The organism is Amycolatopsis sp. NPDC004368, assembly GCF_053602515.1.
Genome location: NZ_JBSGDT010000001.1, coordinates 229,446 through 285,593 on the forward strand (window position 1 = coordinate 229,446; position 56,148 = coordinate 285,593).

Annotated in this window: 53 protein-coding genes, 1 tRNA gene and 1 pseudogene (1 of these 55 cut by a window edge); 15 read left to right on the forward strand and 40 right to left on the reverse strand. The window is 69.6% G+C overall.

From position 1 onward, the window contains the following. Window positions 1-126: 126 nt before the first annotated feature. The 12 genes from ACWEOE_RS01040 to ACWEOE_RS01095 form a co-directional block, all read right to left on the reverse strand. Window positions 127-1,149 (reverse strand): glycoside hydrolase family 76 protein, encoded by a 1,023-nt coding sequence (locus ACWEOE_RS01040; RefSeq protein ID WP_452002113.1) that lies wholly within the window; start codon window positions 1,147-1,149, stop codon window positions 127-129. A 1,418-nt stretch (window positions 1,150-2,567) separates the two neighbouring features. Further along, entirely contained in the window at window positions 2,568-3,224 is a 657-nt protein-coding gene (locus ACWEOE_RS01045) for a TrmH family RNA methyltransferase (RefSeq protein WP_452002115.1), read from the reverse strand. A gap of 16 nt (window positions 3,225-3,240) precedes the next feature. Then, window positions 3,241-3,627, reverse strand: coding sequence for a DUF2784 domain-containing protein (locus ACWEOE_RS01050; RefSeq protein ID WP_452003300.1), 387 nt, complete (start codon window positions 3,625-3,627; stop codon window positions 3,241-3,243). 181 nt (window positions 3,628-3,808) lie between these two features. After that, window positions 3,809-4,249 carry an Asp23/Gls24 family envelope stress response protein gene (locus ACWEOE_RS01055; protein WP_452002117.1) on the reverse strand — a complete coding sequence of 147 codons (441 nt, stop codon included), beginning with the start codon at window positions 4,247-4,249 and terminating at the stop codon, window positions 3,809-3,811. Window positions 4,250-4,354: 105 nt separating this feature from the next. Continuing rightward, window positions 4,355-4,609, reverse strand: a complete 255-nt coding sequence (locus ACWEOE_RS01060; protein ID WP_452002119.1) for a hypothetical protein — start codon at window positions 4,607-4,609, stop codon at window positions 4,355-4,357. Then, a complete protein-coding gene (locus tag ACWEOE_RS01065; RefSeq protein ID WP_452002122.1) occupies window positions 4,606-4,968 on the reverse strand; it encodes an Asp23/Gls24 family envelope stress response protein in 363 nt (120 codons plus the stop codon). Before ACWEOE_RS01065 ends, ACWEOE_RS01060 begins: the two co-directional genes overlap by 4 nt. Next, the gene (locus tag ACWEOE_RS01070; protein ID WP_452003303.1) at window positions 4,965-5,507 is read right to left on the reverse strand and encodes an Asp23/Gls24 family envelope stress response protein; all 543 of its coding nucleotides are present in this window, start codon (window positions 5,505-5,507) and stop codon (window positions 4,965-4,967) included. Before ACWEOE_RS01070 ends, ACWEOE_RS01065 begins: the two co-directional genes overlap by 4 nt. Next, entirely contained in the window at window positions 5,504-6,052 is a 549-nt protein-coding gene (locus ACWEOE_RS01075; RefSeq protein WP_452002125.1) for an RNA polymerase sigma factor, read from the reverse strand. Before ACWEOE_RS01075 ends, ACWEOE_RS01070 begins: the two co-directional genes overlap by 4 nt. Before the next feature lie 80 nt (window positions 6,053-6,132). After that, window positions 6,133-6,696: an orotate phosphoribosyltransferase gene (gene pyrE / locus ACWEOE_RS01080; protein ID WP_452002128.1), complete on the reverse strand. Its 564-nt coding sequence runs from the start codon at window positions 6,694-6,696 to the stop codon at window positions 6,133-6,135. Between the two features lie 39 nt (window positions 6,697-6,735). After that, a complete protein-coding gene (locus ACWEOE_RS01085; RefSeq protein ID WP_452003306.1) occupies window positions 6,736-9,213 on the reverse strand; it encodes an ABC transporter permease in 2,478 nt (825 codons plus the stop codon). After that, window positions 9,213-9,962, reverse strand: coding sequence for an ABC transporter ATP-binding protein (locus ACWEOE_RS01090; RefSeq protein ID WP_452002130.1), 750 nt, complete (start codon window positions 9,960-9,962; stop codon window positions 9,213-9,215). Before ACWEOE_RS01090 ends, ACWEOE_RS01085 begins: the two co-directional genes overlap by 1 nt. Window positions 9,963-10,038: 76 nt before the next feature. Beyond that, window positions 10,039-10,806, reverse strand: a complete 768-nt coding sequence (locus tag ACWEOE_RS01095) for an SDR family NAD(P)-dependent oxidoreductase (RefSeq protein ID WP_452002133.1) — start codon at window positions 10,804-10,806, stop codon at window positions 10,039-10,041. Window positions 10,807-10,861: 55 nt separating this feature from the next. Between ACWEOE_RS01095 and ACWEOE_RS01100 the strand changes: the two genes are divergently transcribed. Further along, window positions 10,862-11,443 (forward strand): hypothetical protein, encoded by a 582-nt coding sequence (locus ACWEOE_RS01100; protein WP_452002135.1) that lies wholly within the window; start codon window positions 10,862-10,864, stop codon window positions 11,441-11,443. 262 nt (window positions 11,444-11,705) lie between these two features. Here ACWEOE_RS01100 and ACWEOE_RS01105 read toward each other — a convergent pair. From ACWEOE_RS01105 to ACWEOE_RS01125, 5 genes and pseudogenes are all read right to left on the reverse strand, one after another. Then, window positions 11,706-12,413 (reverse strand): annotated as a pseudogene (locus ACWEOE_RS01105) (hypothetical protein); the annotation flags it as partial. A gap of 355 nt (window positions 12,414-12,768) precedes the next feature. After that, the gene (gene clpB / locus ACWEOE_RS01110) at window positions 12,769-15,363 is read right to left on the reverse strand and encodes an ATP-dependent chaperone ClpB (protein ID WP_452002138.1); all 2,595 of its coding nucleotides are present in this window, start codon (window positions 15,361-15,363) and stop codon (window positions 12,769-12,771) included. 93 nt (window positions 15,364-15,456) lie between these two features. Further along, a complete protein-coding gene (locus ACWEOE_RS01115; protein ID WP_452002140.1) occupies window positions 15,457-16,644 on the reverse strand; it encodes an MFS transporter in 1,188 nt (395 codons plus the stop codon). Window positions 16,645-16,826: 182 nt separating this feature from the next. Continuing rightward, on the reverse strand, window positions 16,827-18,917 hold the full coding sequence (locus tag ACWEOE_RS01120) for an MFS transporter (RefSeq protein ID WP_452003308.1): 2,091 nt from the start codon (window positions 18,915-18,917) through the stop codon (window positions 16,827-16,829). A gap of 37 nt (window positions 18,918-18,954) precedes the next feature. Next, window positions 18,955-19,449, reverse strand: coding sequence for a MarR family winged helix-turn-helix transcriptional regulator (locus ACWEOE_RS01125; protein WP_452002143.1), 495 nt, complete (start codon window positions 19,447-19,449; stop codon window positions 18,955-18,957). Window positions 19,450-19,823: 374 nt separating this feature from the next. Between ACWEOE_RS01125 and ACWEOE_RS01130 the strand changes: the two genes are divergently transcribed. The 3 genes from ACWEOE_RS01130 (at window position 19,824) to ACWEOE_RS01140 (ending at window position 23,111) form a co-directional block, all read left to right on the forward strand. Continuing rightward, window positions 19,824-20,999 carry a globin domain-containing protein gene (locus ACWEOE_RS01130; RefSeq protein WP_452002146.1) on the forward strand — a complete coding sequence of 392 codons (1,176 nt, stop codon included), beginning with the start codon at window positions 19,824-19,826 and terminating at the stop codon, window positions 20,997-20,999. Between the two features lie 226 nt (window positions 21,000-21,225). Then, window positions 21,226-22,398, forward strand: a complete 1,173-nt coding sequence (locus ACWEOE_RS01135; protein ID WP_452002148.1) for a globin domain-containing protein — start codon at window positions 21,226-21,228, stop codon at window positions 22,396-22,398. Between the two features lie 11 nt (window positions 22,399-22,409). Next, entirely contained in the window at window positions 22,410-23,111 is a 702-nt protein-coding gene (locus ACWEOE_RS01140; RefSeq protein WP_452002151.1) for a dienelactone hydrolase family protein, read from the forward strand. A gap of 177 nt (window positions 23,112-23,288) precedes the next feature. Here ACWEOE_RS01140 and ACWEOE_RS01145 read toward each other — a convergent pair whose 3' ends face one another. The 6 genes from ACWEOE_RS01145 to ACWEOE_RS01170 form a co-directional block, all read right to left on the reverse strand. Continuing rightward, window positions 23,289-23,723 carry a heat shock protein transcriptional repressor HspR gene (locus ACWEOE_RS01145; RefSeq protein ID WP_220245238.1) on the reverse strand — a complete coding sequence of 145 codons (435 nt, stop codon included), beginning with the start codon at window positions 23,721-23,723 and terminating at the stop codon, window positions 23,289-23,291. Window positions 23,724-23,728: 5 nt separating this feature from the next. Beyond that, on the reverse strand, window positions 23,729-24,904 hold the full coding sequence (gene dnaJ, locus ACWEOE_RS01150; protein WP_452002153.1) for a molecular chaperone DnaJ: 1,176 nt from the start codon (window positions 24,902-24,904) through the stop codon (window positions 23,729-23,731). 33 nt (window positions 24,905-24,937) lie between these two features. Further along, window positions 24,938-25,636: a nucleotide exchange factor GrpE gene (grpE, locus tag ACWEOE_RS01155; RefSeq protein ID WP_452002155.1), complete on the reverse strand. Its 699-nt coding sequence runs from the start codon at window positions 25,634-25,636 to the stop codon at window positions 24,938-24,940. Next, window positions 25,633-27,489, reverse strand: a complete 1,857-nt coding sequence (gene dnaK / locus ACWEOE_RS01160) for a molecular chaperone DnaK (protein ID WP_452002156.1) — start codon at window positions 27,487-27,489, stop codon at window positions 25,633-25,635. Before dnaK ends, grpE begins: the two co-directional genes overlap by 4 nt. A 306-nt stretch (window positions 27,490-27,795) precedes the next feature. After that, entirely contained in the window at window positions 27,796-28,032 is a 237-nt protein-coding gene (locus ACWEOE_RS01165) for a hypothetical protein (RefSeq protein ID WP_452002159.1), read from the reverse strand. A gap of 21 nt (window positions 28,033-28,053) precedes the next feature. Beyond that, window positions 28,054-28,824, reverse strand: coding sequence for a DUF4097 family beta strand repeat-containing protein (locus ACWEOE_RS01170; protein WP_452002162.1), 771 nt, complete (start codon window positions 28,822-28,824; stop codon window positions 28,054-28,056). A gap of 172 nt (window positions 28,825-28,996) precedes the next feature. Here ACWEOE_RS01170 and ACWEOE_RS01175 point away from each other — a divergent pair, with 172 nt between their 5' ends. From ACWEOE_RS01175 to ACWEOE_RS01185, 3 genes are all read left to right on the forward strand, one after another. Continuing rightward, on the forward strand, window positions 28,997-29,536 hold the full coding sequence (locus tag ACWEOE_RS01175) for a YbhB/YbcL family Raf kinase inhibitor-like protein (protein WP_452002164.1): 540 nt from the start codon (window positions 28,997-28,999) through the stop codon (window positions 29,534-29,536). 199 nt (window positions 29,537-29,735) lie between these two features. Then, window positions 29,736-30,617 carry an amidohydrolase family protein gene (locus ACWEOE_RS01180; protein ID WP_452002166.1) on the forward strand — a complete coding sequence of 294 codons (882 nt, stop codon included), beginning with the start codon at window positions 29,736-29,738 and terminating at the stop codon, window positions 30,615-30,617. Window positions 30,618-30,846: 229 nt separating this feature from the next. Then, complete coding sequence (locus ACWEOE_RS01185) at window positions 30,847-31,662, forward strand: IclR family transcriptional regulator (RefSeq protein ID WP_452002168.1); 816 nt, start codon at window positions 30,847-30,849, stop codon at window positions 31,660-31,662. A gap of 17 nt (window positions 31,663-31,679) precedes the next feature. Here ACWEOE_RS01185 and ACWEOE_RS01190 read toward each other — a convergent pair whose 3' ends face one another. From ACWEOE_RS01190 to ACWEOE_RS01205, 4 genes are read right to left on the reverse strand one after another with little or no spacing between them, the layout of a single operon-like run. Further along, on the reverse strand, window positions 31,680-32,120 hold the full coding sequence (locus ACWEOE_RS01190) for a GNAT family N-acetyltransferase (protein ID WP_452002170.1): 441 nt from the start codon (window positions 32,118-32,120) through the stop codon (window positions 31,680-31,682). 9 nt (window positions 32,121-32,129) lie between these two features. Next, window positions 32,130-32,480, reverse strand: coding sequence for a GNAT family N-acetyltransferase (locus tag ACWEOE_RS01195; protein WP_452002173.1), 351 nt, complete (start codon window positions 32,478-32,480; stop codon window positions 32,130-32,132). 54 nt (window positions 32,481-32,534) lie between these two features. Then, on the reverse strand, window positions 32,535-33,095 hold the full coding sequence (locus ACWEOE_RS01200) for a TetR/AcrR family transcriptional regulator (RefSeq protein WP_395885450.1): 561 nt from the start codon (window positions 33,093-33,095) through the stop codon (window positions 32,535-32,537). Beyond that, window positions 33,092-33,418 carry a DMT family transporter gene (locus tag ACWEOE_RS01205; protein WP_452002176.1) on the reverse strand — a complete coding sequence of 109 codons (327 nt, stop codon included), beginning with the start codon at window positions 33,416-33,418 and terminating at the stop codon, window positions 33,092-33,094. Before ACWEOE_RS01205 ends, ACWEOE_RS01200 begins: the two co-directional genes overlap by 4 nt. A gap of 179 nt (window positions 33,419-33,597) precedes the next feature. Between ACWEOE_RS01205 and ACWEOE_RS01210 the strand changes: the two genes are divergently transcribed. The 4 genes from ACWEOE_RS01210 to ACWEOE_RS01225 all read left to right on the forward strand — a co-directional run bounded on the left by ACWEOE_RS01210 (window position 33,598) and on the right by ACWEOE_RS01225 (window position 38,703). Beyond that, window positions 33,598-35,892 carry a (Fe-S)-binding protein gene (locus tag ACWEOE_RS01210; RefSeq protein WP_452002179.1) on the forward strand — a complete coding sequence of 765 codons (2,295 nt, stop codon included), beginning with the start codon at window positions 33,598-33,600 and terminating at the stop codon, window positions 35,890-35,892. Between the two features lie 136 nt (window positions 35,893-36,028). After that, a complete protein-coding gene (locus tag ACWEOE_RS01215; RefSeq protein ID WP_452002182.1) occupies window positions 36,029-36,964 on the forward strand; it encodes a hypothetical protein in 936 nt (311 codons plus the stop codon). A gap of 272 nt (window positions 36,965-37,236) precedes the next feature. Beyond that, window positions 37,237-37,677: a DUF742 domain-containing protein gene (locus ACWEOE_RS01220; RefSeq protein ID WP_452002185.1), complete on the forward strand. Its 441-nt coding sequence runs from the start codon at window positions 37,237-37,239 to the stop codon at window positions 37,675-37,677. A 27-nt stretch (window positions 37,678-37,704) separates the two neighbouring features. Next, window positions 37,705-38,703 carry a cation diffusion facilitator family transporter gene (locus ACWEOE_RS01225; RefSeq protein WP_452002188.1) on the forward strand — a complete coding sequence of 333 codons (999 nt, stop codon included), beginning with the start codon at window positions 37,705-37,707 and terminating at the stop codon, window positions 38,701-38,703. A 33-nt stretch (window positions 38,704-38,736) separates the two neighbouring features. On the opposite strand, the gene ACWEOE_RS01230 is transcribed toward ACWEOE_RS01225, so the two are convergent. Further along, a complete protein-coding gene (locus ACWEOE_RS01230) occupies window positions 38,737-39,099 on the reverse strand; it encodes a CAP domain-containing protein (protein WP_452002190.1) in 363 nt (120 codons plus the stop codon). Window positions 39,100-39,139: 40 nt separating this feature from the next. On the opposite strand from ACWEOE_RS01230, the gene ACWEOE_RS01235 reads away from it, so the two are divergent. Continuing rightward, window positions 39,140-39,373, forward strand: coding sequence for a hypothetical protein (locus tag ACWEOE_RS01235; protein ID WP_452002192.1), 234 nt, complete (start codon window positions 39,140-39,142; stop codon window positions 39,371-39,373). Between the two features lie 299 nt (window positions 39,374-39,672). On the opposite strand, the gene ACWEOE_RS01240 is transcribed toward ACWEOE_RS01235, so the two are convergent. The 3 genes from ACWEOE_RS01240 to ACWEOE_RS01250 form a co-directional block, all read right to left on the reverse strand. Beyond that, window positions 39,673-45,021: a DUF7507 domain-containing protein gene (locus ACWEOE_RS01240; RefSeq protein WP_452002194.1), complete on the reverse strand. Its 5,349-nt coding sequence runs from the start codon at window positions 45,019-45,021 to the stop codon at window positions 39,673-39,675. Window positions 45,022-45,412: 391 nt separating this feature from the next. Next, the gene (gene dcd, locus ACWEOE_RS01245) at window positions 45,413-45,994 is read right to left on the reverse strand and encodes a dCTP deaminase (RefSeq protein ID WP_452002197.1); all 582 of its coding nucleotides are present in this window, start codon (window positions 45,992-45,994) and stop codon (window positions 45,413-45,415) included. 36 nt (window positions 45,995-46,030) lie between these two features. Further along, window positions 46,031-47,224, reverse strand: coding sequence for an oxygenase MpaB family protein (locus ACWEOE_RS01250; protein ID WP_452002199.1), 1,194 nt, complete (start codon window positions 47,222-47,224; stop codon window positions 46,031-46,033). Between the two features lie 120 nt (window positions 47,225-47,344). Here ACWEOE_RS01250 and ACWEOE_RS01255 point away from each other — a divergent pair. Next, window positions 47,345-47,415, forward strand: a tRNA-Gly gene (locus ACWEOE_RS01255). 94 nt (window positions 47,416-47,509) lie between these two features. Here the strand turns inward: ACWEOE_RS01255 and ACWEOE_RS01260 are convergent. The 8 genes from ACWEOE_RS01260 to ACWEOE_RS01295 all read right to left on the reverse strand — a co-directional run bounded on the left by ACWEOE_RS01260 (window position 47,510) and on the right by ACWEOE_RS01295 (window position 53,965). Beyond that, window positions 47,510-48,688, reverse strand: coding sequence for a tyrosine-type recombinase/integrase (locus tag ACWEOE_RS01260; RefSeq protein WP_452002202.1), 1,179 nt, complete (start codon window positions 48,686-48,688; stop codon window positions 47,510-47,512). A 1-nt stretch (window position 48,689) separates the two neighbouring features. Beyond that, window positions 48,690-48,908 (reverse strand): excisionase family DNA-binding protein, encoded by a 219-nt coding sequence (locus tag ACWEOE_RS01265; protein WP_452002205.1) that lies wholly within the window; start codon window positions 48,906-48,908, stop codon window positions 48,690-48,692. 17 nt (window positions 48,909-48,925) lie between these two features. Continuing rightward, window positions 48,926-50,518 (reverse strand): replication initiator, encoded by a 1,593-nt coding sequence (locus tag ACWEOE_RS01270; RefSeq protein ID WP_452002208.1) that lies wholly within the window; start codon window positions 50,516-50,518, stop codon window positions 48,926-48,928. Continuing rightward, the gene (locus ACWEOE_RS01275; protein ID WP_452002211.1) at window positions 50,518-50,904 is read right to left on the reverse strand and encodes a hypothetical protein; all 387 of its coding nucleotides are present in this window, start codon (window positions 50,902-50,904) and stop codon (window positions 50,518-50,520) included. The genes ACWEOE_RS01270 and ACWEOE_RS01275 overlap by 1 nt, the downstream gene beginning before the upstream one ends. Beyond that, window positions 50,901-52,445, reverse strand: coding sequence for an FtsK/SpoIIIE domain-containing protein (locus ACWEOE_RS01280; protein ID WP_452002214.1), 1,545 nt, complete (start codon window positions 52,443-52,445; stop codon window positions 50,901-50,903). The genes ACWEOE_RS01275 and ACWEOE_RS01280 overlap by 4 nt, the downstream gene beginning before the upstream one ends. Before the next feature lie 313 nt (window positions 52,446-52,758). After that, window positions 52,759-53,007 (reverse strand): AMED_5909 family protein, encoded by a 249-nt coding sequence (locus ACWEOE_RS01285; RefSeq protein WP_452002216.1) that lies wholly within the window; start codon window positions 53,005-53,007, stop codon window positions 52,759-52,761. Further along, window positions 52,991-53,236 carry a hypothetical protein gene (locus tag ACWEOE_RS01290; RefSeq protein ID WP_452002219.1) on the reverse strand — a complete coding sequence of 82 codons (246 nt, stop codon included), beginning with the start codon at window positions 53,234-53,236 and terminating at the stop codon, window positions 52,991-52,993. Before ACWEOE_RS01290 ends, ACWEOE_RS01285 begins: the two co-directional genes overlap by 17 nt. Before the next feature lie 276 nt (window positions 53,237-53,512). Next, entirely contained in the window at window positions 53,513-53,965 is a 453-nt protein-coding gene (locus tag ACWEOE_RS01295; protein WP_452002222.1) for a hypothetical protein, read from the reverse strand. Between the two features lie 183 nt (window positions 53,966-54,148). Here ACWEOE_RS01295 and ACWEOE_RS01300 point away from each other — a divergent pair, with 183 nt between their 5' ends. Both ACWEOE_RS01300 and ACWEOE_RS01305 read left to right on the forward strand, forming a co-directional pair. Beyond that, complete coding sequence (locus ACWEOE_RS01300; protein ID WP_360598236.1) at window positions 54,149-54,916, forward strand: GntR family transcriptional regulator; 768 nt, start codon at window positions 54,149-54,151, stop codon at window positions 54,914-54,916. 15 nt (window positions 54,917-54,931) lie between these two features. After that, window positions 54,932-55,594, forward strand: coding sequence for a YdcF family protein (locus ACWEOE_RS01305; RefSeq protein WP_452002225.1), 663 nt, complete (start codon window positions 54,932-54,934; stop codon window positions 55,592-55,594). A gap of 33 nt (window positions 55,595-55,627) precedes the next feature. On the opposite strand, the gene ACWEOE_RS01310 is transcribed toward ACWEOE_RS01305, so the two are convergent. Further along, window positions 55,628-56,148, reverse strand: partial view of a hypothetical protein gene (locus ACWEOE_RS01310; RefSeq protein WP_452002228.1) — the 3' portion only. The gene runs 460 nt beyond the window's last position; only the last 521 of its 981 coding nucleotides appear in the window; the start codon falls outside the window, past its right edge — the gene reads right to left on this strand; its stop codon occupies window positions 55,628-55,630.

Consider the following 56,148-nt stretch of genomic DNA (forward strand, 5'->3'; position numbering starts at 1 on the left):
CCTCCCGAGGGGGCAGGCCCTGGACCCATTTTACCGGCCCCCACCGACAAAAAGTCGTGATCGGGGCATGGGGGCCGGAGTTGTCCACAACTCGGGGGTGCCTGTGGACAACCACGCGCACCGGCGTCAGGAAAGGGTGGCGGCGGCTTCGAGGAGCAGCCAGGCGCCGGTTTGGACGGAGAGGTCGCGTTCGGGGGCGTCGGGGCGTGGCGGGCTCAACGGTGCGGGGGTGGCCCATTCGGCGCTGAACAACGGCCCCGACGGTGTGGGGGTGGCGCCGGCCCAGCAGGCGTCGGCGCTGGTCAGGACGAGGGTGCGGGCCGTGGCGGCTTCCGGAGTGGGGAGGTGCGGGACGGCGAGCGCGAGGTAGCGGGCGAGGATGGCGGCGAAGAGACCGCCGTCGCCGCCGTTTTGGCCGCGCAGGATGCCGCCGGGGGCGAGGTGGGCGGCGACGGCGCGCACGGTGCACGCAGCTTCGTCCACATCGGACTGTTCGAGGCACGCGCCCAGGTAGACGCCCTGGCAATAAGTGAAAATGTGCTTCACGAGCTCGCCGGTGTCGACGCGGAGGCCGTCCCAGACCAGGCCGGTGGCGGGGTCGACGAGGGTGGTCGTGAGCCAGTTCGTGATCTCGCGGGCGCGCGTGGCATCGCCTTCGCGGGCGTGGAAGATGGCGGCGGGACCGTTGGCGGGGGCGTTCTTGAACTTGTCGCCGCGGCGCCACCAGATGCCGCCGCCGGCGTCGGGAGTCCAGCCGTCGTGGAGCTGGGCTCGGATGGCGGTGATGGCTTCGTCCACATTGGATAACTTGAGAGCGCGGACGCTTTGCAGGGCAAGGCCGAGCCAGGCGATGTCGTCGTAGTAGTCGTTGGTCCACTTGCCGAAGTTGCGCAACCGCATGGATTTGACGAACGCCTTGATCACCTTCGCCCGCTCGGCCCGAGGATCGCGCAGCTGGGCGTCGACGAGACTGTCGAGCAGATGCGCCTGCCACCAGTAGTTCCAGTGCCAGTGCACCCGCTGTCCGAAGTCAGGCGGCCACCCGCTGCGCCCCAGCACCGTGCCGGGCACGCCCCACACGCGCCGCAGGTGCCGCCCCCGCACGGCGCGCTCCGCCTCAGCCGCCCGCCCGGCCCGGTCGACGCTCATACTCGCGATTCTGCCCGTTCGCGCACGATGGCGCCCCCTGATGTCGGGCTGACTCCTTTGAAACGGGTTCCTGACAACCCGCCCCTACGTTCGGTGGAGCACAAGATCCACTCCAAGCTCGGGGAGAATTTCCATGAACGCCAAGAAGCTCACCGTTTCTGGTCTCATCGCCGCCGCCGCCTGCGGCGCGCTGGCCCTGTCCGGCCCGGCCGCCACCGCCGCGACGGCCAGCGCCCCGGCCCCGGCTCCGGCCGCCACCCCCGCTCAGCACCCGGCCCCAGCTCGCGACGGCGCCGCCGCGACTGCTCCGGCCCGGGGTACTGCCGCAGCGCCTGCCCGTGGCACCGCGGCTCCGGCCAGCGGCACTGCAGCTCCCGCGCGTGGCACCGCCGCCGCTCCGGTCCGAGGCACGGCAGCCCCTGCCCGTGGCACCGCCGCCGCTCCCGCGCGAGGGACCGCGGCCCCGGCTCGTGGCACCGCTGTACCCACCCCGGCTCGGCACGGTTCCGCAGCCCCCGCGCGCCGGCCTGGCATCAGCGCCCCGGCTCCCGCCCGCAGCACCGCCACCACTCCCGTTCGAGGCACGGCCGCTGCTCCCGCGCGTGGCACCGCCGCCGCTCCGGTCCGAGGCACGGCAGCCCCTGCCCGTGGCACCGCCGCTCCCTCCCGGGGCACCGCTGCACCCGCCCCGGCTCAGCGGAGTTCGGCCGCCGCCCCCGCGCGCCGGGCCGGCATCAGCGCCCCGGCCCCCGCCCGGCACCGCACCGGTGAGGCGGCGCCGGCCCACCGCTGAACCAACAACGCAACCAGGGCTGGGGTCACCACCGTGACTCCAGCCCTTTGCCTTACCCACCACCGCCCCCGCACAGGCGCGACTACACACCATCGACCACTCAGTAGTTCAGCACTTCACGCGACCGGTACCTCAGTACTTCGGCACTGCCACCAACCCGCAAATCGGCCCACTACTCCCACACAACGCTGCCGCCCCACGCGCCGGGCGGGCGTCAACGCTGCGGCGCCGCTTGGCACGGCACCGGTGTCGCAACCCCGGCCCACCGCTCAGCCAACAACGCAACTCGGGCTGGAGTCACCAACCGGTGACTCCAGCCCATTGCTTTGCCCCCGCAGCCTCGCGCGGCGCCGCCAGCCCATCAACCAGCACTGCCGCACAAAATCAGAAGTTCAGCACTTCAGTCGACCGGTACCTCAGTACTTCAACACCCCTGCCAGTCCGCAAGCCAGCCCACCACCTCGACCCCGAACACACCCGCTCCGCCCCCAGGATCACCGCAACGAACCCGAACGAGGCGCACCCACACCCACCCCCGCACCTCGATCCCCGCCTTCCACGATAAAGAATCGGGGTGCCCTCGCCCCACCCCAAGCGCAACGATCCGCGCAGCGAGTCGAGCACCTCACCAAGACCGCGACAAATCCGCATGCTCCCGAACCCAAGCATGCATCACAATCCCCGCCGCAACCCCGGCATTGATCGACCGCGTACTCCCGAACTGCGCGATCGACACCACCATCGACGCCGCCTCTTGCGCCTCCGCGGACAACCCGGGCCCCTCCTGCCCGAACAACAACACACACTCCCGCGGCAACGACGCCACCTCCACCGGCACCGACCCCGGCGTGTTGTCCACCGCCACCACAGCCAACCCAGCCCCAGCAGCGAACGACACCAGCCCCGCCACATCCTCGTGGTGCCGCAAATGCTGATACCGATCCGTCACCATCGCCCCCCGACGGTTCCACCTCCGCCGCCCCACGATGTGCACCTCAGCCGCGGCAAAAGCGTTGGCCGTGCGGACCACGGTGCCGATGTTGTGGTCGTGCTGCCAGTTCTCGATGGCCACGTGGAACGAGTGCCGTCGGGTGTCCACATCGGACACGATCGCCGCGCGGGTCCAGTAGCGGTAGGCGTCGACGACGTTGCGGCGGTCGCCGTGTTCCAGCAGCTCGGGGTCGTAGCGGGGATCCGTCGGCCAGTCGCCCGGCCAAGGGCCCACGCCGACCGGTTCGCGACCCACCCACTCGGTCGGTCCGGCCTCGATGTCGTCCGTCACGAGGGACGATTCTCGCTCAGCCCATGCTGACGCGGTGAGTCGGAGTGTCGTCGTGGCGGTGGCGCCAGCGGACGTAGGCACCGACGTAGGAGAAGATCACCAGCGCCAACGCGATGACGGCGACGGCCGGCAGCATCGAACGCGGCACGACCGTGTCGTACAGGTAGTAAGCGTTGAAGCCGCCGGGCAGGTCACCGAGCCCCTGCTGGTGCCTGAAAAAGTTCTCCGCCGCGGTGAGCGGGCACGGGATCGGCGCGACGTTCACGAGCACGCCCCAGAACGCGAAGAACACGTGCACGAAGGCAACCCGTGGCCAGCGCCACGCCAGGAAACCGCCGAGCCCGATGAACAACAGGGCGAGGATGTGCACCGCCACCGTCACGTCGGCAAGGAAATGCGCCACCGAAGCGTTCACCACCGCCCCCTTCCCCACGGCTTCTACCAGCGACGTTACTCCGGTAACCGCGCACGGGCAGGCAAAAATTCCTCACTCACTGTGATGTTCAACCCAGGAGAGCAACGCATTCACCCGAGGGGTAACGGAGTGGTCACTCCGGGTACGACGGCCGCGCCGGAAAGATCCCTCAGCGCACCCGATCGCTCGTGGTGGGTTCTTCGTCCGCGCTCGGGATGTGGACGTCGCCGACGCTGATGTTCACCTCGACCACCTCCAGCCCCGTCATGCGCTCGATCGCGCCGATCACACTGCGTCGCACCTGGCGGGAAAGGTCCGCGATCGGCACGCCGTACTCGACGACGATCTCGAGGTCCACCGCCGCCTGCTTCTCGCCGACCTCCACGGCCACGCCCTGCCCCGCACTCGCCGACGCACCCGGAATGCGGTCGCGCAGCGCACCCAGCGCCCGCGCGGCCCCACCGCCCAGCGCGTGGACGCCCGGCACCTCGCGCGTGGCCAGGCCGGCGATCTTCTGCACCACCACGTCGGCGATCGTGGTCGTGCCCTGGCCGGTCACCAGGCCCGGCGCCACGACGAGGTCGACGGTTTTCTCCGCAGTGGCAGTCATCAAGTTCTCCCTCGAATCGGCTTGGGGGACAACGCTTTCCTTCCCCGTCTCCCCCTCGACACAGCGGCCCGGTGATCGTCACGACCCGATCGTGTGACAGGACGCTCAGAACGCGGCAGCGTCGACATCCGTGACGATCAGCCGCAACGGAACGTCCGCCCACTCCGTGCCCGCGAGCACCGGCCGCACCACGGCCTCCGCGTGCGCCAGCAACGGCGGCAGCGGCAGCCGCGTGGCGATCAGCCGGATCTGCACCGCCTCCGGCCCCAGATCCACGGCGGAGAGCCGGTTCCGCTCGACCGCGGGCCGCAACCCGGCCACCTCGCCCAGCGCCTCGACGATCCGCAGACCCACGCTCACCGGCGCTCCAGCTCGATATCCACAATGGACACCACCACGGAGTCGACCGCCAGCCCGGTCTGCTCCGCCACCCCGCGCACCACGGACCGCTGCACCGCCCGGCCCACGGCGGCGGCCTGGTCGAACGCCGACGTCACCACGTCGACCTCCACCGACAGCCCGCCCTCGCCGCTGCGCACGCGCACGCCGTCGATCGGCGCCGGGTCCAGCCCCTGCCAGCGCCCGCGCGCCGCGCGCGTCCACGCCGTGACGAGGCCACGCAGCCCGGGTTCGAGGCGCACCACACCGGGGGTGTCGAGCGCTGCCCGCGCCGCGACGCTCGCGACCACCGGGTCGGTAATCACGTATTCGGCCGTCATTCCCCGTCCTCGTACACGTCTTCGACCAGCAGGTCGAGCTTCGCGAGCGAAAGCCCGACGCGTGCGGCGGCAGCCGCCGTGACGCGTTCGCGCACGCGGGCCAACGTCTCGGCGCCCGCGACGTTCCCCAGTCGCACCGCGAGAGTGAGCTCCACCTCGACCGCCGGTCCGACCGTGCGCACGCGGCAGCGGCGGGCCCGGACGTCACCCGCGGAATCGGCGGCGTAGCGCAGCACCACGGCCACGGCCGCCTCGCTCACCTCGACCCGCCCCGGCTCCGGCGTCGGCAGGTCGAGCATCTGCCCGCGCCGCGCCTCGGCCCGCACGGCCGACATGATGCGCCCCACCAGGCCCGGCGGCACGGGATCGGGTTCGGCGACGAGTTCGGCCGTCGCCGCGCGCAGAGCCAGCAGGCTCGCGCGCGCGGTGCCGCAGTGGGGGCAGGTGGCCTCGTGCTCGTCGAGGTCCACCGAATCCAGCCGGTCCCAGAGCTCTTCCAGGTCCCGGCCGCACGGGAGCTCGTAACCGGTGTCGTTCACCGCCACGGCTTCATCACCTCCGCCAGCTGAGCGCGAGCCCGGGCGATGCGGCCCCGCACGGCCACGGGGTTCACCCCGACGACCTCGGCGATCTCGTCGTAGGAGCGGCCGTGGACCTCACGCAGGAGCCAGCACACGCGCTGCGGCGGCGTGAGCTGCTGCAACGCCGCGTTGAGCGCTTCGAGCTGCCCGTTGACCTGCGCCGCGCGTTCCGGCTGCACGTCGGCGCGCGGCGACTCGGCCAGCTCGAGGTCGACGTCGGCTTGCGGCCGACGCGCGCGGATCACGTTGAGGCAGCGGTTCGCGGTGCTGCGGTAGAGCCAGCCGACGAACGCGCTGTCGTCGTTGAGCTGCCCGAGCTTGCGCCAGGCGCCGAGGAACGTCTCCTGCACCACGTCCTCGGCGTCACCGCGGTGGTTGAGCATCTTCACGGCGAGCCGGAACATGGGCGCCTGGTACCGCAGCACGAGCTGCTCGTACGCCCGCACATCGCCTTCGCGGGCGCGGCCGACCAGCGTCGCGTCGTCGAGCTCCGTCGAGGTCACGGCACCCCCTTCCACCAGGGGGACACCGGCGAGGGGTGGTTCGTCACGCACGCATTCTCGATGATCTTCGAGAATCGCGCTCAGCTCAGGCCGAGGTCGTCCTTGCTCAGCACGTAGCGGTATTCGAGGCCTTCCTTCTCGATGGCCTCGCGCGCGCCCGTGTCGCGGTCGACCACCGTCGCGACGCCGGCCACGATCGCCCCGGCCTCACGCAGCGCTTCCACGGCCGTGAGCACGCTGCCGCCCGTGGTCGAGGTGTCCTCGACGGCCAGCACGCGCTGCCCGCGCACCTCGACGCCCTCGATGCGGCGCTGCATGCCGTGTTCCTTCACCGCCTTGCGCACCACGAACGCGTCGAGCACCATGCCGTCGCCCGCCGCGGAGTGCAGCATCGCCAGCGCGACCGGGTCGGCGCCGAGGGTGAGGCCGCCGGCGGCGACGTAGTCCCAGTCGGCCGTGAGCTGCCGCAGCAGCTTCCCGATCAGCGGCGCCGCCGCGTGGTGCAGGGTCGCTCGGCGGAGGTCGATGTAGTAATCGGCTTCCTTGCCCGACGACAAGGTCACCTTGCCGTGCACCACGGCCAGTTCGGAGACCAGCCTGGCCAGTTCCAGCTTCGCGGTTTGATCCAACCCGGGGTACGCCACGGCCGAGAGTCTTACACACGCCCCCGACAAAGCCGCTCGTCACTCGCCGAGCGCGACGGCCGTCACGGGCCGCGCCCGCGTGGCCACCCAGGCCGGCACCAGCGACGCGACCAGCGCGAGCACCGCGGCCGTGGCCACCACCGTGAGGTACACCCCGACCGGTCCGATGGGCAGCGGTGAACCCGTGGCCACCAGGCAGAACGGCACGATCGCCCCGGCTGACACGACCGTGCCGAGCACCACGCCGATCGTCGCGATCAGGCCGCCTTCGACGCCCGCCATGCGCAGCACCTGCGTGCGCGTAAAGCCGCCGAGACGCTGCAGGCCGAACTCGCGCCGGCGCCGTGAGGTGGCCATCACCAGCGTGTTCACCACGGAGATCACGGTGTAGCCGATGATCATCCCGACCATCAGGTAGTTCACCCACGCCCCCACCTGGTCGCCGGACGCGTGCGCCGCGAGCAGCGACGCGCGGTCGCCCACGGACACCGGCTGCCCGGCGGTGGCGGCGGTGAGGTTCGCCGTGAGCCGGGCCTGGTCGACGCCCGGCGCGGCGCGCACCAGCACCTGCGCCGCGAGGCCCGGGGTGGTGTGGGCGGCGAGCAGATCCGCGGGGAACAGCAGCGTCTCGAAGCCGGTGGGCTGGTCGACGAGCGCGACGACGCGAACGGTCACCTCGACCCCGTCACCGAGACGAAGCGTGACGGGGTCGCCGAGCCCCCGGTGCAGCCCCGCGGCCACGGTGGCGGGCAGCGCGACGGTGTCGCCGGTGAGCGCGTCGAGGCTGCCCGCGGTGACCTTCGCCGACGTCGTCTGCGCGGCACTGCCGGCGGTGAGGCCCAGCGCGGGGCGGCCGTCGTCGTCCTGGCCATCGTCGAAGGGCCCGGTGACGAAGACCGTGCTGGTCACGTACTCCGACGCAGCGGCGACGCCCGGCGTGGCGTGCACTTGCCGCAGCAATTCCGGGCTGACGCCGGCCGGCGCGGCGACCACGGCGTCGGCCCGCAGGTCTTCGGTGAAGGCCTGCTGCGACACGGCTTGTGTGGTGGTCTGCAGGTAGATGTTGGCGGTCGCGATGCCCACCGCGAGCATGATCGGCGTGACCGCTCCCGAGACCCGCGTGGCGGCGGAGCGCGTGTTGGCGAGCGCGAGCCACCCGGTGACGCCGCCGAGCAACCGGACCGGCGCGTGCAGCAGCACCGCCACGACCTTCGTCACGCCGGGGCTGATCGCCGCGACGCCGATCGCCCACAGCATCACCGCGGGTCCCGCCGTGCTGGCCGCGACGGGACCGGTCATCACCGCGAGCGTCACGATCACGAGCGCCGTGCCACCGCCGAAGCTGAGCAGGGCCACGATCAGCCGCAACGGCGTGAGCCACCGGCGTTCGACACTCGCCTCCGCCAGCGCCTCCGTCGGCCGGATCCGGCTCACGCGCCGGCCGGCGACCACGGCCGCGAGCACCACGGCGAGCACTGTCGCCCCGGCGGCGACCACCATCGGCAGCCAGCCCTGGTGGAACCGCACGACGTCGGGGACCACGCCCGCGTTCGTGAGCCGCTCGAAGAGCCAGCGGCCCAGCAGCGGGCCGAGCGCGGCCGCCGCGGCGATGGCGAGCAGGCCGATCACCACGGCCTCGCCGAGCACCATCCGGCGCAGCTGGCGCGGCGACGTGCCGATGGCGCGCAGCAGCGCCAGCTCACGACGGCGTTGCTGCGTCGCGAGAGCCAGTGTGCCGGCCACGACGAACAGCGCCACGAGCACGGAAAGCCCACCGGAGACGGCGGAAAGAGCGACGAGGTCGGTGCCACTGGCGTCGGCCTGCGGGAACTCGGCGCGGCCGCGGTCGTCGCCGGTGAGGGCGACGATGCCGGCGCCGAGGTTGAGGCTCGCGGCGACGGTGGCGGGGTCACCCGTGGTGAACACGCCGAAGTCGTCGACCTGGTTTCCGTTCAGGCGCACGGCTTCGGCGGGGGTGAAGAAGACTATCGGTGTGTCGGCAGCGGCGATTCCGGCGACGCGGTAGGTGCCGGTGGTGCCGCGGGCGGCGAGCCGCACGGTGTCACCGAGCTTCGCGTTCACCCCGGCGACGACGATCTCGCCTTCGCTCGGCGCGTGCCCGGCGGTGAGCGCAGTGGAGGCCCAGCCGTGGCCTTCCGCCGGACCTTGCCGCAGCACTACGGGCACGGTCACGTCACTGACCACAGTGGACACACCGGGCGTCGCGCGGATCCGGTCGGCCAGCGCCGGGTCGAGGTGCACGCGTTCGGGCAGGGCGGCGCTCTCGGTCTTGTCCTTCTCGTCGTCCGGGCCGCGTTTGGACAGTTCGAACTCCTGCTGTCCCGCAACCACGATCGGCGCGGCTGCCAGCCGTTGCGGTGGCGCATCGGCCCGGATGCCCGTCTCCATCAGGCCACCACACGCCGACACGATCACCGCGCCGAGGAACGCGGCCACGAACGTCGCGAGGAAACCGCCTTTGCGCAACCGCAGCGTGCGCAGCGCGAGCCCGAGCATCACGCGCCCCCGACCGCGACGGTGCCATTGCCGGCCCACGCGCCCAGGTGCGTCATCCGCGCGGCGACGGCCTCGGGCCTCGGGTGCACGAGCTCGCCGGCGACGCGGCCGTCGGCGAGGAACACGACCCGATCGGCGTGTGCGGCGGCGACCGGATCGTGCGTCACCATCACCACCGTGAGCCCGCCGCGCACGGAATCCCGCAGCAGGGCAAGCACTTCCGCGGCGGTGCGCGTGTCGAGGGCGCCGGTGGGCTCGTCGGCGAAGAGCACGGCGGGCCGGGTGACGAGCGCCCGCGCGATGGCCACGCGCTGCTGCTGACCGCCGGACAGCTCACCCGGGTGGTGGCGGCGCCGGTCCGCGAGGCCGACGTGCGCGAGTATCCGCGCCACCAGCTTGCGGTCCACCCGGCGCCCGGCCAGGCGCAGCGGCAGCACCACGTTCTGCTCGACCGTGAGCGCGGGCAGCAGGTTGAAGGCCTGGAACACGAAGCCGATCCGGTCGCGGCGCAGCTTCGTCAGCCGCGTCTCGGAGAGCTGGGCGAGGTCGTGGCCGTCGAGGTGCACCGAGCCCGCCGTCGGGCGGTCGAGCCCCGCGGCGCAGTGCAGGAACGTGCTCTTGCCCGATCCCGAAGGCCCCATCACGGCGGTGAACCCGCCCCGCGGGAACACCAGGTCCACGCCCGCCAGAGCGGTGACCCGTCCGTAGTCCTTGCGCACGGCGCTCAGCCGCACTGCCTCATCCGTCATGGGGAAAACGCTAGGCAGCGACGGCGGTTTCCACCCTGGTGCCACCTCGCCGAGCAGGGGTGGGGGCAGCCCTACCTCACGTGCGAGCGCGGTTGCCGAACCCGGCCGACAGCCGGCGCAGCACCCCGCGCGGCAGCAGACCCGTCGCGGCGACCAGCGCCTTGTACTGCAGGCTCGGCACAGAGATCACCTTGCCGCGGCGCAGGTCCGCGAGCGCTTCGGTCACGACCTGTTCCACGCCCAGCCAGAACGCCTTCGGGGCTTCCTTTTCCAGGCCGGCGCGTTCGTGGAACTCGGTGGTGGTGAAGCCGGGGCAGAGCGCCATCACGCGCAGGCCGGGTGGCAGGGAGGTCGCGATGCCTTCGGTGAACGACGTGACCCAGTTCTTGCTGGCCGTGTAGGTGGAGCCACGGCCGGAGAAGAAACCGGCGACGCTGGAGACGTTGATGATGTCGCCGTGGCCGCGCTCGACCATGCCCGGCAGCGCGGCGCGGGTGAGGCGCAGGACGGCGGTGACGTTCACATCGAGCTGGCGCTGCAGCGCGTCTGGGGAGATCTTCCAGAACTCGCCGGAGAGGCCGAAGCCCGCGTTGTTGATCAAGAGGTCGACGGGGTTGTCTTCCAGGTGGCGCTCGACCTTCGCACGTCCGTCTACTTCGGACAGGTCGGCGGAGAGCACGGTGGTTCCGACTTGGTGGCGCTCGGCCAATTGGCGGGCGAACGTTTCCAGGCGCTCCTCGTCGCGCGCGACGAGCACCAGGTCGTGCTTCTCGGCGGCGAGCGTGCGCGCGAACTGCGCTCCGATACCCGCGGTGGCTCCGGTGATCACGGCAGTGGAGGTCATGGTGCGAACCTACCTGCAGTCGCGTTTGTCCGAGTGGCGAAGTATGGTCCGGCGCATGGGCAAGCACACCCAGCGAAAGCCCGGCTACCTCCCGAAGGTGGCCGCCGGTGCGGCACCCCTCGCACTGCTGCTCGCCGGCCCCGCGTCCGCGGCGGCCGACCCCACACTTCCCCTCGACGGCCTGCCACTCGACCTGCGGCACGGCGGTCCCGACCACTTCGCGCCGGCTTCGGTTTCCGGGGTCCGTGGCACTGCGTCCGACGCCGTGCGGATGCCGCCGTGCGCGGGGTCCGCGCTTCGACCGCCGGCGTCCGAGGCCGAGAGTGACGGCCTTTCAGATTCACTCACAGCGGTGAAAGCGGCCAACGGTTCTTCGCCCGTGGCCGCGCGTCGAGGTGGTTGGCGGCCCTACGGGGTGGACGCGCTCGCGGACCCCTCCGGCGGCGCGGGACGGTTCACGGGTGACCTCCACGGTGGCGTGGTGGCACCGAACTCGGGGGCGGGGCAGTTCGCGGGTTCGCTGGATCTGCCCGAGGCCGTGGGACCGGTTTCGGAGTTCTTGCTGACCGCGCAGTCGTTGCCGCGCAACGGTTTTGAGGATCCGGCTCCGGCCCGGGTGGGACCTCCGCGCGGGTGAACGTGAAACCGGCCGCCCCCCGGTGTGATGGGGGCGGCCGGTTTGCTTGCGGGGCTCAGTCTTCGTCGAGGTCCGGGTCGGGCTTCTGCGAGGCGGCCGGGACGGCGCCGAAGGTGCTCGGGCCGCTGCTGGGGGCCCGGGGTTCCGGCGGGGTGTCGGCGGCCGGGCGGGTTTCGACGGGGGTGGTCGCGCGGGTATCTGCTGCGCGGGTGTCGACCGGCGTCGTCGCGCGGGTGTCCGCCGGGGACGGCGCGCGCGTGGCCGAGCGGGGCTCCGCGGCGGCCGGCGCGGGTGTGCCGGCGGCGGGGGTCCAGGTGCGGCCGGTGTCGTAATCCTCGTCGAAGGGGTCGACGATGTCGGCGATCTCGCCGAGGTCGCGCAGGAGGCGTTCGAGGCGCGAGGGGCCGGCGTTGGGCACGACGCTCGCCAGCACCCACTCGTTCTCGAGCCAGGCGACGCCGACGTCACCGCCCAGCTGGTCGGCCGCGTCCACGAGTTCCTGCGTGATGACCTGCCGCGCGCCCTCGGAGTCGTCGGCGAACGCGTAGCGCTGACCGATCGGGCCGAGCATCTCGGGCATGTTCTCGCGCTGGAACGGCACGCTCGACAGCCACATCTCCACCGGCACGCGGTGCGTCTTGTTGCAGCGCACGGCCACGACGGTCGCCGGAATCTGCCCCTCCGACTCGATGTCGAAGATGAACACGGGCCGCCGCCCGTCGGAGGTGAACGTGGACCCCGCGACGACGTTCACGGCCGCGTCGGCACCGAAGTAGCCGATCGCACCGCCGGACCACTGCCGGGGCAGCCGCTCGTCCTCCTCCACGAACTGCCAGCCGCGCAACTGGGCCCAGCGCATGCGCTCACGGTTGCGCGAGCCTTCCTTCGCCCGGTCCGCCGCGAGCAGGCCGAGCCCCGCCACCAGCGCGACGGCGGCGATGACGAACCAGATCCACGCCGAGATACCCACGTCGGTCAGCGTATCGCTGCCAGGCCTCTACTCCTGAAAGCCCGCACCGTGTCGGCGCGCCCCTTTCGAGGCGAACAGGGACGCGGAGGTCGACATATCGGCATGTCTGCCGGATTTTCACCGGGTGGAGCCGCCGGGAAAGGCACGAAGGGACCACTCGCTCGACACGGCGCGAAAGGCCCAACCGGGACGCGGACCGAAGCGCGAGCGGTCCGCTCGCGCCGCTGGACCGGACGCGAAAGGGCCGGTCGTGCGCCCGTGACGAGCACGAGAGGACCCGTCGAGCACGGATCCGACACTCGAACGCAGAACGGCCCTCCCACCGAAGTGGAAGGGCCGCTCTGCGTCGGAACCGTCAGACCCGGTCGACCGTCAACGTGTCGCCGGCCTCCAGGGCCGGGATGTCGACCCGCACGGTGTCGCCGTCGCGGATGTCGCCCGAGAGCAGCTTCTTCGCCAGCTGGTCGCCGATCGCGGACTGCACCAGGCGGCGCAGCGGCCGAGCGCCGTAGATCGGGTCGAAGCCGTTGAGGGCGAGCCACTCGCGGGCGCCGTCGGTGACCTCCAGGTGCAGCCGGCGCTGGGCCAGCCGAGCCGAGAGCCGGGCGACCTGGATGTCCACAATGGACGTCAGCTGCTCGGTACCCAGGGCGTGGAACACGACGATGTCGTCGAGCCGGTTGAGGAACTCCGGCTTGAACTGCCGCTGCACCACCTCGAGCACCGCGTCGCGGCGCTGCGCTTCGTCCAGCGACGGGTCCGCGATGGCCTGCGAGCCGAGGTTGGACGTCAGGATCAGGATGGTGTTGCGGAAGTCCACCGTGCGGCCCTGGCCGTCGGTCAGGCGACCGTCGTCGAGCACCTGCAGGAGCACGTCGAACACGTCGGGGTGCGCCTTCTCGACCTCGTCCAGCAGCACGACCGTGTAGGGGCGCCGCCGGACGGCCTCGGTGAGCTGGCCGCCCTGGTCGTAGCCGACGTAGCCCGGAGGGGCGCCGACCAAGCGGGCCACGGAGTGCTTCTCCGAGTACTCGCTCATGTCGATGCGCTGCATCGCGCGCTCGTCGTCGAACAGGAACTCCGCCAGGCCCTTGGCCAGCTCGGTCTTGCCGACACCCGTGGGGCCGAGGAACAGGAACGAACCCGTCGGCCGGTCGGGGTCGGCGACGCCCGCGCGGGCGCGACGCACCGCGTCGGAGACGACCTGCACCGCCTGCTCCTGACCGATCACGCGGCGGCCGAGCTCCTCCTCCATTCGGAGCAGCTTGCCCGTCTCGCCCTCGAGCAGCCGACCGGCGGGGATGCCGGTCCACGCCGAAACCACGTCCGCGACGTCGTCGGCCGAGACCTCTTCCTTCAGCATCACGTTCTGCTGGCTGGCCTCCGACGCGGCCGTGGCCGCCTCGAACTCCTTCTCCAGCGCCGGAATTCGACCGTAACGCAGCTCGGCGGCCTTGCCCAGGTCACCGTCGCGCTCGGCGCGCTCCGACTCGCCGCGCAGCTGCTCCAGCTGCTCCTTGAGCTCCCGGACGCGCTCGATCGAACCCTTCTCGTTCTGCCAGCGCGCGGTCAGCGCCGTGAGCGTCTCGCGCTTCTCCGCCAGCTCGGCGCGCAGCACCGACAAGCGCTCGGCAGACGCGGCATCGTCCTCCTTGGACAGTGCCATCTCCTCGATCTCCATGCGCCGCACCGCGCGCTCGACCTCGTCGATCTCGACGGGGCGGGAGTCGATCTCCATGCGCAGCTTCGACGCGGCCTCGTCGACGAGGTCGATCGCCTTGTCCGGCAGGAAGCGGGCGGTGATGTAGCGGTCCGACAGCGTGGCGGCAGCGACCAGCGCGGCGTCGGTGATGCGGACACCGTGGTGCACCTCGTAGCGCTCCTTGAGCCCACGCAGGATCGCGATCGTGTCCTCCGGCGACGGCTCGCCCACCAGCACCTGCTGGAAGCGCCGCTCCAGAGCTGCGTCCTTCTCGATGTGCTGGCGGTACTCGTCGAGCGTGGTCGCGCCGACCATCCGCAGCTCACCGCGCGCGAGCATCGGCTTGATCATGTTGCCCGCGTCCATCGCGCCCTCACCGGTGGCGCCGGCGCCGACGATCGTGTGCAGCTCGTCGATGAACGTGATGACCTCACCGGCCGAGTCGGTGATCTCCTTGAGCACGGCCTTCAGCCGCTCTTCGAACTCGCCGCGGTACTTCGCGCCGGCCACCATGGACCCGAGGTCCAGGGCCACCACGCGCTTGCCGCGCAACGACTCCGGCACGTCGCCGGCGACGATCCGCTGGGCCAGGCCCTCGACGATCGCCGTCTTGCCGACGCCCGGCTCACCGATCAGCACCGGGTTGTTCTTGGTCCGCCGCGAAAGCACCTGCACGACCCGACGGATCTCCGCGTCACGGCCGATCACCGGGTCGAGCTCACCCGCGCGGGCGCGCTCGGTCAGGTCGACGCCGTACTTCTCCAGCGCCTTGAACGTGCTCTCCGGGTCGGCGCTCGTGATGCGCGCCGACCCACGCACCTTGGCGAACGCGTCGCGCAAGGCTTCGGGCGTCGCGCCGTGGCGCTTGAGCAGCTGTGCGACCTCGCCACCCTCGGTGGCCAGGCCGACGAGCAGGTGCTCGGTCGACACGTACTCGTCACCGAGTTCGGTGGCGAGCTTCTGGGCGTGCGTCAGCGACTTCACCGCGTTCGTGTCGAACTGCGGGCTCGACACGGTGGCGCCCGTCGCGGACGGCAACGCGTGGATGATCGGGTCGAGTTCCTTGTGCACCACTTCCGGGTCCGCCCCGACCGCGGTCAGCAGCGGTGCGGTCAGTCCCTCACCCTGCGCCAGCAGGGCGCCCAACAGGTGGGCGGCCGAAACGTGCGGGTTGCCGGCCATCGTGGCCGCCTGTGCCGCCGACGAGATCGCCTGCTGGGTCTTCGTGGTCGGGTTGAAAGCGTCCATCCCTCACCTCATGTGCTCTGTGAAAGTCCAGGTGACAGCCCCGACCAAGGGCCATCGACTTGTACAACGTCAGAAAACTTGAGTCTGTTCCGCTCAACTCTGAACCGGTGTCACCGCATCCGCCGGCAGCCTCGGTCCCAGCCTGCCCAGCCCCGCCACGGCGAAGCAAGCGCAAGCACCGACCAGCACCCAGGGTAACCAGGCCGACACGGCGAACAGCGACACCACCGCCGGTGCCAGCACCTGCGCGACGGTGAACGCGTACTGGAACGCTGCCAGGTACCGGCCCTTCGCTTCCGGCGGGGCCGCGGCCTCGGCCAGCGCGCCCGAGCGCGGCCCGAAGACCAGGTCACCGGCAGCGTAGACGAGCGTCGCGGCCAGCAGGTACACCACCTGCCAGCCGCGCGGCACGACCAGCGCCCCCAGGCTGACCATGCACCACGCCGCGAACAACGCCGAGCCTCCCCGCATCGCGGCGATGCGGTTGAGCCGGCGCGTGAGCCGCAACGCGATCGTCCCGCCGACGCTGGTGACCACCGTGAGCAGGAACAGGATCGCGCCCGGGAGCCACCGCGGCCCGTGCAGGAGGTCGAGCACGAACACCGGCGTCCCGATCAGGAAGAAGTCCAGCGACAGCCCGAACATTCCGCTGAACAGGATCAACGCCAGGTACGGCCGGTTGCGCAGCACTCCGCTGGGCGCCTTCGTGTACGACGTGCTGCGCCGCCGCGTCCGCACCGCGCCGGCGATGAGCGCGGCGGCCACCACGAACGAAACGACGTCCACCGCCAGCACCACGGTGTACCCCCCGTCGCCGATCCAGATCAGGATCCCCGACGACGTCAGCCCGCCGAGCCCGAAGCCGCCCGCACGCACCATGCCGACCTCCGCGAACGGCCGGTCCTTCGGCACATCGCCCGCGACGTCGGCGATCAGCGCGTACAGCGAGCTGTAGAAGAGCTGCTGCCCGGCCGCCAGCAGGATCGCGGCCACGACCACCTCGGCGACACCGTCGGAGATCAGGTACGCCACCGCGCCCGCGGCCTGCAGCAACTGCGCGCCGACGATCACCGCGCGCGGCCCCGTGCGGTCCACCAGCCGACCCGCGAGCGGCGGCACGACGAGCCCCGCGACCGTGCCCAGCGTGACGGCGGTGCCCGCCAGCGCCAACGGGACGCCCACCACCCGCGTCACGTAGACCAGCGCGAGCGGCAGGAACAGGCCCGAACCGAAGTTGTCGATCCCCAGCGCGCACAACAACGCGACCCGGCTGCGCGTCACGCCCAGGACGCTACCGCCGGGACAGGACCCGAGGTCAGGGCCGGAAGGAGACTTCCCGAGCGGCCGAATGCCACTGGCGGTAGAGCGCGGTTCCCCGGACGGGTGCGGTGGCGTCCGTCCGGTTGAGCCGCCCGGGAAGCGCTCGAGCCCCGGCGCCGGGGATCGAGCGCTTCCGACCAGGTTCAGCCGAGGTTCAACGTCCCGCTGTGGCGCGCGAACTCCGGCTCGGCCTCCAGCACCACGTCGTGGTGGGCAGGGCTGCCGAGGTTCACCACCAGCGGTTCGGCGTGCGGCTCGTGACCGTACGCGGTCACGGTGAGCGTGTACGCGCCGGCTGGGACGCCGTCGAGGTCGTACGCACCCGCGTTGCCGCTCAGCCCCGAAGCGGCGACCGTGCCGGCGCTGTCGGTGAGCGTCAGGGCCGCACCGGAGACCGCGGCGTGGCGCCCGGCCGTGCGGACACGGCCGGTGACGCCGCCCGTGCCGCCGATGAGCAGGTCGTGCCAGGCCGGCGTGCCGGTGAGGCGCACGGTGGACACGGCGGGCGGCAGGGAGCCGGCCGTCGCGAGCAGGACGTGCTCGCCGGTCGAGCCCGCGGACAACGCGAACTCGCCGTTGCGGGCGCTGCGGCCGACGTCGACCTGGCGGCCCGAGGCGTCCGTGAGCGTGAGCACCACCCCCGCGACGGGACGGCCGTCGGCGTCGAGGACGCGGCCGCGCAGGGCCGTCTTGACGTCGGCCTGAACTGCGGCCGAAGGCGCCACGACCGGCGTGGTGTCGGCGTCGAGTGTCCGGCGCAAGGGGACCTCCTTCATGAAAACCACCGCCAGCAGCGTCACCACCGCGATGAAGCCGGCGAACAGGAAAACCGTGCCGGTCGCGTCGCCGAACGCGGCGCGGACGATCGGCTGCAGCGCGGCGGGCAGGCCGTCGATGTCGAACGTGCCGCCACCGCCGTGCACCGCGTCACCGGCGGGAAGGCCGAGGCGCGTCAGCGACGAGGTGATGTTCGTGGCCACGCCGGCCGACAGCACCGCGCCGAGCGCGGAGACACCGGCGGCGCCACCGAGCGAGCGGAAGAACGTGACCACCGAGGACGACGAGCCCATGTCCTTCATGGCCACGGTGTTCTGCACGACCAGCACCAGGTTCTGCATCAGGAACCCGAGCCCGATGCCGACGAGCGCGAGGTAGCAACCCATCAACGTCAGGTTCGTCGTGTGGTCCACCGTGCTGAGCAGGAACAGCCCGGCCAGCAGCGACGCACCACCGGCGACCATGAACGGCTTCGTGCGGCCTGTGCGCGAGATGACCTGCCCGGCACTGGTCGACGCCAGCGCGAGACCCAGCACGAGCGGCAGCGTCATCAGGCCCGCGTGCGTGGGCGAGAAGCCGCGCGCGATCTGGTAGTACTGCCCGAGGAAAACCGAACCGCCGAACATCGCGGTCCCGACGGCCAGCGAACCGAGCACCGCGAGCGTGAAGGTGCGGTTGCGGAACAGGCGCAGCGGAACCACCGGCTCCGCGGCGCGCGACTCCACGAGCACCGCCAGCCCGAGCGCCACGACGGCGCCACCGACGTACGCCACGCTCGTCCAGGAAGCCCACGCGAACGTCGAGCCGGCCAGCGAAACCCAGATCAGCACCAGGGCCACGCCGCCGACGAGCAGGGTCGCGCCCAGCCAGTCGATGCGGACCTTGCGCTTGAGCACCGGCAGGTGCAGCGTGCGGCCGAGCACCACGAACGCGATCACCGCGATCGGCACGCAGACCCAGAAGCACCAGCGCCAGCCCAGCGGCGAGTCGACGATCAGGCCGCCGATCAGCGGCCCGGACACGGTGGCGACGGCGAACACCGCGCCCGTGTAACCCGAGTAGCGGCCGCGGTCACGCGGGGCGATCATCGCGGCGATCACGACCTGGATCAGGGCCTGCAGGCCACCGAGTCCCACACCCTGCAGCGCGCGGAACGCGATCAGCTCCGGCATCGACTGCGAGATGCCGCCCAGTGCCGAACCGGCCGTGAAGATCACGATCGCCACTTGGTAGAGCAGCTTCTTGCTGAACAGGTCGCTCAGCTTGCCCCAGATCGGGGTGGTGGCGGTCGACGTCAGCAGCGTCGCGGTGACCACCCAGGTGTATTGGCTCTGCGACCCGTGCAGGTCGGCGAGGATGGTCGGCAGCGCGTTGGACACGATCGTCGACGACAGCATCGCCACCAGCAGGGCGAGCAGCAGGCCCGAGAAGGCCTTCATGATCTGCCGGTGGCTCATCTGCTCGCCGGCGACTTCGGTACTCACTTGCGTTCGGTCACTTCCCGACTTCCGCTTTGTCTACCTTGTCCACGCCGAACTCGGGAGGCCCGAGCACGGTCCGCAGACCGTTGTTCAGTTCCGCGAGCCGGGTCGTCAGGTCGGCGATCCGCTCTTCGTCCCAACCACCGAGGGCCTTCTCGAAGAAGGCGATGTAGCGGCCGCGCCACTTCTCGACCTCGGCGAGCCCCTTCTCGGAGATGCTGATCAGCGACGCACGCCCGTCCTCCGGGGCGGGGCGGCGGTGGACCAGCCCGGCGGCCTGCAGCTGCGAGATCTGGCGGCTGACCACGGAGAGGTCCACGAGCTTGCGCTTGGCCAGCTCGGAGGGCCGGGCTTCACCGTGCTTCGCGAGGTCCGACAGCAGCATCCCGGCGGCCGGGTGGAGGCCGGGTTCGGCCTCCCAGGCCTGCATGATCCACAGGTGCTGCAGCTGCGAAGCGGACCTGAGCTCCCGCATCAGCTCGACCCTGACGTCGTCGGCAGAGCTCATGGGCTTTCCTCCCCGGTCGGACGCTGTTCGCGCGCCCACTTGGTTGTGCCATACAAGTTTATGGCCTGATGGTTGCGTAGGGCAACTATCTAACCGGTGACGTGCCCCACGGCGTTCAGTAATCGGTAACCCGACCGGAGCAACGTTGCTGGCAAAGGGCCGCAGGGCAGCTACTCTGCGGACGAGCCGCAGACGGGGGACGTCACGACAAGATGCTGAAGACTATTGAGGGGAACGAGGTGGGGCAGTGGTGAATTCCCTCGACGCCGACCGCAGAGGCCGGCGCGAGCCGGGGTGCCGCCGCAGGCCCGCCACTCGCCCGTGATCGCCCCGCCCGAGTCCCCGAACCGCCCCCGACCTGTGAACGAACCTCGATGACAGCCGATTCGATCAGCCCGATCCCCCGCTCGGCGGCACCCCGTGAGACGCCCGCCGCCGTGGCCGCGATGGTGCGGCTGATCCGTGACACCTGGGCGCTCGCCGAGCCCTTCATCCCGGAGATCTCGCAGTTCTTCTACGGGATGCTGTTCACGCTTGCGCCGGTCACGCGCGACTTCTTCCCCATCAACATGGAGGTGCAGCGCGGGCGGCTCGTGCGCGCGCTCGTGCACATCGTGCAGATGGTGGACCGGCCCGACGACCTCGTGCCGTTCCTGCGCCAGCTCGGCCGCGACCACCGCAAGTTCGGCGTGATCCCGCGGCACTACGAGGCTGTGGGCACGGCGCTGCTGGCCGCGCTGAAGAACCACCTGGGGCCGCAGTGGACCGAGCCGGTGGAGCGGGCGTGGGCCGAGGCGTTCACGATCGTCGCGCGCGCGATGCAGGAGGCCGCGGCCGCCGACGTGAACCCGGCGTCGTGGCACGCGACCGTGGTCGAGCACCGGCGGCTGACGTGGGACCTCGCGCTGGTGCGGCTGCTGCCGGAGCAGCCCGTGCCGTACCTGCCGGGCCAGTACATGAGCGTGGAGGTGCCGCAGCGGCCGCGGCTGTGGCGCTACCTCTCGCCGGCCAATGCGCCGCGGGAGGACGGGGGCATCGAGTTCCACGTGCGCGCGGTCGACGGCGGCTGGGTCTCGCGCGCGATCGTGAGCCACACCCAACCCGGCGACATCTGGCGGCTCGGGCCACCGCTCGGCCGGATGGCGATCGACCGCGAACGGTCCCGCGGTGTCGTGATGGTCGCGGGCGGTACCGGTGTCGCGCCGCTGCGTTCGATCCTCGACCACCTGGCGATGTGGGGCGAGAACCCGAAAACGCGCCTCTTCTACGGCGGCCCGGCGCGTGAGGACCTCTACGACCTCGAAGAGCTGCGCGCGCTGTCGTCCACGAACCCCTGGCTGACCGTGACGCCGGTCGTCGAACGCGGTGACCACCTGCCCGGGTGCGAGCAGGGCACGCTGGCGGAAGCGGTTACGCGGTACGGCGCCTGGCCCGACCACGACATCCTCGTGTCGGGTTCCCCCTCGATGATCCGCGCGACGGTTTCCCGCATGCTGGTGGCCGGGAGCGTGCTGAGCCAGATCCAGTACGACCCGTTCACCATCGACTGATCTTTTCGTTTCCCGCCAAGGGAAACCGTTGAAGATCATTTTTACTGAGCGCCAGATCGGGTTGACTGGTCGTGGCTGAAATTGCTCCGTTCGAGCGGGAACGGTGTTCACTGCACCCGTTTTCCGGTCGTGGCGCCTACAGTCGGGATTCCTCGGGGGCGGCACGCGTGCGCAAAGCCGCGTGAAGACTGAAACTGCTTGGCACGACTGGAGAAAACCGTTCCCGATGAATGCTGAATCCGTGAAGATCGACCTTGCTCCCGCGCTGGTCCGCAAACCGGTACCAGGGTCCGAGACCGCGCGCGTGATCCGCGAGAGTTTCGCGCTGGTGGAGCCCAGATCCGAAGAGCTGGCGCAGTACTTTTACGGCGCGCTGTTCGTGATCGCGCCGGACGCGCGGGAGCTGTTTCCGGTGACGATGGCCACGCAGCGCAGCAGATTGTTGCGGGCGCTCGTGTACGTGGTGCAGATGGTGGACAGACCCGACGAACTCACCACGTTCCTCGGTCAGCTCGGCCGTGACCACCGGAAGTTCGACGTGGTGACGCGCCACTACGACGCCGTCGGAACCGCGTTGATCAGTGCGATGAAACGATTTCTCGGCAAAGCGTGGACGCCCGAGGTGGAAACGGCGTGGACGTCGGCCTATGGCTTGATCTCCGAGACCATGCGCAAAGCCGCCGCCGAGGAGTCGGGGCCGGCGTCGTGGACCGGCACGGTGCTGGAGCACCGGAAGCTCTCGGCCGACGTCGCGCTGGTGCGGGTGCGCACGGAGCAGCTGCTGCCGTACCGGTCGGGCGCGTACGTGAGCGTCGAGGTGCCACAGCGCCCCCGGCTGTGGCGCTACCTGTCGATGGCCACGGCACCCCGCGACGACGGCTTGCTCACCTTCCACGTGCGCGCGGTCGCCGGCGGGTGGGTCTCGCGGGCCATCGTGAACCACACCCACGCCGGCGACGTCTGGCGCTTGGGGCCTTCACTGGGTGCGCTGTCCGTTCTGCCGACCGCGGACCAGCGGCCACTGCTGATGATCGCCGGCGGCACCGGGATCTCGCCCCTGCTGGCGGTCCTCGACGACCTGTCGCACTGGAAGCGCAACCCCCCGGTGCACGTCTTCTTCGGCGGCCGCAAGCCCGGCGACCTGTACGCCCTCGATGAGCTGCGCCGACTCGCCGTCACCTCGCCCTGGCTCACCGTCACCCCCGTCACCGAAGAGGGCGCCGTCCCCGGCGGCGACCGGGGGACGCTGGCCACCGCCGTGACGCAGCGTGGCGCCTGGAAGGACCACGAGGTGCTGGTGGCGGGCTCCCCGGACATGATCCGCGGGACGATCGCGAAATTGCTGGCCGCCGGCGTGGACCTCGAACGAATCCGGTACGACCCGTTCACCTTGGACTAGTGTCCGGGGGCATGGAGATCACGATCCCCACCCCGGCCGGCGACATCGACGGCTACCTGGCGACACCGTCCGGTCCTGGCCCGTTCCCCGCGGTCGTGATCATCCACGACGCCATCGGCTTGTCGAAGGACGCCAGGGCGATCACCGACCACTTCGCCGCCGAGGGCTACCTGGCGCTCAGCCCGAACCTGTACTCACGCGGCGGGCTGTTCCGCTGCGTCCGGCAGGTCTTCAAGGACATGTTCGCCCGCAAGGGCCGCGCCTTCGACGACATCGATGCTTCGCGGGTATTCTTGGCTTCCCGCGACGACTGCACCGGCAAGATCGGCATCGCGGGCTACTGCCTGGGCGGCGGCTTCGCGCTCGTCGCGGCTTCCCGATCCTTCGACGTTTCCGCCCCCTACTACGGACAGCTGCCCCGCGATTTGTCCGTTTTGGACGATGCCTGCCCGGTGGTGGCGAGCTTCGGCCGCCGCGACCCTTCGCTGCGCGGCGCCGCGGCCAAGCTGTCGGCGGCACTGGAGGAACGCTCGGTGCCCCACGACGTCAAGGAGTACCCGGACGCGGGCCACAGCTTCGCCAACAAGATGGGCCCGGCGCCGGTGGCGGCTTTGGCGAAGGTGGTGGGGTTCGGGTACCACGAGCCTTCGGATCGGGACGCTTGGCAACGGGTGATGACGTTCTTCGGCGAATACTTGAAGACGCCTTCCTGAGTGGGCTTGCGCGGTGACGGGGCGTGCGGCTGTGCCAGAGGTCCAGTCGAGCGTGCGTGGCGGCGTGAAGGGACCCGCCGTGCGCCAAGTGGCCGTCCGCACCCCGAACGCGAAACAGCCCCTCCACCACCGAAACCCGGCGGCAAAGGGGCTGTCCCAAACCAAAATCCGAAAACCTCAGCGGCGCTTCGGCTTCCACACGACCAAAGACGTCTGCTGCCGCATCGGCACCAGGTCCTTCCGGTACGAAGCGTGCACCGCCGCGGCGGCTTGTTCGGCGGCGGCGTAGGCGGACGCCAGCTCCTCCGTGAGCTCGTGCACCCGCGCCCGCAGCGCGTCGACCTGGTTCTCCAGTTCGATGATGCGCTTCACGCCCGCCAGGTTGACCCCGTCTTCCTGCGAGAGGCGCTGGACCTCGCGCAGCAGGGCGATGTCACGCATGGAGTACCGCCGGCCGCCGCCGGAGGTGCGGCCCGGGGAGACCAGGCCCTGGCGGTCGTAGGAGCGCAGGGTTTGCGCGTGGAGACCCGAGAGCTGGGCTGCCACGGAGATCACGAACACGGGGGTGTCCTCGTCCGCGCCGTGCGGGAGCCCCGGGATTCCGCCGAACATCACCGTCACCTGCCTTCGAGCATCTCGGTCACCTCGGGCCGCGGGTCGTGGCCCTTGGTCGCTTCGGCGTAGGCCTCCAGGGCCTCGCGGGCCTTGTCGTCCAGTGTGGTCGGCACGGCGGCCTGCAGGGTCACGAGGAGGTCACCCTGTGAGCCATCGCGCTTCTGGATTCCCTTGCCACGAACGCGAAGCACGCGGCCGCTCGCGGTGCCCGCCGGGACCTTCAGCGAGACCTTGCCCTCGAGCGTCGGCACGGTGATCGTCGTGCCCAGGGCGAGCTCGGTGAAGTCGACCGGCACCGACAGGGTGAGGTCGAGCTCCTTGCGGCCGAACAGCTTGTGCGGCGCGACATGCACGCGCACGTACAAGTCTCCGGCCTGCGCGCCGCCCCGGCCCGGTTCGCCTTGTCCTGCGAGCCGGATCCGCTGGTCGTCGTCGACGCCCGGCGGGATGCGCACGGTCAGCGTGCGGGTGCGGGTGCTGATGCCCTCGCCGCCGCACTCCGGGCACGGGTCGTCGATGATCTGGCCGCGGCCGCGGCAGTCGCGGCACGGCTCGGAGAACGCAAAGGCGCCCTGGCTGCGGCTGACGAGACCCGAGCCACCACAGGTCGGGCACTGACGTGGCGACGTGCCCGGCTTCGCGCCGTTGCCGCCACACGTCGAACACGTCGCGGGGCTCGACAGCCGCAGCGGCAGGGTCGCGCCCTTGACCGCCTCGGTGAAGTCGATCCGCACGTCGGTCTCGACGTCGGCGCCGCGCTGCGGGCGGTTGGCCGAAGCCGCCCCGCCGGCCCGGCCCTGGCGGCCGAAGATGCCGCCCAGGATGTCGCCGAGCCCACCGAAACCGCCCTGCTGAGCGGCGCCGGCCTGGCCGAAGATGTCGCCCATGTCGAAGCCGCCCGTGCCGCCGGCGCCGCCCGGGAACCCGCCGAAACCGCCGGAGCCGAAGAGGCGCTGGGCCTCGTCGTACTCCTTGCGCTTCGCCGGGTCGGACAGCACGCCGTACGCCTCGGACACGGCCTTGAACTTGTTCTCCGCCGCGGTGTTGCCCGCGTTGGCGTCCGGGTGGTTCTCCTTGGCGAGCTTGCGGTACGCCTTCTTGATCTCGTCCGCGGTGGCGTCGGAGGAGACACCCAGCTCTTTGTAGAAGTCCTTGCCCATCCACTCCCGAGCACTCATCGGGTGCCTCCTCCTTTCGCTGTGAAACGGTTGTTACTGCTGGTTCGGCTCATCGATCGACCCGTCCAGCGGCAGCTCGCCACCGACGGGCGGGTCGACCGGTGCCGCGGCCGGCTCGTGGTCGGTGACCCCGACCAGCGCCGCCCGCAGGACCCGGTCGCCGAAGCGGTAACCGCGGCGCATCACCACGGTGACCGTCGGACCCGTCACGTCCGGCGAGGTGTTGTGCTGCACGGCCTCGTGCACGCTCGGGTCGAAGGCTTCGCCCTCCACGCCGAACGACTCGAGACCGGCTCGCTGCAAGCCGCTCACCAGCTTGTCGCCGACCGCCTTGAACGCACCGGTGAGGTCACCGTGCTGCTCGGCCCGCTCGAGGTCGTCGAGCAGGGGCAGCAGGTCACCGACCACCGACGCCTTCGCGCTCAGCACCACGGCCTCGCGGTCGCGGTCCACGCGCTTGCGGTAGTTGGCGTACTCCGCCTGCAAACGCTGCAGGTCGGCCGTGCGCTCGGCCAGCTGCTTCTCGACGTCCGACCCGACGGAAACCGCGTCGTCGATCGAGTCGCCGAGCGAGGGGCCCGCGTGCTGCGCGGGCGCCTCGTCCACAAGAGCTTCGTCCTCCGGCAACGGCGGGCGAGCTTCACCGGTCTGCGGGTCGACCCGCCGCCGGTCCCGCACGACCACCGGTTCCTCTGGGCCTCGGCCCTCGGCTTCGGAGTGTCGCGGGGTCACTTCTTCTCGTCCTCTTCCACGATCTCGGCGTCGACCACGTCATCGGCCTTGTCCTGGCCCGCACCCGCGGACCCGGCGTCGGCACCCGGAGCGCCACCGTCGCCGGCCGCACCCTGGTTGGCGTACAGCGCGGTGCCCAGCTCCTGCGAAGCCGTGTTCAGCTTCTCGATGGACTCCCGGATCTTGGCCGAGTCGGTGCCCTTGAGCGCCTCGTTGGCCTCGTCGATCGCGGTCTTCACCTTGCCCTTGACGTCCTCGGGCAGCTTGTCCTCGTTGTCCTTGACGAACTTCTCGGTCTGGTAGACGAGAGTCTCCGCCTGGTTGCGGGTTTCCGCTTCCTCACGGCGCTTCTTGTCTTCCTCGGCGTGGGCCTCGGCGTCCTTGACCATGCGGTCGATGTCGTCCTTCGGCAGCGCGGAGCCACCGGTGATCGTCATCGACTGCTCCTTGTTCGTGCCCAGGTCCTTCGCGGTCACGTGCACGATGCCGTTGGCGTCGATGTCGAACGTGACCTCGATCTGCGGCACACCACGCGGGGCCGGGGGAAGACCGGTCAGCTCGAACATGCCGAGCTTCTTGTTGTGCGCCGCGATCTCGCGCTCACCCTGGAACACCTGGATCTGCACCGACGGCTGGTTGTCGTCCGCCGTGGAGAAGATCTCGCTGCGCTTGGTCGGGATCGTGGTGTTGCGCTCGATGAGCTTGGTGAACACGCCACCCTTGGTCTCAATGCCCAGCGAAAGCGGGGTCACGTCCAGCAGCAGGACGTCCTTGACCTCACCCTTCAGCACACCGGCCTGCAGCGCGGCACCCACGGCCACGACCTCGTCCGGGTTCACGCCCTTGTTCGGCTCGCGCCCGCCGGTCAGCTCCTTGACCAGGTCCGACACCGCCGGCATGCGGGTGGAACCACCCACGAGCACGACGTGGTCGATGTCGCCGACGGCGATGCCGGCGTCGCGGATCACGTTGTTGAACGGGTTGCGGGTGCGCTCGAGCAGGTCCGCGGTGATCTTCTGGAACTCGGCGCGCGAGAGCGTCTCGTCCAGGAACAGCGGGTTCTTGTCGGCGTCGACCGTGATGTAGGGCAGGTTGATGCCGGCGGAGTTGGAGCTCGACAGCTCGATCTTCGCCTTCTCGGCCGCCTCGCGGATGCGCTGCAGGGCCATCTTGTCCTTGGTCAGGTCGATGCCGTTGGAGGCCTTGAACTTGTCGACCAGCCACTTGACGATGCGCTCGTCCCAGTCGTCACCACCGAGGTGGTTGTCACCGGACGTCGCACGCACCTCGACGACACCCTCGCCGATCTCCAGCAGCGACACGTCGAACGTACCGCCACCGAGGTCGAAGACCAGGATGGTCTGCTCCTTCTCGCCCTTGTCCAGGCCGTACGCCAGCGCGGCGGCGGTCGGCTCGTTGACGATGCGGAGCACGTTCAGGCCGGCGATCTGCCCGGCCTCCTTGGTGGCCTGCCGCTGCGCGTCCTCGAAGTACGCCGGCACGGTGATCACGGCGTCGGTGATCTCCTCGCCCAGGTACGCCTCGGCGTCGCGCTTCAGCTTCATCAGCACGCGCGCGCTGATCTCCTGCGGCGTGTACTTCTTGCCGTCGATCTCGTTGTTCCAGTCGGTACCGATGTGCCGCTTCACGGACCGGATCGTGCGGTCGACGTTGGTCACGGCCTGGTTCTTCGCCGACTGACCGGTGAGCACTTCACCGTTCTTGGCGAACGCGACGATGGACGGGGTGGTCCGGGAGCCTTCAGAGTTGGCGATGACCGTCGGCTCGCCGCCCTCAAGGACGGCTACGACCGAGTTGGTCGTGCCGAGGTCGATGCCGACCGCTCGCGCCATGGTGCTTCCTCCTGTGTTGGCAGCTCTACTGCTATGTTCGTGACCTGCACGTTTCGGGCCCGCCTTGAGCGGACCCCTGGCAAGTTCTATCGGGCTTCCGGCAGCTTCGTCAAGCCAGACTTGAGTCAGCCGCACTCAACCTTCGTATCAGGCTAACGAAGGGGTAGTGGGTCTTGTTCCCGGGTGCACCGGCAGATCGTGCCGGAAGGTGGTGTGAGGCCGCTCACCAGGCACTTCAGCGCACGCACACCGCTGCCGGCCGTCGTCGAAGCGCCCGGCCGGCAGCGGAGGTGGCAGCGGTGGGCCTCACATGGAACGAGCCGAGGCGACCGGCCGAAGCGCCCGGTGGGACCCCTCGTCCCGCACCAGCACCGGCTCCGCGAGCCGCACGTCACCGGCCGGCACGGTCACCTGCACCACCGCGACGGGCACCGGCGGCGGCGCCTCGGGCCGGGCGGCCACGCCCAGGCTCGCCGTGACCACGAAGGCCCCCACCGCCCCGGCCAGCACGGCCGCCAGCACCCGGTTCTCGATCTTGCGCATCCGAATGTCCCCCCGAAAGTGTCAGGCAGCCTTCACGGTGACGCTGCCGCTTGAGGTGTTGAGGTCGAGCGTCTTCTGAGCGGCACCGTTCGACTGGGGGATCGACACCGTCCGGTGACCGCTGTCGGTGTCCCCGATGACCCGGTACGAACCGTCCGGCACCCGCACGTCGACACTGCCGGAGTCGGCGTGCACCTTCACGTCGTTGGGTGTGGCGAGGACGACCTCGACGCTGCCGCTGTCGGCGGAGACGTCGACCGGGCCGCGCACGCCGTCGGCCTTCACGTGGCCGGAGTCGCTGTGCAGCTGCACCGGCCCGACGTCGGTCAGGTCGATCGAGCCGCTGTCGAGGCGCAGGTTCACCAGGCCGGCGACGTTCGCCACGTGCGCGTGGCCCGAGTCGGCGGTGACGTCGATGCTCGCGACGCCCGTGACGTCGAGGCCGCCCGAATCCGACTGGCCGGTGACGGGCAGCCCGGCCGGCACGACCACGTCGAAGTCGGCGGTGCAGTTGCGGCCGCAGTCGGCGAGCACGAGCTGGTCGCCTTCCACGCGGAAGGCGTCGCCCGGTTCGCCGCGGAAGTTGTAGTGCAGCTCCTGGTGCACGGAGATCGGGCCGGATCCGGTGCGGATCCGGATGTCGCCGGAATCGGCGTCGAGCCGCACGCCGCGGATCTGCTGCGAGACCGTCGCGGTGCGCTCCACCGTGCTGCCCAGCCCCCAGCCGAACGCGATCGCCACGCCCACGCCGATCAGAACTACGCCACCCAGTGCCAGAAGCGGGCGTGCCATGGTCGTCATCCCCTCAGTACCACTCATCCGTCTGGGCAAACCGTAGGAGGAGCACGGGCGGCGCGGCATCCGGTAAACCCCCCGAAACATCCCTGAGGTGCGGGGGCCGGAGTCAGGGTCATAGCCTGGAACCGCCCGGCTCGCCAAGATCAGCAAGCACGAAGGAGGATTGATGCCTCAATCGCCCAATCCCTACGATTTCCTGCCGTCCGTGCCGTCGTTCACGCTGCGCAGCACGGACATCGCCGAGGGCGAGACGCTCGCGACGCCGCACCTGTCCGGCATCTTCGGCGCCGGTGGCGAAGACCGTTCGCCCCAGCTGTCGTGGGAGGGCTTCCCCGAGGGCACCCGCAGCTTCGCGATCACGGTGTACGACCCCGACGCCCCGACCGCGAGCGGTTTCTGGCACTGGGCCGTGTTCAACGTTCCCGCGTCCGTCACCGAGCTGGCCGCCGGCGCCGGCGACGCGGCCGGCTCGGGCCTGCCCGAGGGCGCTGTCACTCTGAAGGGTGACGGTGGCGTGAAGCAGTTCCTCGGCGCCGCCCCGCCGGCCGGGCACGGCCCGCACCGCTACTACTTCGTGGTGCACGCGCTCGACGTCGACTCGCTCGACATCGACGGCGACGCCACGCCCGCGTTCCTCGGCTTCAACATGTTCAGCCACACCCTGGCTCGCGCCACGATCACGGCGATCTACGAGAACAAGGGCTGAGGTTTCCGACCGATCGGGGCCATCGCGGTTCGCCCGCGGTGGCCCCGTGTCGTTTCCCGTGTCGTTTCCCGTGTCGTTTCCGCGGCGGGCCGTTTTTCCGCTCCATGGAATCACCGCCGTTGACCCGCTCCCACCTCGGGGAAGACGATCAGAAGCTGCACTTGGACCACGTACTCGTACCGCAAGGGAGCCGGCACCGATGTACGAAAAGGACGGCGAGCGCTACTTCATCGTCGACGGGCACGTGCACTTCCGGAAGCCGACGGAGGACGGTTTTCGGCGCCAGAGCGAGGAAACGATCCTCTACGACTTGTTCGAGACCGGCTACGTGGACCACGCGATCTGCCAGCCCGCCGACCGCGACGACGCGGTGCCCGAGCACGGGTTCGCCGAGCGGTTCCCCGGCCGGTTCACCGTGACCGGCCTCGACCCGGTCCCCGCGCGCACCGCCCGGGGCAGCCTCAAGGGCGTCAAGCTCGTGACCTCCGAGCAGGCGGGCCGGCAGCTGTCGGACCCCGGCTCCTTCCGCTTCCTGGAGCAGTGCCAGGAGCTCGGCATCCGCAACATCCACCTCCACGCCGAGCCCACCGTCCGCACCTTCGACGGCTTCGACAACGCCTCCTTCGACGCCGCCGGCCTCGACGAAGCCGCCGCCGCGTTCCCCGACTTGCGGTTCATCGTCGAGCACGTGGGCTTGGCGCGGCTGCAAGACTTCTGCTGGATCGCCACGCAGGAGCCGAACGTGTACGCGGGCCTCGCCCTCGCACTGCCCCTCGTCCGCACACGGCCGCGTGCCTTCGCCGAGATCGTCGGCGAGCTGCTCTACTGGATGGACGAGAACCGCATCACCTTCGCCAGCGACTACGGGCTGCAGAACCCGCGAGAACTCGTGGAGTCCTTTGTGGACTTCCAAATGCCGGAGGACTTCCGCGACGAGTACGGCGAGCTCACCACGGCTACGAAGAAGAAGATCCTCGGCCTCAACGCGGCCCGGCTGTACGACCTCGAAGTGCCCGAAGGCCTCGGGGTCACCCAAACGCGAGCCGACGAGTTCGGTCTCCCGTCGAAGGTCCCGGCCTGACGACTCACCCGTTCGGTCCAGTGGACCGAAAACCTGGCACACCAGAGTCACCGCGGCCCGGCGAAGGGCGGAAGGCTTGCGCGTAACGGGTGACACCGGATCACGACGGGCGTGAGGACCAGCGACAACGTCGCAATCGTTGCCGACGGGGTACTCCGCTTGAGCCGTTCGGAGCACGTATGGTGGAGGGCGTCCGTTCACCGCTGAACGGTTTCCCGGAGGTGCCGCTGTGTCCGAACCCGCCCTGCCGCTTTCCGACGACGACACCGCCGAGAAGGAACCCAGCGGGCTGATCGGTTCCGCGCAGCGCGCCTTGCGCGTGCTCGAGATCGTGGCCGGCGCCGGTGACGGCATCGCGGCCAAGGCCGTCGCCCGGCGCGCCGGCTACAAGCTGTCCACGACCTACCACCTGCTCAACACCCTGGTGCACGAGGGCTACCTGATCCGCCTCGGCCACGGGCGCGGGTTCGGCCTCGGCTACAAGGTCGGCGGTCTCTACCACAGCCTGCTCGGCGAGCTCGACGTCGATCACCAGCTGCGCGACGGCTTGCACCAGCTGCACCTGCGCGTGAGCGCGCCCGCGTACTACACGGTCTTCCGCGACACCGACGTCGTGGTGGCGGCCGTCGCCGACTCACCGGAGTTCCCGCGCGCCCAGCCGCTGGACTTCGGCTTCCACGAGGCCGCGCACGCCACGGCGTTCGGAAAGGTGATGCTCGCGTCGCTGGCCACGCGCGAGCGCCGCGACTACCTCGCCGGCGCCGGCATGCCGCGCCTCACCGACCGCACCCGCGTGACCGCTCACGACCTCGAGACGGAGCTGGAAACCGTGGCCCGCTCGGGAATCGCGTGCGAGATCGAGGAGTTCCAGCCCCAGCTGGCGTGCGTTTCCGCGCCAGTGCTCGACTCCGCTCTGCGTGTGACCGGCGCGGTGGCGTTCTCCGTGCCGGTGAACCAGTTCGCCGACCGCCGCAGCGACCTCGAACGAGCGGCTCGCGCGGGGGCCGCGAGTATCTCGAAGTTGTTGTCCGCCAAGGACAACTGAGGCTTCGACCGCTCGGCCTACCGCAGTGCTTCGCGGTTGACGCCCTCCCGTTCGAGGAACCGCCCCTTGGTGTGCTCGGCGAACCCGAACTGCCGGTACAACCCGTGCGCGTCGGCCGTGTGCAGCATCCAGCGGAAGTCATTGCCGGGACCGTTGTCGATCATCTCGCGCACGATCTCCTTGCCCAGCCCCGAACCGCGGGCGTCCTCGACCACGAACACGTCACCGAGGTAGGCCGACGACACGCCGTCGGAGAAGGCACGGGCGAAGCCGACCTGGCGGCCGGTGGTCCGCTCGTACGCGCCGACCACCCGCCACGACCCGGCGACCGCCGACTCGACCTGCTCGCGAGTGCGCCAGCGGCCCCAATAGGCCTCGGTGGAGAGGAACTTCCACAGCACGTCGAGGTCGAGCCGGCCGGGGTCGTCGTCGAGTTCGTAATCGCCTGTGATCCGCATGCCCGCAAGCTAGCCGAGCGGCGGGCCGATGTGCACCGGGGTTTCCGCGGGCGGAGTCCGGTTCGACGGGGAGCGTTCGATGTGGTGCTTCCCGTCCGCTCCGGTGAAGCCGACCGCCGCGAAGAATCCGTTCGCGACAGCCGGGAGCGCGATGCCGATCCAGCGGAGGCCGGCACCGGGACCGACCAGCTCGTGCATGAACCGGTGCCCCACTCCGTGCCCACGCGCGCTGTCGACCACGAACAAGTCCGTGCAGTAGGCGGTGGTCACCCCGTCGGAGATGGCGCGAACGAAGCCGACCTGCCGGCCGGTCGCCCGCTCGTACGCCCCGACGATCCGCCACGACCCGGCGCATGCCATGGTGATCTTTTCACCGCCGGATCGGCAAATCACCCAAACTACCCACGGCGATCATCAGCGGGGTTTGAGCAGGTAGTCGACCACGGGCCGCAGCTCGTCGGCCGACGGTGGCTCGTCGTCGATCAAGCCCTGGATCAGCAGTCCGTCGATGCCGGCGAGGAACACGCGGAACGCCACCTCGTCGTCGTGGCGGACCATGGACGTGAGCACGTCGAGCCAGCGCCGCGCGGCCGGGCGCAGCTCGGGTTTGCGGGCGGCCAGCAGGTAGAGCTCGTACTCGGCCATCGTGCGCCCGCGCCGCGGCCCGAGCGCTTCGGCCAGCAGGCCCGCCACTTCCTCGGCACCGCGGCTGCCGCGCGAGCGGGCGCGGTCGATCATCCAGTACACCTCGGTCGCCATGTCGCGCGCGCACGAGATGAGCGTGGCCACGAGCAGGTCGTCGAGCGAGGCGAAGTGGTAGGTGGTCGACGCGGTGGGCACGTCGGCCTCGGCGGCCACCGTGCGGTGGGTGACGCCGGCGACGCCGTCGCGCTCGATCACCCGCAGCGTGGCCTCGATGATCTCCGCGCGCCGCTTCTCCCCGCGCGCCTTGCGGCCGTCGACCTGGATCTTCACTGGTTGCCTCCCACCTCGATCAGCACCACCCCGCCGATCACGAGCACGAGCCCGCCCACCATCACGAGGTTCAGCGGTTCCCTGAGGAACAGCACCCCGATGATCGCCACGAGCGCCACGCCGACGGCCGCCCAGATCGCGTACGCGATGCCGATCGGCAACCCCGCCTTCAGGACCCGCGAAAGCGCGAAAAACGCCACGCCGTACCCGACCGCGACCAGCGCGGACGGCACGACTTTGGTGAAGCCCTCGGAGAGCTTGAGGGAAACCGTGGCCGTCACTTCTGCGCCGATCGCCAAAGCGAGGTACAAGTAAGCACCCATGGAAACGAAACTACCTGAACGATCGTCTCACTAGCCAGCGAGGCGTGCACCACATCGGTGGGACTTGGGCACTGTCCACCAGTTACCCATCAGTACAAAGCGTTACCCTGCTCGGCACCGGCACCTGTGGATCATGCACTGGCGCCGGCACCACCACACCGGACGAAAGGCACCCGACGATGGGCGCTGTAGAGCTGACGCTCGGGGGGATCTCGGTCCTCCTGGGCATCGTCGCCTGGGGAATGTTCATCGCCACGATCGCCCGCTTCGTGCGGGTGATCCGGCTGGGCCAGCCCGACGCGACCCGCAACGGGCCGTTCCTGCCGCGTCTCGGCACGCTGATCAAGGAGTTCGCCGCGCACACGCGCATGGCGAAGTTCCGCCAGGTCGCGCCGTGGCACTGGATGGTGATGTGGGGCTTCCTCATCGGGTCGCTCGCGCTGTTCGAGGCCTACGGCGAGGTGTTCGTGCCGACGTGGGGCTGGCCGTTCCTCGAGGACTGGGCGCCGTGGAGCCTGCTCATGGAGCTGCTCGGCGTGGCCACGATCGTCGGTGGAATCGGGCTGGTGCTCATCCGCCAGGCCAACCACCCGCGCCGCGCCGACCGCCAGTCGCGCTTCGCGGGCTCGAACTTCAAGTGGGCCTACTTCGTCGAGGCCGTGGTGATCATCGAGGGCATCGGCATCATCGGCGTGCGCGCGGGCAAGGCCGCGATGAACGTGCACGAGACGCCGACGTGGGCCGCCTTCGTGTCCAACCCGCTTTCGCACGCGCTGCCGGCCAGCGCCGCGCTCGTGTCGGTGTTCGCGTTCATCAAGCTGATGAGCGCCACGGTGTGGCTGATCGTGGTGGCCCGCACGATGACCATGGGCATCGCGTGGCACCGCTTCAGCGCGTTCTTCAACATCTACTTCAAGCGCGAGGACGACGGCGGCGTCGCCCTCGGCGCCCTGAAGCCGATGATGAGCAAGGGCAAGGTGCTCGACCTCGAGGAGGCCGATCCCGACGAGGACACCTTCGGCGTGGGTCGCGTCGAGGACTTCAGCTGGAAGGGCTGGCTCGACTTCTCCACCTGCACCGAGTGCGGCCGCTGTCAGTCGCAGTGCCCGGCGTGGAACACCGGCAAGCCGCTGTCGCCGAAGCTGCTGATCACGCAGCTGCGCGACCACGCGTACGCGAAGGCGCCGTACCTGCTGGCCGGTGGCAAGCGGGACATGGCGGGTGAGGAGGTCGGCCTCAGTGGCGACAACATGTACGCCGGCATCGACGTGCTGGCCATCGCCGAGTCGGAGCGGCCGCTGATCGGCGACGACGGCGGCGTGATCGACCCGGACGTCCTCTGGTCGTGCACCTCGTGTGGCGCCTGCGTGGAGCAGTGCCCGGTGGACATCGAGCACGTGGACCACATCGTGGACATGCGCCGCTACCAGGTGATGATCGAGTCGTCGTTCCCCACCGAGCTGGGCGGCATGTTCAAGAACCTGGAGAACAAGGGCAACCCGTGGGGCCAGAACGCCAAGGACCGTCTCCAGTGGACGGAAGACCTCGACTTCGAGGTGCCGGTGTTCGACGGCGACCTGGGCGACGCGGAGTACCTGTTCTGGGTCGGCTGCGCCGGCGCGTTCGAGGACCGCGCGAAGAAGACCACGCGCGCCGTGGCCGAACTGCTGCACATCGCGGGCGTGAAGTACACCGTGCTCGGCTCGGAGGAGTCGTGCACCGGTGACCCGGCGCGCCGCGCGGGCAACGAGTTCCTGTTCCAGATGCTGGCGCAGCAGAACGTCGAGGTGCTCAACTCGGTGTTCGAGGGTCGCGAGCGCAAGGCGCGCAAGGTCGTGGTGACCTGCGCCCACTGCTTCAACACGCTCGCCAACGAATACCCGGAGCTGGGCGGCCGGTTCGACGTCGTGCACCACACGCAGCTGCTCAACCGCCTGGTGCGTGAGAAGTACCTGACGCCGGTCGCGCCCGTCGCGGAGGACGTCACCTACCACGACCCGTGTTACCTGGGCCGCCACAACAAGGTCTACGACGCTCCGCGTGAGCTCGTCGGCGCGTCGGGCGCGAAGCTGCGCGAGATGCCGCGCCACGGCGACCGCTCCATGTGCTGTGGCGCCGGCGGCGCACGCATGTGGATGGAGGAGAAGATCGGCAAGCGGATCAACGTCGAGCGCGTGGACGAGGCGCTCGGCACCGCACCGTCGAAGATCGCCACCGGGTGCCCGTTCTGCCGCGTGATGCTCACCGACGGCGTGACCGCGCGCCAGAGCGACGGCCTCGCCGGCGAGCGCGTGGAGGTCGTGGACGTGGCTCAGCTGCTGCTCACGTCCGTGAAGCGCAAGCCGGAGCCGGCGCTCGTGACGGCGGGGGCTCCATCGCTCGAGGGCGAGTCGGATGCCGACCTCACGAGCGAGCCCGACGTGCCGACCGATGAGAAGGCGACGGGCGCACCGTTGCCGGATGAGGACAAATAGCCCGTTCCAAACCGAAATGAACGCCCCTTTCACGACCGCAACCGTCGTGAAAGGGGCGTTTCTCGATCATTTGTCACGGAAACAGTCGTGATTAACGGCCTGTGCACGAATGCTCGCGCAGCGACACGATCCCTGCATGCCATTTCGCAAGACCGCGGTCGCCGCACTCGCTCTGTTGTCCCCGTTCGTCGCCGAATTACTGCTCGGCGATCAGAACCTGGCCGGGCCACCAGCGCTGGGGAAGCAACTCGGCATGTTCGCGATGTTCGTGGCGCTCTACGGTTCGGGCGCGGTGCTGATCCGCGAGCTCGCGCGCCGCCGCGGCCGGGGCTGGCCGACGATCATCACGCTCGCGCTGGCCTACGGCGTGGTGGAAGAAGGCCTGCTCACACAGACGTTGTTCAACCCCCACTACCTGGGCCTCGACCTGTTGAGCCCCGCGCACGTGCCGGTGCTCGGCATCGGCGGCCAGTGGACGGTGTTCGTGCTGACGCTGCACGTGGTCTGGAGCATCGCCGCGCCGATCGCGGTCGTCGAAGCGTTCTTCGGCCGCGAGCCGTGGCTGCGCCGCCCGGGCACGGTGGCGTGGACCTGCGCGCTCCTCGTCGGCGCGGCGGGGACGTTCCTGGTGTCCCGCATGCTGGGAGCGACGCCGTTCCTCGCGGCGCCCGGACAGCTGGCCGGCGCGGCCGTGGTGGCCATCGCGCTCGTGGTGATTGCGTTGCGGCTGCCCGGTCGGACGCTTGACACGCGGGGCTCGGCGTGGGCCGGGTTCGCGGTCGGGCTCGGGGCGAGCACGGCGTTTCACCTGGTGGACAAGACGACGCTGCTCCATTCGTGGGGCACGGTCGTGCTCATGCTGGCGCTCGAAGCGGCCGTGGTCGCGTACGCCAGGCAGCACCGCCCGCCGGCGTTTTCCCTGGCAGCAGGCGCACTCGTCACGTACTGCTGGGTCGGCCTGCTCACCGCCACCGGGAACCCGATCGCGCTGATCGAACAAATGATCCTCGTTATAGCGACCCTGATTATCTTGATCTTCGCCGCCCGAAGGGAAATTCCGGTAACCGTTTGACAGCAGCGGTACCCGCGTACCGTTAATCGACGAAAACGTTTACCGTGCATATTTTCTGCACCAGCGACCCGGCTTCGTCACATTCGCGATGACAGACAGGACAACGGGCGTATTCTTCGGTTTCTCGCGACCGACGCCGCTTGCGGGAAGCGAATTCGGCGACCGACCTGAGGGGGCGCGACATGGTGAACGGGTACAGCGGGCCTGGCTACACCGGCCACCCGGGTACACGCTTCCCGCCTTCCGGCCGAGTCAGCGTCGCTCCCGGGCGCGTGCCCGAGCCCGTGTGGCCGAGCGAGGTCCCCGAGGAGTTCGCGGGCGAGCCGGTGGTGGGCGACGGCTGGGTCGCCGATCCTTCGCCGGTCCCCGGCCCGCGCACGCTCGTGCGGCCCTACGTCCTCACCCGCGGCCGCACGCACTCGCGCCGCAACCTTGCCGTCGAAGCGCTCGTGAAGGCCAACGCCCGGGACCCGCGCTGGAACTCGCCGCAGGTCAAGGGCGAGTTCCGGATCGTGCGGTCGCTCTGCCTGTACCCGCGGTCGGTGGCCGAGGTCGTCGCCACACTGAGCGTGCCGCTGGGCGTGGCGCGCATCCTGCTCGACGACCTGGCCGAACTGGGCCTCATGACCATCCACGCGCCGGTGCGCAAAGAAGACGGGCGGCCGGCGATCGCGTTGATGGAACGCGTACTTTCGGGTCTCAACCGTCTCTGACGTTCGCGCGCGGCTAGTGTTCAGGCCGTGAGCAAGCACGAGGAATCGGGCGGCGAGAGCACCCTCACGGTGCTGCTGGCCGGCGGCGTGAACCTGGCCATCGCCATCCTGAAGCTGATCGCCGGGATCATCACCGGCTCGGGCGCGATGCTGTCGGAGGCCGCGCACTCCGTGGCTGACACCATCACCGAAGTCTTGCTGCTCACCGCGCTGAAACGCTCGGAGCGCCCAGCCGACCGACTCCACCCGTTCGGCTACGGCAAGGAACGCTACTTCTGGTCGCTGCTCGCGGCCGTCTCGATCTTCGCCTCAGGCGCGATGTTCGCGCTGTACGAGGGCTTCACCACCGTGTTCGGCGAGAGCGAAGACCAGACGAGCCCGATCGTCGGCTACGCGGTGCTCGGCGTGGCCTTCCTGCTCGAAGGCACTTCGTGGCTGCAGGCGATCCGGCAGGTGCGCAAGGAGGCGAAGCAGGAGCGCCGCTCGTTCTTCAAGTACCTGAGCATGATCGACGACCCCGCGCCGAAGACCGTGCTCTTCGAGGACTCGGCCGCGTTGATCGGCCTGCTGCTCGCGTTCGCCGGCATTGGGTTGCACCAGCTCACGGGTTCGTCGATGTGGGACGGTGTCGCGTCGATCCTCATCGGCCTGCTGCTCGCGGGCGTCGCGTACCTGTTGGGCCGTACCAACCGGGGCCTGCTCATCGGCCGGCAGGCGGATCCGCGGATCGTGCGCGGGGTGCGTGACCACCTCTCCGCGGCGCCGGAGATCGAGGCGGTGGTGGACCTGCAGACGATGCTGATGGGCACCGACCAGGTGCTGGTGTGCGCCCGCGTGGACTTCGACGATTCGCTGCGCGCTTCGGACGTGGAGTTCGCGTGCGTCCGGATCGCGGGTGAGCTGACGGAGGGGTTCCACGACGTCACCGAGGTGTTCATCGAACCGGTGCCGCGGTCGGACCCGCACCTGCGGGCCGCGGTGCTGGCGCGGTACGGGGACCTGACGACGCGGCCGATCGAGGACTGACGCAGCTCAGTGCTCAGTGAGCCTCAGTGCGGCTCAGTACCCGAAGTCCTGCGTCCAGTACCAGCCGGCGGTGGCCACGCCCACGCCGAGCTTCGTCAGTGAGCAATTGAGGATGTTCGCGCGGTGCCCGCTGGAGTTCATCCACAGCTGCATCACCTGCTTCGCGCTCGTCGCGCCCTTCGCGATGTTCTCAGCGCCCGGCTTGCTGTAGCCGGCGTCGCGGATGCGCTGGTCGAAGTGCTTGCCCTCGGGGGTGTCGTGCGAGAAGTAGTTGCGCGCCGACATGTCGTCGCTGTGGTCCTGCGCGGCCTTGTCGAGGTGAGGCTCCTCGGCGACGGGGGCACAGCCGGCCTTCGCGCGCTCGTCGTTCACGAGGTCCACGACCTGGCCGGCCATCGACGGGGCGGGGCCGCGGGCCCGGGAAGTCGACGACGGCGTGGACTTCGGGGGCGCGGGCGGCGGTGGGGCGGGAGCGTCCGTGCTCGGGGTGTCCGATGCGGTGGTCGTGGGGCCGGAACCCGCGGAGGTCGACGTCGTCGGGGTGGTAGGTCCAGACGTCGGGGCGCCGCTGGTGCCCGGGGCGGAGGTGCCGCTTTCGCCCGGAGTGGACGACGAAGGCTGCCTCGCGTACTGGTCGACCGACGGCACGCCGGACAGCGGGTCGGACTGACCCGTGGTGGCGCTACCGAGCGTTGCCACGTTGGGTCTGTCGTGGAGCCACAGGGTCCCTCCGGCGGCGGTAAAACCGCCGAGAAGAACACTCAGTGACACCAAAATCACTCGACCACGCGCACCAATGGGGGACACGGGCGAGGAAACTATCACGAACCGATTACGACCGTTACCCCCGAAAGGCCCAGTCCCTTTTTGATCAAGCAGCGGAAATGATCATCGGACGGCGTGGGTTGGCTGGTGCGAACGGAAGCTGATCTCCCGCCGTGAACCCGGATCCCTTCGTGGTGAAGAGATTCACCTCACGCGGGTCACGCGCAGCAGGAGCGCGCCGGACCCGAGGAGGGCGAGGGCGGCCAGGACGTAGCTCGTGAAGTCGGGGTCGGGGTCGGGCAGCGGTGCTTTTCGCACGGCGGTTTTCGGGCCGAGGATCCGAACGGTTGCCGCGGCTCGGACGGCGCGCAGCGTCGTGGTGCCGGCCTGGGCGGTGACCTCGACGGTGTCCGTGAGCGTGCCACCGCGGGGCGCGGTGGCGGTGCGGGTCCATTCGCGCCGGCCGCCGGGGTCGAGGTGGTGGCCGCCTTCGAGCGTGAGCGGCGCGGTGCCGGTGTTGGTGGCGGTGACCAGGAAGGTGACGGTGTCGCCGGGGTTCGCCGTGGGATCGGCTTGTTCGGTGACAGCGAGGGCCGCGTGCGCGGTGGGCCGGGCGGGCACGACGGCGGGCGGGGAGCCGAGGACGTCGGTGGCCGTGGTGGTGTTGGCCGTGAGCTGCCGGCCGACGGGGTCGTGGGCGGTGGCGGCGGTGTCGGTGACGGTGCTCTTCTCGGCCGTGCGGGTGCAGGCGCGCAGAGCTGACGTGCCGGGCTCGAGCGTGTGCAGCGTGAACGCGCAGGCCGCGTCGGCGGCGCGAACGGTCACCTCGTGCAGCGGTGCGTCGCCGGTGTTGCGGACCGTGGTCAGGTAGGTCACGGGGTCGCCCGGGCGGACCGGCTGGTTCAGGTGGTCGGTCGTCACGGTGAGGCCGGGGTGGATCACCGGGAGGGGTGTGGCGGCCGTGGTGGTGATGCGGCCGCCGAGGGCCGGGGTGGCGGTGACCTGCGTGGTGTCGGTGGCTGCATGCGTCGCCGTGGTGGTGCAGGGGAAACGCTGGATTGCGTTGACGGGCAGGGTCGCGAAGGTCCGGGTGCATTCGGGTGCCTGCGGGTCGCTCACGCGGACGTCGTGCAGGGCGGTGTCGCCGGTGTTGGTGAGCACGAGGTCGAGGCGCACCGAGTCGTCGGGGCGGTGGGGCCCGGGGTCCACGCGTTTCGTGAGGCTGAGTTTCGGTTGCAGCACTTCGAACGACGCTTGCGCGCTCGCTGTCACCGGGCGTTGCGTCGGGTCGGTACCGGTCGCCGTGGTGGTGCTCGTGAAGCCGGTTGCGCCTGCGACGGTGGTGCAGGTGTAGGTCTCCTCGGCATCCGGGGTGAGCGTGGCGACGTCGTGCGCGCAGGCCGGGACGTGATCGTCCACAACGGACAGCTGGGTGAGCGGGACGTCGCCGACGTTCTTGACCAGTACGGAGAGCGTGACGGTGTCGCCCTGGCGGACCTGGTACGGCTCGGCGTCGGTCATGATCGCGAGCTCGGGGTGGATCACGTCGACGGCCGTGGTGCCCGACGCGGTCACCGGGCGGGTGGTCGGGTCGTTGGCGGTGGCGTTCACGGTCGTGGTGAAGTCGTCGGGCGCGGCCTTCACCGTGCAGGGATAGGTCGCGGCGGCGCCCTTCGCGAGCTGGTCGAGCGTGTACGGGCAACCCGTGAGGGTGATGTTCGTCAGCGGGGTGTCGCCGGTGTTCGTGACGGTGACGGTGATCGTGACGTCGTCACTCGGGCGTGCTTGTGCCTGTGCCGCAAGGGGTTTCACGGCCAGCGCCGGGTGGATCACGTCGATCTTCGCTTCGGCGGTCGCCGTGAGGGCCGCGCCGGTGGTGGGGGTGCCGGTGGCGCGGGCGGCGAGCACGGTGTCGTCGGCGGGTGCGGGGGAGGTGCAGTCGAAGGACTGCTTCGCGCCGGGGGCGAGGGTGTCGAACGTCTTGGCGCACGGGCCGTCGCCAGTGACTTGTACGGCGGTGACGGGTGAGTCGCCGGTATTGGTGACGGTGAGTGTTGTCGTCACGGAGTCGTCGGCGCGGAAGGGACCACCGTGCACCGCGCTGGTCAGGGCCAGCCCCGGGTGCAGCACGGTGAACGCGGCGTCGGCCGTCGCCGTGACGGGGCCGTCGAGCGGGTCGGTGGCGGTGATCTTCGCGGTGTTGGTGTAGCCGTCGGGGCCGGCTTTGGTGGCGCAGGAGTACTGGTCGGTGGCGCCGGGGGCGAGTGCCGGGAGGTCGTGGGCGCAGGCCGGCGTTTTTTCATCCACAAAGGACACATTTGCGAGCGGGACGTCGCCGGGGTTGCGCGCTGTGATCGTGAAGGTCACCGACTCCCCTTCGCGCACGTGCTGGGGCGCGGCGGTCTGCGTGATTGTGACCGCGGGGTGGATCACGTCCACATGCGCTCCGGCGATCGCGGAGACCGGTCGGGTCGACGGGTCGGTGCCGGTGGCCTTCACGGCGCCGTCGAAGTCGTCGCCCGACGCGTGGGTGCAGGTGGCGGTCTTCTTCTCCTGCGGAGCCAGGGTTCCGAGCCGGTGGGCGCATTCGGGGGCGCCGGGGTCTTCGAGGATGACGTCGTGGAGCTCGGCGTCACCGGTGTTGGTGGTGGTGATCGTGAACGTCGCCGGTTCGCCCGGCCGGACGACCGCGGGCGCGACGGTCTGCGCCACGGCGATGGCGGGGTGGATGACGTCGAGCGTGGCCTCGGCGCTCGCCGTCACGACCGGTCCCACCGGTGCCTTCGCTGTGACGGTGAGCGATTCGGTGACGTCGTCGGCGGGGACGGTGGTGGTGCAGGTGAAGGTCCAGGCGGCGCCGGGTGCAACGGGAGCGGCGTGGTCCTGGGTGCACGCGTCGGCGCGGGCGGCGGTGCCGACGTGCAGGTCCGTGAGCGCGGTGTCGCCGGTGTTCTTCACCGTGACCTGGATCGGCGCGCTGTCGTGCTCACGGAACGGTCCACCTTGGACGGTCGTGGTGAGCGTGACGGCGGGGTGCAGCACGGTGAACGCCGCGTCGGCCGATGCCGTCACCGTGCGAGCGGTCGGATCGGTCCCGGTGACCACGACGGAGTTGGTGAATCCGTCCGCTCCGGCAACGATCGTGCACTCGAAGGTCTGGTTGCTTTGTGGTGCAAGGAATCCGAGCGGCTTCGCACACTCGGGGGCCTTGCTGCTGGTGCCGGTCGCGGCGTGCAGCAGGACGTCACCGGTATTGCGCACGGTGACGGTGAAGGTCACGCGGTCCCCTTCGCGCACCTGCGCGGGCGCCGCGGACTGCGTGACTGCGACGGCCGGGTGGATGACGTCGACGGGCGCGTCGGCCGTCACGCTGAGTTGTTTGCCCAGCTCGTCCTTGCCGGTCGCGACGGCGGGGTCGGTGAAGTCGTCTTCAGGAGCGAGCAGGTCGCACTGGTAGGTCTGCGTGGCCTGCGGGGCGAGAGTGCCGAACTTGCGCACGCAGCCGGGCGTGCGTTCGTCGGCCACGGCGACCTCGCCGAGCGGCGCGTCGCCGGTGTTCTTCAGCGTGACGGTGAAGGTCACGCGGTCGCCCTCGCGCACCTGCGCGGGCGCGGCCGTCTTCGTGAGCGAGAACGCCGGGTGGATCACCTTCGCCGTGGCCGAGGCCGTGTCCGCGACAAGCTGGCCGGACAGGTCGGTGCCGACCGCGGTGACCGTGTTCGTGGTGGTCAGCGCCGGGTTCGCCGGGCACGGAAAGCTCTGCTGCGCGCCCGCGGCCAGCGCGCCGAACGTCCGCGAGCACGCCGGCGTGGTGGCGTCGGTGACGACCACGGGGTTCAGCGGGCTGTCGCCGGTGTTGCGCACGGTGATCGTCCAGGTCACCGGCTCACCATCGTGGACCACGGCCGGGTTCACCATCTTGGTGACGTCGATCGCCGGGGCGATGAGGGGGACCTTCACATCGGCGTTCGCCATCACGGTCTTGCCCAGCGGATCGGTCCCCGCGACGGACGCACTGGTGCCCGGCACCGGCGCCTTCGCCGTGCAAGTCCCGGTGGTGTGCTGGCCCGGCGCGAGGGTCCCGATCTTGCGCGCGCACGCGCCGACCTGCGTGTCGGTGATGGCGACGTCGTGCAGCGACACGTCGCCGGAGTTGGTGGCGGTGACGGTGAACGTCACGGGATCTCCGGTGCGGTAAGCCGCCTTGTCGACTTGCTGCGCGAGCGAGACCGCGGGATGGACGACGTCGAGGCGAGTGGTGGTGCTGCCGTCGAGTGCGTCACCGAGCGTGCTGGTTCCGGTGACCTTCGCGGTACTCGCGGCATCGTCTTCGGGCGCGGTCACGGTGCACTGGTAACCGGTGGTGGCGCCCGCGGCGAGCGGACCGATCTTCTTGGCGCAGGCGGGAAACCGCTCGTCGGTCACCTCGACACCGGTGGCCGCGGTGTCGTTCGGGTTCGTCACGCCGACGGTCACGGTGACCTGCTCACCCGCGTGCGCGCGGGGCGGTTCGGCGTGGGTCACGAGCTGCAGATCGGGTACCGGCACGGAGAACACCAGGCTCTGCGTCACGAAATCGTCGCCGGTGGTGCTGAAAGCGAGCTTCGCGCTGGTGGCACCACTGGCCACGGCGTCGCTGCTGAAGGCCTTCGCGTCGATGCCGAAGGTGTTCTTGGCGGCGGGTTTCGCGGCGTTGTCGGTGCTCGCGACGAAGAAGTTGTCCGACGCGCCGGTGCCGGGTTCGGCGACGGGTTTGTCGTTGATGAGGAACCGGTCACCCGTCGTGCCCCAGTCGCCGCCTTCGGCGGTCACCCCCACGTGGGCATCGGCCGAGGCCGCGCGGAATCCGGTGACGGTGGTGGTCGTGGCGGGACCGTTCGCGCTCTGGGCGGCGTGGCCGTCGTAGACGTAGATCGCGCGCTTGGCGGGCGCGTACTGCGGATCGCGCGTGGGGTAGGCGAAGACGATCGCCACCGACCAGCCGCCACCGCACCCGCGGCCGGCGGTGGTCCACACGTTCGCGGCGGTGAGGGTGAGCGGCGCGCCGGTGGGGGCGGTCGCGAACTGACCGGTCACGTCGGCGTAGGCGGAGTAGAAGCGGTCGTCCTCGGTGTAGGAGGTTGGCGTTGTGTCGGCCTTGGCTTCGCTTTCCCCGATCGAAAACCGCACAGCCTGCGTCTTCGGCGACCCGGCCGGGCTCGCGCACGCCGACCGCGTGCCGCCCCAGCTCAGCCGCGCGAACGCGACCTTTGCGCCGGGCGGAATCGTGACGGCCGCGCTCGACGAATCGAACGTGCTCGCGTCGGAGTCCACATCGGACCAGCGCAGCGCGAACCCGTCGGCCTGCTTCTTCGCCGTGCGACTGGCAGCTTTCGCGCACTCGGCGTCACCCGGCGTGCACTCAACCACGCTGTTACCGGCGTAGAGGAAATCGCCGTACACCACTTGGTGGTAATTCTGCTGCAATCCCTTGACGGTGTCCGCGTGCGCGGGCACGACCAAAGTGGCCAGGAGGCCGAATACCGCGAGCAGACGTTTCCCGGCCGAGCCCATGCCCGCGAGCTTTCCACGAACCGGTGAACCACCGGCGGTTTCCAACCCGGCCGTGGCCGCAACTCACTCCAGCGAGCGATCGGCGAGACACACGGTCGACTCGTGAGTGACCGCCGCACCCCCCTCCGGGGACGGCGATCACCGTTCGTCGCCCCTTCGGAGTAGCTGGCCACGGGTGATCGGGTCGCCGCGACGTGGTTCCCCATCCGGCATGGGCTCCTCGATGGTCGAGCGCTCGACCCTTATGGCACCTTCCGGCCGATCGTCGGGATCCAGCCGCTCGCGCGCGATCCGACCAACACCGTGATCGACGCCGGCCTGACCCGGGCGCGACCGGTAAGCGCCGCAGCTCACCACCAGCCGTTTCATGTGAAACCGCTCCGGGTGCGACCTAACGCCAGGTGTCCACGCGGTGGAAGTTCTTGTACGCCCGGCTCGGCGTCGGCCCGCGTTGGCCCTGGTAGCGCGAGCCGGCTTCCTTCGAGCCGTAGGGGAACTCCGCCGAGCTCGACAGGCGGAAGATGCACAGCTGCCCGATCTTCATGCCGGGCCACAGCGTGATCGGCAGGTTCGCGACGTTCGACAGCTCGAGCGTGATGTGCCCCGAGAAGCCCGGGTCGATGAACCCGGCGGTCGAGTGCGTCAGCAACCCCAGCCGCCCCAGCGACGACTTGCCTTCCAGGCGGCCGGCGAGGTCGTCGGCCAGCGTGACCAGCTCGTACGTCGAGCCGAGCACGAACTCGCCCGGGTGCAGCACGAAGGGCTCTTCGCCCTCCTTCTCGACCAGCGAGGTCAGCTCGTCCTGCTGCAGCTGCGGGTCGATGTGCGTGTACTTGCTGTTGTCGAACACCCGGAAGAACCGGTCCAACCGCACATCGATGCTCGACGGCTGCACCATCGCGGGGTCGAACGGATCGATCCCGAGGCGGTCGGCATCGAGCTCTTTGCGGAGGTCACGGTCACTGAGCAGCACGGATGAAGCGTAACGGGTGGATGGGGGCAGGCTGGATCAGGCAGCGCGTTCGTGGCTCCCGTTCAAGGTGCCCGCTTTGAACACCTCGTTCACCCGCTTCAGGTACCGCCTCCGGCCGAGCCCGCCGAGCAGCTCCTGCAATGCCGTCGCCCCGGGAATCAGGCGCCGCGCCGTCTCGGCCGCGAAGTTCACCCCCGCCACCGCGACAACCGCGGCCTGCGCCACCGGATCGTCCGGCAGCTCGAGGAAATCGGCGTTCTGCTTGCCGAGCACCAGACGGCTGATGGCGGAGTGGACCTGCACGTTCACGTGCGCCAGCACCTTGCCGCGGACACCGCGCCCCTCCCCGATCGCCGCATGGCTCTCGACGAGGGCCTTGGCCAGGCGCTTCGAGTCGTCGTCGGGAATGAACTCGGTCGCGGCGAGCAGCCAGAGCAGCCGCCAGGCGTCGTCCTCGTCCGCGGGCAGCAGCTCCTCGTCGACGCCCACCAGCCAGCCGATGTAGCGCCAGAGGTGCAGGATGTCGGCGCGTTCGCGCTCGGTGTAGCGCACGCCGAGCAGTTGTGTGCCGAAGACGTAGACCAGGGAAAAGAGGAGCAGCGTGCCCGCGGTCTGCACCTGGTTCACGGGCCGGTCCCAGCGCTCGTAGTCCCAGTCCTCGCGCCGGTTCATCGCGCGCCGCACGTGGGCGTGCACCACCCGGATCCGCACCGCCGCCTCATACCCCGCGGCTCCGCGCTCCATCGCCCCGGGCGTCGTGACGTCAATCCACCACGCCGCGGTCTCCACCAGCCTCTTCGTGGCCCGATACTCGATCTCCCCGGTCCCCACCAGCGCTTTCGTCGCCCGCGACGCCAGGTAGCCGCCCATCAACGACATGTCGCCCAGCGGAAACAACCCGAGCAGCCCCGCACGCGTGATCGCCCGCGCCCCCCGCGTGAGCTTCGCCCGATCCACCCAGTACGGCGTCGCTTCGATAGTCCGGATGAACTCCCGCAGCTCAGGGCTGGTTCTTGCGGTCACGCCGTGCGCCAACGCCCGCTCGAACTCGACGTGGTTGCCGGCCTCCCGGCCGAGCCACTCCACCAACGCGTCCGCCGGCGCGTCCTGCCGCTGCGCAAACTCGCGCAACCGCCGCACCTGCTCCTCACCGGCCCGCAGCCCCTCGACCCCGCGCAACCGCGCGACCAGCCGAAACCCGCCCTGCCGGAACAACACCGGGTCGTCCACCACATCCACCTCCGGCGCCGCCACCGTCGGACAACAAGTGTTGTCACTTGCCCCCGCCGGCGTCAACCCACGCCCCACTGGACACACCGACCCCGCGCCCGTGTAAGCTGGCTGGGCACTGCGGATGTAGTTCAATGGTAGAACATCAGCTTCCCAAGCTGAATACGCGGGTTCGATTCCCGTCATCCGCTCTCTTGCAAGAGCCCCAGGTCACAGGTTGTCTACTGTGGACCTGGGGCTTTTGTTTTGCCGCTCTGCCATTTCTCACGTGCCATTAATGTGCCATTAGCCGACCGGAACCGGTTGGCCGTCGTCACCCTCGTCGTCCTCCGGCGTGGCGCCCTTCCGATGCCGGTCGACAAGCTTGGACAGCCGGTCCGCGATCTGCTGGTCGGCGTCGCTGGTCGCCCGCTGGTAGATCAGGGCCGCCCGCATGTCGTCGTGCCCCATGCGCGCCATCAGATCTTTAGTCGAGGTGCCGGCCTTGGACGCCCAGATGTTCCCGGCGTGCCGCAGGTCGTGGAAGTGCAGCCCCTTCAGTCCCATCTTCTCCACGACCTCCGTCCACCGGGTCCGCTGGCTGAAGTTCGGCCGGCGGACAGCGTGCCCAGCCCGCTCACCCGTGAAGAGCAGCGCATCCTGCGGCGGTTTGACCCAGGTCTTGAGGTGCTGGAGCAGATCAGGCCGGACCGCCGCCGGAATGATCACCGTCCGCACCCCCGCCCTCGACTTGGGCGGGCCGACGACGAGCCCACGGCCGGGAACCTCGACCATCGCTCGGGTCACCCGGACCCACGCCGCATCCTCGGCGACGTCGCACCGACGCAGGGCTGTCACCTCACCCCAGCGCAACGAACCGAACGCGGCGAGTAGCACCAGGGCGCGGAACCGCTCCGGCATGCGACTGGCCAAGTCGAACACCTGCGGCACGGTGAGCACCGGTCGTTCGTCAGGGTTCTCCCGATCTGCGCCCCGAACGCGGCAGGGGTTGCGCATGAGGATCTTGTCTTCGTCCACCGCCGTGTTCAAGATCGCCCGCAGCAAGCGGTACGACTTGGCCGTCACCGTCTCCGAGACGCCCGCCGCCAACCGGTCCGACCGCCACTGCCTCACCAGCGCTGGCGAGAGCTTGCCCAACTCGACCAAACCAAGACCGGGGTCGATGTGCTTGCGCAGCAACCACTTGTACAGCTCGACCGTGCGCGGACGCAGGCCCGGTCGCTCAGTGATCCACTGGTCCGCATAGTCGCGGAGCTTGCGCTTTGCCCGTTCTGGGTCGGTCCATTCACCGTGCGCGATCTGCGTTTCGACCTCGGACAGCCAACGTTCCGCCGTCCGCTTCGTGTCGAAGGTGTTGGGCGCCGTCCTCGTGATGCCATCCGGCCCGGGATATCGGGCCTGCCAGCGGCCCGACGGCAGTTGCCGAACACTTCCGAATCCTCGGTGCCCGTGTTTGTTCGCCATTTCAGGCCGCCTTTCCCAGATCCCGACGGACCGAAGCGCGGGTGATCGGCTCAACCCGTCCCAACTGCATGAATTCCTCCAGATCGGCCACCGCCAGCCGTACGTGTGCGCCGGCCTTGTGGAAGGCGATCCGTCGTTCCGCGATGAGCCGCCGCACGAAGCGGACGCCGGTGTTCAGGTACTCGGCCGCCTCGTCGACCGTCAGGTACTTCGTCTCCATCCGTTCCCCCTTCCGGATCAGGCCGCTTGCCGAGTTGCCGAAGTTTCCGGCGGCCCCGCTGCGAGTAGCGCCCGGTCGTACTCGGCCTTCCACGTGATCCGTTCGGCGATGGCGCGCATGACCAGGTGATCCCGAGGTGGGACGTGGGCGTCGGTGGACTCAACCTTGCGCCAGACAAGCCGGGCCGGATCGGGTTCTGGCTTCTCGATCCCGACGACCGCGAGGGCTTGCTTCACGAACGCCTTGCGGTCGGCCTTGTGGTCCACGAGCGTCTTGCCCGACCACTTCCGCGACACCAGCACCCGGCGCCCAGGAAGTCCGAGCGTGGTCCGCCGATGGGCGCGCCCCTTGCAGTGCCCGGGCGTCATCTTGCCGTTGGCGCCCTTGGGTTGGATGCCGTAGAGCAGCCAGACCGCGCAGCGCGGCGAGCACGGGGTGACGGCGAGCTCGGCGTGAAGACGGTCGTGATGAGCGACTTGGGCCGCGCCGTTTGCCTCGACGACCTCGCCCGTGGACTTGGTGAGGTACTTCGTCAAGTAGCCGATGTGGCGGCCGGCCTCTTCGGTGCCGCCGAGGATGCCCTTGGAATGCACCTGCCGCCCGAACGTCACCACGTGCGCCGGTTCCTCGACCTCGTCCACGGCGTCATCCCAGGTCGTCAGTGGTCGCCGTGTCTCCGGATCGACAAAGCCTCGCTCCGGCCCGTCCCAGCTGGGCACGCGGTCGGTGTAGACGAGCTGGTCGTGATTGGGCCACCAGACCTGGTGATACGTCGCCTCCGTGACCATGCGGATGGTCTCGTGCGAGATCGAACCGCGGAGCGCGGTGTGCAGGTGCGGCGCCGTCCGCTTCTGCGGCTCAACCGTCGCGAAGTACTGCACGTCCCAGCCCACGACCCGGCGCAGGTTCTGCCACCACCGGTCCACGAGCGCGGAGAAGTGCACCGCGTCCCGAGCTGCCCGGCGATAGTCGTACGTCGACGGGTCGACCGGTGTGCCGTCCGAGCGCACCCGGCCGTAGGTGTCGCAGGTGAGCGTGACGAACATCGACGGCCGGAACTTGCCCGCGAACTCCCTGCCCACGGTGGTCTTGGCGACCTTCTTCCGAGGCAGGTTGGGCGCGTCCTGGCGACGCTTCGTCGAGCGCTTCACCGGCTTCTTCGTGGGCGGGTCAAGCGACGGCAGACGGCCCCGAACCCCGAGTTGCCGAAGTTCTTCATCCACCCCGGCGACCTCCGCGTGCACCTCCTCCGCCTCGGCCGGATCGTGTTCCAAAACCTCCCGGTAGGCCGCAACGAGATCAGCGCGGTACGTCAGTAGTTCCTTCTGGTCCTCGGTGGGGTCCTCGGAGGTTAGGTCGGGTTCTTCGGTCATGTGCCAGCCCTCGCGGCACTGAACCTGCCGAAGCGCCTTGGCCTTTCGTGCGCAAGGCAGGCACACCGATTCCACAGTGGATCCGCAGGGGACGGGGACGTATTGCAGCTCCCCGGTTTCCTTGTCGCCGACTTCCATCGTGAACGGTCGAACGCACACACCGTGCTTCTCCGCCGTCGCCTTGATGACGTCTGCCGCGAGGGGTTGGCGCAGTCGTTCAGCGCGAGTTTCGGCCATCAGGCAGCCACCTCCCCGGCGTCAGCCCAGCCCCGGAGGACGAAGATGGGCATGTCTTGGCGAACGCCTTCCGGCAGATCCGGGAACGTCACCTTGTCGAACGGCACCCCGCCGTAGACCTGCACCGGGACGCCGCACGGAGTCCGACCGTTGATGACGAGGTGGACCCGGCCGCTCGAACGAGGTCGCCAGATCATGGCCGCTATCTCGTCGAGGGTCGAGACCCACCGCAGGAGGCCGGCCGCGACCCCCGACAGGTCGGTCACATCGAGCTGGACGACGAGCGGATCGGACCAGGCGGTGACGGTCACCGACGCCGCTGGCGGCAAATGGTGCAAGTCCAAGTGGTCGCGGACCGCATCGAGGAAGACCATCAGCCGGTTCATGCAGCCACCCCCATCCCACGGGCGCCCAGATCTGCACGACCGCCGTTGGTGACGTACTGCTCCAGTGCCTTGACCGTCTCGTCTGACACCCAGCCGGCACGGACCCGCAGGGGTTCGCGGATGCCCTCGCCCCACACGTAGCCCACGCCCGCCTCGGAATCGCCGATGCGGTTGGCCCAGGCACCGCGCTCGTACGCGCCGTCGCCGAGGACCATGCCCACGTGGGTCTTCGAGGTGACTCGCAGGCACACGCGCCGGGTGAACAGCTCCCGGACCGGGACCGTGTCCTTAGTGGGTTCCTGGACGTAGCCGCGGACCGACATGCCCAGCGCCCGACCTTGTGTGGTCAGCAGGGCCACGCGCTCCACGATGGCGTCACGGGTCTTGCGGTCGGTGTACTTGGTCAGCGCCCCGATCTCGTCGAATTCCAGCAGCTCCAACGGGTACTCGGTCGATACAGGGATCGTGCGGACTCGCCCGGCGAAGGCCCGCTTACGCGACTCCATCTCGTCCACCAGGCCGTCCAGGACCTCCAACGCATCCTTGCCGCTCACGGCGTAGCGGGAGAAGATCCCACGCCCGTAGGCCAGCTCCATCCCCTTGGGATCGATGCCGGACATGCGGACGACGCCGGAGCGGATCGCCGAGGCAGCCGCGACGAGCGGGCACCACATCACCGAGTTCTTCCCCGCACCCGAGGCGCCAGCCGTGAGCGTGTGGGCCCCGGAGCCGAGCAGCGGGATGCGCCAGGCCTTCCCGTATTCCGTGCGCCCTGCCCACACGTTGCGCAGATCAACCCCGCCGGACTCGACTCCCTCCGGCAACGGCGGGCAGTGCACGAGCGACGAGAGCCGGTCGTGACGCTGGAAATCGATGGAGACGACGTTCGGCGCGACCTCCCGCACCTGGCACCGCGCGACTTTGCGAGCCACCGCCAGCGCGCGGGCCGCCTCGTCGAAGTCCTCCGGCTTCTGGCCGGCCACGAGCTCCACCCGCACCTCATCCCACGAGGCACCCGACCGAACCTTGCGCACCTTCGGAATCCGCGTTGCGGCCGGAGACGTCGAGCGACTGGCTTTACGTCCGAGGAGGTTGACATCCACCACGACCGGCAACGAACCGTCACGCACCGACAGGCCGCAGGCGTGCAGCCACGCCGGAAGCTTGCGGTTGTACATCCACCACCGCGCCCACCACGAGCGCAGGAACCGCCAGCACCGCTGGTCGAACGACATCGTGTCGATCAACCGCCAGGCGCCGAGCACAAGCGTGACACCACCGAGCACCGCAGCGAGCGACACCCAGCCCAGCACCGCACACCACGCGAGCACGGCCACCACGGCGAGCCTGGTCCGCCACCGCGTCGCGAGCTGCGCGAGTGCCCAGACGATGGCCTTGCACACCCACCAGAGCGCGATGAAGACCACCGCAGCCGCCGCCAGGGCTTCCGCCACCGACGCCAGCGCACGGCCGACCTTGTGCAACACCCACACACCGACGCCGAGCGCCGCCATTGCCACGACTACGAATCCGGCCGACATCAGCGACCACCTCGCGGCGTGAGGTTCAAGGGGAGCATTCCCGAGCACGTTGCACACTTCGTCTCGCCGGGAAGCAGCTTCGCGAATCGCTTGCAGGAGCAGCAACGCGTCCGGGTGACCCCCGTTGACACGCGCCGATTACCATCGTTTAGCGTTGTCATTGTTCACTTCCGCTGGTTGTGGACGGCGCAGGAGCGGCATGGTTGGTAGCCGGTTTCCGCTTCTGCGCCTTACGTTTCACACCACCGCATGAGGGCGCGCTTCAGCGCCGCACGTCCTCACGCGCGTTCTTGGTTTCTTCCTCTACAAAGGACTAACGACGCTCCGTCTTGTCCTCCTGAATCCGCTCGGACACAGTGGCCGCTTGACGTTCCTCAAAGCCGGCCCAGTAGTTGGCTTCGTGGTGGTGCCAGCGGTCCGCACCTGCGACGGCGCGATACATGCGCGCGTTCGCCTGGTGGAAAGCCAGCCACGCCGAGGCGTTCGCACCCGATGGAGGTCGACGGGCGTTGGCGACGTCGTGAGCTTCGAGCAACGTTGTCGGCTCAGCGGTCGTGGTCATGTTCCTGGCCTCCCTGCGCGTCGAGCGCTGCCGCCAGCTGGTCCGCCCCGTCGCGCAGCTGGCGAAGGAACTCCGTGAACCTCGGCCACTGAGCCGGATCGTTCGGCGGAGCGATCGCCAGGCTGTCCGGGGCGAGGTACAGCACCAGCCCCGGGAGCGGTGTCGAACCAAGCTGATGCATCCCGGCGACCGCTTCCGCTCCCGGGGTCCAGGTCGCGTTGAACGCCACCGTCGAGTCCTTCCTGTTGCTGCCAATACCGTGCTTGGTCCTCGAACGCCTCGGCGGCCGACTCCACTGCTGCGAGGAGCCACCACTCCAAGTCGTCCCGGTTGTTTGCGAGCGCCCGCCAAGCCGAAGCGACCGACCACGACGCGTCCGCCATCGCGGAAGCCCCACCGTGGTCTCCCCGGCCCACCCGAGCCGCGAACTCCGACGCAGCGCCGTACCGGCGGTAGGCGTGCTCCCACGCCTGCACCAAGTCGACCCCGGCGGGGACCCGCTTCATCACGCCGCCTTCTGCGCCGACTCAGTCGAGGTGTTGCGAGCCGGCTTCGCCGAGCTGACAGAGGCCTTGAAGCCCGTCGCGCGGAAGGCGTAGGACTGGTACTTGAACTCCCCGTTCCCGGCCACGCGGGGTTCAGCGGTGAGCCCTTCCAGCTCGATCGGTCGCATGCCGGGCAGAGCCTCGGACGTCGTCGGCACCGGCTGAACGTCGGCCAGGAACGTCACGTCAAACGACGCACGCTTGGAGTTGGTCTCGTTCGGGTCGGTGACCGTCGCCTTCCACTGCCGCTTGCCCGTGGTCTCGTCCACGCGTTGGCGAGCCGGCCGACCCGCCGCCCGGTCCTCCCGCGACTGATACTCGTTGTCCGGCGCGACCTCGCCGACCAGCACCAGGCCGAGCGGGAAAGCCTCGTCGAAGTCGATCGCGAACCGGTGTCCCTTGCTGATCGCCATGGTGGTTGCCCCTTCTGTCGTCATGTCTGGTCTCTGGGGTCCCTGTGGGACCGCTCTCCCCGTTAGAAGTAGTTCTATTAGAGGCTGCGACGATCAACTTGTCAATAGAACTATCTCTAACCCGCTCAGTAGACCATGATGAGCCGATACCGCTAGCGTTATCGACCGACAGAGGAGGACCACGTGGGCACTGGGTACCGCGACCTGGCCGCGAGCCTGCGCGACGCGATCCAGCGGGGCGACTACGCCCCGGACTCGACGCTGCCGAAGCAAGAGGAGCTGGCCGAGGAGTACGGCGTCAACGTCAACACGGTCCGCAAAGCCGTCGGCGTCCTGGAGGCCGAAGGGCTGGTGACACCGATCCGCCGACGCGGCACCGTCGTTCGCGCCCGCCCGCCGATGAAGCGCCTCGGCACCGACCGCTACGCCAAGAGCAAGTGGAAGTACGGCGACACGGTGGCGTTCATCGCCGACCGCGAAGCGTCCGGCCGCGAGTGGAAGCCCACCGACCAGACGCAGACCGTCTCAAAGGTCGAGGCCGACAAGGAGATCGCCGAAGCCCTGGGTGTCGACGTCGGCTCACTCGTCTACGAGCGCGCGCGTCTGGTCAAAGACGCCGGCCACCCCACGCACACCCTCTCCAGCTACTACCGGCCCGAAGACGTCGAGGGCACTCGCCTCGTCGACGACACCCCAGGACCAGCCGGCCGAGGCGGTGGCTTCCTCGTCCTCACCCTCCAGGGCCTCGAACCCGACACGATCAGCGAGACCTTCTACTCACGCATGCCCACGCCCGGCGAGATCGAGACGCTGGAACTCCCGGCCGGCGAGCCCGTCATGGTCCTGCAGCGCCGCACGTTCACCGCAGACGGCCGGGTCGTCGAGTTCGCGCGTGGCGTCCACGCCGCGAGCCGTTTCTCCTGGTCGTATACGTTCAAGCTCCCCGACTGATCCCGGAGTCCATGCATGCCCGAGCACTCGACCACCCTGCCGGACAGCCTCCGCGCCGACGTCCAAACGCTCTGGGACTACCACGACATGCACCACGAACTCCGGCCCACCGATGTCGGGATCGGCTTGGGGAGCCACGATCTCGGCGTCGCGACGTATACGGCAGAGCTGTACCACAAGGGGTACTTCCCGCGGATTGTCTTCACTGGAGCCAACGCACCGACGACTGTCGAGCGGTTCCCGCGTGGGGAGGCCGTGCACTACCGGGAGCACGCGTTGGAACTGGGGGTCCCCGATGACGCGATCCTGGTCGAGCCGGAGGCGCGGAACACCGGGGACAACATCACGTTGAGCCGTCAGCTGCTGGAGAAGGAGGGGATCGAGGCCACGTCGGTCACGCTGATCTCGCGCCCGTACCAGCAGCGCCGTGCCTATGCGACGTGCGAGAAACTTTGGCCCGAAGTCGACGTTATCTGCGCGTCTCGACCCCTGCCCCTCGACGAGTACATCAAGAGCATCGGCGACGTGGACCGCATCATCAACATGCTCGTCGGCGACACGCAGCGGATTTCTCTGTATGCCGAGCGTGGATTTGCCGCGCCTCAGGCGGTCCCGGACAGCGTAGAGCACGCGTATCGCAATCTTATTTCGATGGGTTTCGTCAGTCGGATTATCTGACGTCCAGCAAGTTGCGAGTTGGCCGCATCGTGTTTAGCTACACAACCGTCGTGCTGGCGCAATGAGATCGACGGTCCATGTGTCGACGCCGATTTTGCTTCGGGCGCGAACTTGGCCTGACTTTCCGGCAGGGTCCCGAACATTCTTGGCGACACCTGTCAACGTTGTACCAGTTCTTCGTATTGCGGTGGATTTTGCTATCTGTTCGGGCGATGCAGTTATGTAGGCACTGTCTGCTAATGTGCAAATGCGCGTAACGTCTTCTGGCGACGGTCGTGGTGTCACGCCAGCTCGGTACGGCGCCAGCAACGCCAACGGGGTTTCCGTCAGTAGGTCGCTCCACACTCCGTCATGATGAGCGTTTGGCGCGCCATGGTGCGGGACCTTGTATACAGATGCTTTCCGCTTGGGTTTGAATCCGTCGAGAATTGCACTCCATCCACATTTTTTAGGGCCCTTCAAAAGGTCGGCGCCAAGTAGAATATCTTTGTCGCCCGCCGTGACCCATAAAGCAACCGCTAGTTCGTTTGGATCGGCAGATGTCAAGATTTGGC

Excerpts from the sequence above, each read along its gene's own strand:
- ACWEOE_RS01040 (WP_452002113.1), bottom strand. The coding sequence starts at position 1,149 with ATGAGCGTCGACCGGGCCGGGCGGGCGGCTGAGGCGGAGCGCGCCGTG.
- ACWEOE_RS01055 (WP_452002117.1), bottom strand. The coding sequence starts at position 4,249 with ATGACTGCCACTGCGGAGAAAACCGTCGACCTCGTCGTGGCGCCGGGC.
- ACWEOE_RS01065 (WP_452002122.1), bottom strand. The coding sequence starts at position 4,968 with ATGACGGCCGAATACGTGATTACCGACCCGGTGGTCGCGAGCGTCGCG.
- ACWEOE_RS01085 (WP_452003306.1), bottom strand. The coding sequence starts at position 9,213 with ATGCTCGGGCTCGCGCTGCGCACGCTGCGGTTGCGCAAAGGCGGTTTC.
- ACWEOE_RS01090 (WP_452002130.1), bottom strand. The coding sequence starts at position 9,962 with ATGACGGATGAGGCAGTGCGGCTGAGCGCCGTGCGCAAGGACTACGGA.
- ACWEOE_RS01095 (WP_452002133.1), bottom strand. The coding sequence starts at position 10,806 with ATGACCTCCACTGCCGTGATCACCGGAGCCACCGCGGGTATCGGAGCG.
- ACWEOE_RS01100 (WP_452002135.1), top strand. The coding sequence starts at position 10,862 with ATGGGCAAGCACACCCAGCGAAAGCCCGGCTACCTCCCGAAGGTGGCC.
- clpB (WP_452002138.1), bottom strand. The coding sequence starts at position 15,363 with ATGGACGCTTTCAACCCGACCACGAAGACCCAGCAGGCGATCTCGTCG.
- ACWEOE_RS01120 (WP_452003308.1), bottom strand. The coding sequence starts at position 18,917 with ATGAGCCACCGGCAGATCATGAAGGCCTTCTCGGGCCTGCTGCTCGCC.
- ACWEOE_RS01125 (WP_452002143.1), bottom strand. The coding sequence starts at position 19,449 with ATGAGCTCTGCCGACGACGTCAGGGTCGAGCTGATGCGGGAGCTCAGG.
- ACWEOE_RS01130 (WP_452002146.1), top strand. The coding sequence starts at position 19,824 with ATGACAGCCGATTCGATCAGCCCGATCCCCCGCTCGGCGGCACCCCGT.
- ACWEOE_RS01135 (WP_452002148.1), top strand. The coding sequence starts at position 21,226 with ATGAATGCTGAATCCGTGAAGATCGACCTTGCTCCCGCGCTGGTCCGC.
- ACWEOE_RS01140 (WP_452002151.1), top strand. The coding sequence starts at position 22,410 with ATGGAGATCACGATCCCCACCCCGGCCGGCGACATCGACGGCTACCTG.
- ACWEOE_RS01145 (WP_220245238.1), bottom strand. The coding sequence starts at position 23,723 with ATGTTCGGCGGAATCCCGGGGCTCCCGCACGGCGCGGACGAGGACACC.
- dnaJ (WP_452002153.1), bottom strand. The coding sequence starts at position 24,904 with ATGAGTGCTCGGGAGTGGATGGGCAAGGACTTCTACAAAGAGCTGGGT.
- dnaK (WP_452002156.1), bottom strand. The coding sequence starts at position 27,489 with ATGGCGCGAGCGGTCGGCATCGACCTCGGCACGACCAACTCGGTCGTA.
- ACWEOE_RS01165 (WP_452002159.1), bottom strand. The coding sequence starts at position 28,032 with ATGCGCAAGATCGAGAACCGGGTGCTGGCGGCCGTGCTGGCCGGGGCG.
- ACWEOE_RS01170 (WP_452002162.1), bottom strand. The coding sequence starts at position 28,824 with ATGGCACGCCCGCTTCTGGCACTGGGTGGCGTAGTTCTGATCGGCGTG.
- ACWEOE_RS01175 (WP_452002164.1), top strand. The coding sequence starts at position 28,997 with ATGCCTCAATCGCCCAATCCCTACGATTTCCTGCCGTCCGTGCCGTCG.
- ACWEOE_RS01180 (WP_452002166.1), top strand. The coding sequence starts at position 29,736 with ATGTACGAAAAGGACGGCGAGCGCTACTTCATCGTCGACGGGCACGTG.
- ACWEOE_RS01190 (WP_452002170.1), bottom strand. The coding sequence starts at position 32,120 with ATGCGGATCACAGGCGATTACGAACTCGACGACGACCCCGGCCGGCTC.
- ACWEOE_RS01195 (WP_452002173.1), bottom strand. The coding sequence starts at position 32,480 with ATGGCATGCGCCGGGTCGTGGCGGATCGTCGGGGCGTACGAGCGGGCG.
- ACWEOE_RS01205 (WP_452002176.1), bottom strand. The coding sequence starts at position 33,418 with ATGGGTGCTTACTTGTACCTCGCTTTGGCGATCGGCGCAGAAGTGACG.
- ACWEOE_RS01210 (WP_452002179.1), top strand. The coding sequence starts at position 33,598 with ATGGGCGCTGTAGAGCTGACGCTCGGGGGGATCTCGGTCCTCCTGGGC.
- ACWEOE_RS01215 (WP_452002182.1), top strand. The coding sequence starts at position 36,029 with ATGCCATTTCGCAAGACCGCGGTCGCCGCACTCGCTCTGTTGTCCCCG.
- ACWEOE_RS01230 (WP_452002190.1), bottom strand. The coding sequence starts at position 39,099 with ATGGCCGGCCAGGTCGTGGACCTCGTGAACGACGAGCGCGCGAAGGCC.
- ACWEOE_RS01240 (WP_452002194.1), bottom strand. The coding sequence starts at position 45,021 with ATGGGCTCGGCCGGGAAACGTCTGCTCGCGGTATTCGGCCTCCTGGCC.
- ACWEOE_RS01260 (WP_452002202.1), bottom strand. The coding sequence starts at position 48,688 with ATGGCGAACAAACACGGGCACCGAGGATTCGGAAGTGTTCGGCAACTG.
- ACWEOE_RS01265 (WP_452002205.1), bottom strand. The coding sequence starts at position 48,908 with ATGGAGACGAAGTACCTGACGGTCGACGAGGCGGCCGAGTACCTGAAC.
- ACWEOE_RS01270 (WP_452002208.1), bottom strand. The coding sequence starts at position 50,518 with ATGGCCGAAACTCGCGCTGAACGACTGCGCCAACCCCTCGCGGCAGAC.
- ACWEOE_RS01275 (WP_452002211.1), bottom strand. The coding sequence starts at position 50,904 with ATGAACCGGCTGATGGTCTTCCTCGATGCGGTCCGCGACCACTTGGAC.
- ACWEOE_RS01280 (WP_452002214.1), bottom strand. The coding sequence starts at position 52,445 with ATGTCGGCCGGATTCGTAGTCGTGGCAATGGCGGCGCTCGGCGTCGGT.
- ACWEOE_RS01285 (WP_452002216.1), bottom strand. The coding sequence starts at position 53,007 with ATGACCACGACCGCTGAGCCGACAACGTTGCTCGAAGCTCACGACGTC.
- ACWEOE_RS01295 (WP_452002222.1), bottom strand. The coding sequence starts at position 53,965 with ATGGCGATCAGCAAGGGACACCGGTTCGCGATCGACTTCGACGAGGCT.
- ACWEOE_RS01305 (WP_452002225.1), top strand. The coding sequence starts at position 54,932 with ATGCCCGAGCACTCGACCACCCTGCCGGACAGCCTCCGCGCCGACGTC.